The sequence below is a fragment of the Kribbella sp. NPDC051770 genome (assembly GCF_040681455.1).
Classification (GTDB): Bacteria; Actinomycetota; Actinomycetes; order Propionibacteriales; family Kribbellaceae; genus Kribbella.
The window spans coordinates 386,067-443,374 of record NZ_JBFAYT010000007.1 but is presented as its reverse complement, the minus strand read 5'-3'; the positions used below and the strand labels follow the sequence as shown (position 1 = coordinate 443,374).

Here is a 57,308-nt window from a genome sequence, read left to right as displayed (position 1 = left end):
TTCGGGGCGAAGCGGCAGACCTCGGCGTCGCGGGTCCTTGCCCAGAGCAACGACAGTCCGGTCTGGCCGGAGGTGATGACCTGGCGTGCCCTGGTCCAGGATGCGGGTGGATCGGCCTTGTGTGGAAGGGGATCAGTGTTCGGTGACGAGTCCGCGCCGGACCGTGATGTAGAACGTGGTCAGGTCGTCGATCAGGTCCTCGAGCTGGCGCCGGTTGTACAGGTCGGCGTCGAGCAGCCAGTCGGAGATCAGGTCGAACAGGCCGCCGACCAGGCCGATCGCGACGCCGTGCCGGGTCCGGCGGTCCAGCTCGGACGGTTGGCCGTCGTACGCGTCCCAGAGCTGTTCGAGGAAGCCGGCGGCCCAGCGGCGGTTGGTCCGGCGCTGGCGCTCGACCGTGGGGGAGATGCCGCCGGCCTGGCCGAAGGTGACGCGCGCGATGCGCGGGTCGTCGACGAGTGCGTGCGCGAAGGCCGAGAGCAGACCGGGGGCGACCTCGCGCTCGCTGCCGCCGGCGTGGGTGGTGGCGAGCCTGGTCATGGTGTCCTCGAGGCGCTCCGACGTGCGCTTCAGGAGCGCGACGTAGCAGGCCTCGCGGCTGTCGAAGACCTCGTAGAAGCTCTTCGTCCCGACGTACGCCGTGGTGCAGATCTGCTCGATCGAGGTGTTCGGGTAGCCCTGCTTCGAGAACAGGTCGAGCGCCGCGTCGAGCAGCTGCTCGCGCCGCTCGGCCCGGCGTTGGTCGGCGTCCAGGCCTCTGATCACTCGCCCCATGCGCGGACGTTACCCTGTGCGGCCGGTCGGTAACCAGCTGACAGGTTTTGAACACGAGGACTTGTCGAGAACCGGTGGACGTGCTCCACTGTCGGTCACCCCGTCGTCACCGAACGACACAGCCCTCGGGAGCCGCGATGAAACCTCACCTTCTCCGAGCAGCCGCCGGCCTGGTCGCCGGGCTGCTGCTCGCCACCGCCGGGATCGCCTCGGCGGATGCGACGACGTCCCGCGCCGCCGCGCCGTCCTCAGGCTTCGACAACTGGGCCTGCAAGCCGTCGGCCGCGCACCCGAATCCGCTGGTCCTCCTGCACGGTCTCGGCGGCAACGGCCCCGGCAACTACTCCTTCCTCGGCCCGTACCTCGCGGCCAAGGGCTACTGCGCCTTCACCCTCACCTACGGCCAGGCGACGCCGGCGATCCCGGTCGGCGGGACGGTCTCGATCGTCCAGTCGTCGGCGCAGATCGAGGCGTTCGTGGATCGGGTGCGGGGCGCCACCGGCGCCGCAAAGGTGGACATCGTCGGGCACTCCGAGGGCGGCTTCCAGAGCCTGTACGGGCCGAAGGTCCGCGGGTACTCGGCGAAGGTCGGCAAGGTGGTCGCGCTCGCGCCGCCGACGCACGGGACGACGTTCGCCGGTCTGGTCAGCGTCGGCGACTATCTCGGCCTGCGGCCGCTGGTCGACCGGGTGCTGCGCGACTTCGGCTGCCCGGCCTGCGACGAGATCATCGTCGGGGGCAGCGAGGTGGCGAAGCTGACCGCCGGTCCGATCGCGCAACCGGGCGTCAAGTACACGGTGATCGCGTCGCGGTTGGACGCGCTGGTGACCCCGCACGAGACGTCGTTCATCCGCGAGCCCGGGGTCAGGAACCAGTTCGTCCAGGACACCTGCCCGCTCGACCCGGTCGGCCATGTCGGGCTCGCCTTCGACCCGACGGTTGCGCAGCTGGTCGCCAACGCCCTGGACCCGGCGCGAGCGCGCCCGGTCCTCTGCGGCTTCGGCCCACCGCTGTGATCCGTTGCGTCCGAAGAATCGCCGTGCGTCCGAAGAAACCGAGGCGATAGCGCACGGTCGTTCGGACGCATCGAGCTTCTTCGGACGTACGGGCGCGGATGCCGACAGCAGGGGAGCCTGCATCCGCGCCCAACTCGTGGGACCCGCCGGCTCGGCCACCGCCCCGACCGAGCGGGCCGGGCTCACGGCGTACGGCTTTCAGGCAGTGTGTTCGAGGTGCTGCGACGGGGGACCGATCAGCAGGGCCGAGCCGCAGCTGACGCAGATCCACTCGCCGGCCGGGTCGTCGACCGGATGGTCCCCGGCCTCGACCCGCTCGAAGAGCACCGTCGCCTCGCAGAACACGCAGTACTGCGTGTCCTCGCCGGCCGACAGTGCGGCAGTCCTTCGCTTCGTACGCACGACAGGCTCACCTCCGGTGACATTCCGTTTCCAGACTGCCACCGGAGCCGGCGCCGGCCGGGTAACGACACGGCTCAGTTGGTGCCGTCGTGCCACTCGCGGCCGAGCTCGTGCTCCTTGGCCAGGCCGGACCGGATCGCCTCGACGACGAACGGCTCGATCTTCTTGCCGATCAGCGGCACCGCGACCTTCACGTCCAGCGTGATCGCCTGCACCGTCTGTGCCCCCTCGGACCGGATCGTCGCGGTGCCCTTCAGCGTCACCGGCGTCCCGGCGATCTCACCGTGCACGTCGGCGTCGCGCGACCCGTCCGGCTTGGCCGCGTGCCAGGTCTCGGTCTGGACGACGGTCAGCGTCTCGCCGACGAACTTGCGGGCGATGTCCGGGACGTCGTCCGACGGCATCTTCCGCTCGACCCGGACCACCGTGTCGTCGCCGGTCGTGGCGACCTTGACGTCGTACGACAGCGCCTTGGTCTTCTCGCAGGCCTGCTCGCGGAAGGTGGCGTCGGTGACGATCGCGAAGACTTCCTCAGGGGTGGCGTCGTACGACGCCGACATCTTCAGCTCCATGCGCCACATCATGGCATTACCCGTCGGTCACCCGGCGGTCTGACAACCTTTCACCGCGCGCCTTCCGTACTAGCTCGTGACGGACCGAGTGAGGAGACGACCGGATGGCTTCGCGGGACGAGGAGTTCAGCGCGTACGTCGCGCAGCGGCGCACGCAGCTGCGCCGGGTGGCGTACCTGCTGTGCGGTGACGTGCACAAGGCCGAGGACCTGGTCCAGACGGCCCTGCTGAAGCTGTACGTCGCCTGGCCGCGCGTCCAGCGGGCCGGCAACGTCGACGCGTACGCGCGCCGGATCCTGGTGAACTCCGGCATCGACGAGAGCCGCCGGCCGTGGCGCCGGGAGGCACCGGGCCTCGACGGGCTGGACGAGCCGTCGATGCTCCCGCCCGCGGTGGAGGACAGCCGGGTGGTGATGGAGGCGCTCGCGAAGCTGCCGCTCGGGCAGCGGCGAGTCGTCGTACTGCGGCACTTCCTCGGGATGTCGATCGACGAGACCGCCGCGGACCTGCGCTGCAGCGCGGGCACGGTCAAGAGCCAGAACGCCAGGGCGCTCGCCCGGCTGACCGAGTTGCTCACCGCGCAGTTCGGCGCGGTAGGAGGGCAGGACCGATGATCGACGAGAAGGAGCTGGAGGCGAAGCTCACCGAGGCCGCCGCGTGGCAGGACGACCTGCTTCCGCGGACCGCGGGGGAGGACCTGCTGGCCGGGCAGCGCCGGCTGCGTCGATGGCGAGTGCTGGCGGGCGCTGGTGCGGTCGTCTCGGCCGCCGCTGTGGGCGCGCTCATCGCGGTGGTGACGAGTTGGCTGTCCCCGGTGCAGGGCGGACTGCCGCCCGCTTCCACCCCTTCGCCGACCAGGCCCGCGGTCACACCCGGCGAGTTCTCCGGGAACGCGGCCCAGGACGCGGCGTTCGACAAGGCGATGCGGGCCGCGCTGCGGCAGCACCTCGATCCCGCGGGCAAGCATCTCGACTACAGCAGCAAGGGTGGGTTCGCGATCGGGCAGACGCCAGGCATCCGCAGCGGCGGAAACCGGGTCGGGTGGAAGATCGCCGGCCAGGCAGGCGTCGGTTACGTCGATCTCCACGTCTCCACGTCGGCGTCCGCGACCAGCGACCGGTGTGGATCGATGGCCTTCACGCCGGCGCTGAAGTGCCGAACGGTGACTCTGCCGAACGGCCGCAAGGCCCAGCTCGGCCGGCGCGGCGAGGCGGCCGAGCTGACGTATGTGAAGGCCGACGGCGAGTTCGTGATGGTGCGGACCGACCCGTTCTGGGGCAACAACGCGACCGTACCGGTGCGCGGCATGGGGATCACCGACGCGAAGCTGTTCGCGCTCGTCACCGACCTGCGGGTCGACCTGCCGCCGCTGTCGACCGAGCAGCAGCAGGCCGAGGACGAGCTGAAGAACTTCAAGCCGACGTACGCCGAGGCGCACGCGGCCGCCGTACGGGTGCTGACCGGGGGCACGCTGACGCACGCATTCGACGACACCGTGCCGGAGCAGTTCGGCTCGGTCGAGACCTGGCGGAAGGGGTCGCTCGAGCAGACGGTGATCATCGCGGTCGACTCGGCGCAGTTCGTCAGCAAGTGCTCCGCGCAACTCGGCGGCCTGACCTGCAGCGAGACGACGACCCCCGACGGCAAGAAGGTCATGTACGCCGAGGGAGTGCCGGCCCGGGGTCAGGGCATCCAGAAGTACATGCTCGGCGCCGCGTACCTGCAGCCGGACGGCAACCTCGCGTCGGTCCTGATCCACAACCCTGGCAAGCAGCCCGAGCCCGGCGGCATCACCAAGGAACAGGTGATCGCGCTGGTGACTGATTCAGCGTTGGACAAGTAACGCACTTGTGACGCACTGTGATGGAAACATCATGTCGGCCCGACTGGTCAGATTGGTAATTTTCCTACCACTGAAGCCCACTTCGAGGTAGGAGTTCGCGATGCGTGTGCGCACGATGCTGGGGACCACCGCGGCACTGGCCGGTCTGCTCGCACCGGGTTTGGTTGCCCTCGGCGCCGAAGCCGCCCCGGCCACGATGGCCAAGAAGTGCAACACCAAGGAGATCAACTGGTACGTCCGCGGCGGCCACGAGGTCTACGTCGGCACCAACCTCTACTCCGACTGGATGGAAGGCCCCGGCCGCATCACCTACCAGAAGACCGCCACCTCGGAGTCGAACTCGTCCTGGACCGGCGACCTCGGCATCAGCGCCAACGTCGTGATCGCCGAGATCAAGTCCCAGTACGCCAAGACCGTCGGCAAGTCCCACTCGGTCTCCGACAGCTGGTCCTACACCGCCGAGGTCCCCAAGAACAAGATCCGCCGCCTCCACCAACTCAAACAGTCCTGGCGAGTCCAGGTCGTCCGCTGGCGCTACACCACCACCGACTGCAAGAAAACCAAGGAAGTCAGCAACAAAACCGCCACCTTCCCGGTCAAGAACCACGACTACATGTGGATCCTGGTCGGCAAGGCCTAGGAGAGTCCGGGCCCGGTCCCGGCGGTGATCAGACCGTCGGGGCCGACCGACGGGTCGGTGATGATGGGGTTTCCCCAGACCAGGGCCTCGTAGTACGTGGTGTTGGGGACGGCCATGCAGAGGTGCTGGTTGGGGATGCCCATGCCGTGGATCTCGGCGCGGAGCTGGAAGCTTTCGGCGAGGTGGGCGATTCTCAGTGCGCCGGTGAGACCGCCTTTCAGGGCCGCGGAGGTGCGGACGTACGTCGCGCTGCCGGAGTGGATGAAGTCGGCGATGTTGAAGTGGGCGCCGTCGCTCGTTTCGCCGACCAGCAGCGGGATGTCGACGCGTTCGGACAGCCACCGGTGGCTGGTCAGGTTGAACTCGCGCATCGGTTCCTCGTACCAGCGGAAGCCGAGGTCGCCGAGGACGCGGCCGAGGCGGACGGCGTCGGGCAGGTCGAAGCCGGCCGAGCCGTCGTACATCAGGTCGACGTCGTCGCCGACGTGGGCGCGCAGCCGGGTCGCCAGCTCGGCGTCACGCCGTACGTCGCCCCAGGCGTGCAGCTTGATCGCGCCGAAGCCGCGCTCGAGGCACTGGTCGGCGACGTCGAAGTACTCCTCGACCGAGTCGTACGTGACCGTCGACGCGTACGCCGGGATGCTGGTCCGGTACGTGCCGATCAGCGCGTGCACGGGCAGCCCGGCGACCTGGCCGGCGATGTCCCAGAGCGCGATGTCGACCAGGCCGAGGAAGTACAGCGGGAACTCCTCGATCCGGTCGAGCTCCCAGATCCGGTGCCACAACCACTCGCGGTGCAAGGGATCCTGGCCGATCAGCTCGTCGCGGACGCGGCGCTCGACGAGGTCGGCCGCGATCACGCCGCGCGGGGTCTCGGCTCGCCCGACGACGCCGTCGGACGTGGTGATCTTCAGTACGCCGCCGCGCAGCGCGGGCTCCGACCCGGGCAGTCCGTCCCGCCAACGGAACGGGTAGGCGGCCGGGATGTCGACCAGTTCGACCTCTACGCGCTCGATCTTGCTCACGATCCCTCGCCCTTCAACCGTTCCCTGATCCGCTGCTCGAACTGCGCCTGCGTGGTGTCGATGTGCTGCACCATCCCCGTCGCCGCCTTGTCCGCGTCACCCGCCGCGATCGCCGCAGCGATCCCGACATGCTGCTCGGCCGCCACCTCCAGCGACCCCGGCACCGCCCCCGCGAACAGCAGCCGGTCCGACTGCTCCTTGAAGTCCCGCAACGACGTCACCGCCGCCTGCAGGAACACGTTCCCCGAAGCCTCAGCCACGGCATCATGAAACGCCCGGTCGTGCACCCGGAACGCCTCCGGATCCCCAGCAGCTTCGACCGAAGCCTCCGCCGCCGTACGAATCGACTGCACCAGCGCCGGCCTCGCCAGCGAAGCCGCCAACCGCGCCGACTCGGCCTCGATCAGCCGCCGGTGATCGAACAGCATCGCCACATGCGCGAGATCCGTCGGCTGGAAGTACGACACCTGACGATCCGCATTCGTCGGCACCGACACGTAGATCCCGGCGCCCTTCCGTACGGCGAGCCGCCCCACCGCTGCCAGCACCTTGATCGCCTCGCGCGTCACCGACCGCCCGGTCCCGAGGATCTCCGCGAGCCCCTTCTCGGTCGGCAGTCGGTCGCCCGGCTGCAGCCCCTGCTCGGCGATGTAGGCGAGCAACCGCTCGGCGACCGTTTCGTAGCCCGGCCGGTAGGTGTCGTTCATGAGGACCCACCATAGATGCGCAGCTCGTAGATGCTGCCGCCGTTGAAGTTCGACCCGGTCACTGTCAGCCGCACATGACGCGCCTGTACCGCCGCTGCTCCGACGGAGGCATTCATCCGCTGACTGGTCGCAACAGTCGTCCGGTCGTCGAAGATCCGCCAGTCCTTCCCGTCGAGCGACGTCTCGATCCGGTACTTGTACCCACGCTCCAGCTCGAAGTGCGTCACCACGCTCCGGACGGCAGTCACCGCTCCCAGATCCACCTGCAGGAACGACGGATCCGGCAGCCCGAGCCCCTGCGCCCACCGCGTCGACAGATCCCCGTCGACGGCGAGTTCAGGCCGGTTCGGCTCGGAGTACGAGGACACCGTGACAGGTTTCCCGACCGCGAGTCCCGCTTCGCCGTACGTCGTGACGCTGCTCGCCGCGCTCGGCGCGGACGCGTTCAGGTTCGCGTCCCGCGCCACGACGGTGAACGCGTGCGTCGACCCCGGATGCAGCCCGTCGACCCGCAGTCCGGTGTACGGCGTCGCCACCAGTCTCACCCCGTCCTGGTACACCACGTAGCTCGTCACGTCACCACCAGCAGCCGGCCAGCTCAACTCAATTGCTGTCGGCAACAACACGTCAGCCGACGGTCGCGTCGGAGCGGCAGGCGCCACGTCATCGTCAGTCACCACAGAACGCTTCCCGTACACCTCGAGCTCGTAGATGCTGCCTCCGTTGAAGCTCGACCCCGTCACCGTCAGCCGCACGTACCGCCCGCGCACCGCGCCCGGCACCGACGCGTAGTTGTCCGGCTGCGTCGTCACCTCCCGGGTACGGTCGTCGAACAGCGTCCAGTCCGTCCCGTCCGGCGACACCTCCAGCTTGTACGCGTACCCCCGCGGCAGCTCGAACATCGTCACGATCCCGGTCACGTCGTACAGCGCCCCGAGGTCGACCTGAATCCACGACGGGTCCGGCAGCCCGAGCCCCTGCGCCCATCGTGTCGACAGCTTCCCGTCGACCGCGAGTCCCGGCACGTTCGGCTCCGAGTACGACGAGACGCTGACCTCCTTGCCCAGCGCAAGGTTCTCCGCCGCCGGCATCGTGACAGCCACCGCCGGACTCCGGCCGGACTCGTTGCCCGCGGCATCCCGCGCCGCAACGCTGACGCTGTAGCGACGCCCGGCTTCCAACCCGGTGACCCGAGCACTCAGCCCGCCGGAAGCACTGACCGCACGACCGTCCACGAAGACCGTGTAACCAGTCACCCCGACCGCATCCACAGACCTCGCCCAGCTCACATCCGCGATCGTCGGAAAGCTCGTCGCCACCACCGGCACCCCAGGCTTCGTCGGCGCCACCCGATCACCCGGCGCAGGCTTCGGATCAAGATGCCGGTACGCCGGCTCGAGCCCAGCGCGAGCCACGATCGACGCAGGCAGCTCCGAGCATCCCGCAACCACCGTGTTGTCCGCGATCGTCGAGTCCACCGTCCCGGCCTGGGTCAGGAACACCGGCGTCGACGTGAAGTTGCGCCGGGCATCGATCCCGAGCGCGTGGTTGAGAAAGATCCACCTCTCCGCGACCTCGCACAGCGCGTTCCCGCTGGTCGTGAACCCCTTGCTGCCCTCGTCGTGGTAGATCGCCCCGTACGCCGGCCCCGGCGTCTTGCGGATGTAGTTGCCCGACACCACGCTCCCCGGCTGCGACCCGAGCGTGTAAATCGCGCCGCCGTCGGCCTGCTTCTTCATGATGTCGTTGATCGCGTTGTCCCGGACCACGTTGTCGCGCGCGGTCGTCGGCGTCGCGTACACCGGGATCCCGGCGTTCCCCGGGTACGCCGGGTTGCCGCCCTGGTCGGTCAGCCCCCAGCCCCACCCGATCGAGATCCCGGAGTACGGCAGGTCGCGGATCTCGTTGTGCTCGATCACCGTGTGCTCGGTGTACCCGGCCAGGATCGCCAGCGACCCGCTGTAGTCGGCCGCCGCGCGGGTGATCAGGTTGTTGCTGACCAGCGTGTCCTTGGTGATCGCCCGCGGATCGTCCGGGTGGTGGTCGACGATGTCGGTCCCGCCGACCTGGATCCCGGTCGCGGCGACGTCGGTGACGATGTTGCCGCGGACAACGGTGTCCTGGGCCCCGGTGTTGAGGTTGAGGCCGACGGCACCCAGATGCGTGAACGTACTGTTGGTGAAGGCAACGTCGCGGCTGTAGCCGACGTTCACGGCGCCGGGTGTCTTCTGCCAGTGCGGCCGGGTCTCGTCGAAGTCCGGATGCCCGGTGCCGACGATCCGGAAGCCGGCCTGGCCCTCGACGACGCCGTCGTCGCTGCTCGGCGCGAGCCAGGTCGAGTACGCGAAGGTGATCCCGTCGAAGCGCACGTTGCGGACCGGCTCGGCCGCCGTACCGGTGACGTTGACCAGGTCCTCGACCAGCGGCACGGTGACGGTCCGCAGGTCCTGGCCGGGCTTGGGGGACAGGTAGAGATCGCCCGACGACTTGTCGAGGTACCACTCTCCGGGGGAGTCGAGCAGCTCGTACGCGTTCTCGATCCAGCTCGGGTTCTGGATCTCGTAGCCCTGGTGCAGGTTCGCGTTGTCGTAGCAGGGCTGCTGCATCACGACCGTCGTACCGGACGCCGACTGGACGGGGCAGCGGTAGTGCATCCAGCCCCAGCGGCTGTTCACCTCGATGTCGCCCTGGTTCTTCCAGCCGACCATGCTCTGCGTGGTGTCGGTGTAGCCGGTCGCGGTCTTGCTGAAGCCCGGCGGGTTCTCCGGGCCGCGGGCGCGCTGCTGGCGCTCGCCGGCGACGTACAGCTGCCGGAAGTCGATGGCGCCGACGTGGGCCTTGTAGATGTTCTTCGCGGGGTCCGACAGCGTCCAGTTGGTGACCGCGCGGCCGCCGCTGATCGTCACCTTCGTGCCGGGCAGTGCCTGGTAGACGACCTCGTGGCCGTTCCGGCCGGAGTCGGCGGCGGTCAGCCGGAAGGTGCCGGTACGGCGGTGCTCGCCGGGCAGCAACACGACGCGGATGTCGGCGCGCTGGTGGCGGGTGAGCTTGCGGACCTGGTCGCGGGCCTGTTCGAGCGAGCCGAACGGGCGCGCGAAGGTCCCTGTGCCGCTGCCGCTCGGTGCGACGGACAGGGTGGTGGTCGCCGGGGTGGCGGCGGCCGGGAGCGGGATGAGGGCGAGCAGGCCGGTGAGCGCGAGGACGCGTCGCAGCATGAGTCAGGCCAATCGGTCGGGCGGGTCCGATAGTTCAGACTTATCGCCGATCAGATTGGCACATCGGGCTTAGGATTGGGAATAGATCAGGTCAATCCGAGTTGATCCAGGTCCAGGTCTCGGTCTCCGCGGTGACGCCGGCCTGCTCGCACCACACCGCCACCTTCCGGTGGTTCTCCTGCAGCGCGAGCCCGTCGCCCAGCTCACCCGCCGCGACCAGCGCGTGGAAGCAGGCCACGCATCGGTCGGTGAGCTCGCCCTCGAACGACTCCCCGAGCAGCTCCTCCAAGAAGACGGTCAGCGGTTCGAGCCCGGCGTACCCGGCGTAGACGGAGTAGATGTACTCGCGCCCCGGATCGGACCCCAGCGGGAGGTAGTCGTAGCTCTCGGCGAACGCGATCCCTCGCTCGGCGCGCCCGGCGTCCAGCGTCAGCCGCAGACCGAACACGCAGTCGTTCCGGGTCCGTCGAACTTCCAGCAGCAGCTCCCGGCGATCCACCGGGCCAGCCTAGACGGCGTCCCCAACCCTCACGGCGTCGCGTTCAACAGATCGAGCGCGCTCTGCTGCCGAGCCGCGTCCAACTGATCAACCGGCCCCGACCAGTGCAGTCCGTACTGATCCAGCTCCGTCCGATCACTCGCGTACGCCCGATCAGCCTGCCGCTGCAAGTACGCCGTGTACGGCCGATCCGGCAACGCCGCGTTCAGCTGCCCAAGCCCCCGCACGTACGCCCCCTTGAACGACGGCGCATCCGCCCCACAATCACCTGACTCGCACGGCTCCCGCAGAATCCCGTCCGCCGTGTGCAGCCCAGGCGCCGTCGTCGCCGCATCAGCCAGCTCCCGCGCCCGCTCCAGGTGGCCCAGCTCGGTCAGCGCACCGATCAGCACCCCCTGGTTGTACGACCACTCCGTCTCACCGTTGTTCCGGCAGGTCGCGAGCTCCAGCCCGTCGTTCACCAGGTTCGCGCCGTTGATCATCCCGCTCTGCTCGAACCAAGCCCACCCCGCCTGCGCACGCTCCAGCTCAGCGTCGCCCGCCGTCCGATTGTGCAACGCCGCGTTCAGCTGGATGAACAGCGAGTTCGTGATCGCGTTCTTGTACGTCTTCGCCTCGCTCCACCACACTCCGCCGCCACAGCGGTCGTCCCAGTACGCGGCCATGTGCTCGGCGTCCACCCCCGCCGTCTCCAGGTACCGCGCCTCCCCGGTCAGGTCGTACGCCGCAACCCAGGAGAGCCCCCACCACCCGGTGTCATCGAGGTAGTCGTTGCGAAACTGCCCCTGCTGCGCATCCAGGTTCAGCTCGTACGTGCGCGCGATCGCCGGCCGATGCGTCTCGTCGCCGGTCAGCCGCTGCGTGTGGATCAACGCGGTCAGCGCGTTCGCCGAGTTCCACCACCCGGTCGTGTCGAACAGTCCCGTCGCCTCGTTGTAGAACTGCATCAGGCCGTTCGCCGCCGCGACTCGCCGATCCATCGACCCAGCGTCGTCAACCGCCCACCCGGAGTCAACCCCCAACTCTTGACCCGTTCCACGCATCGTCCTAGAAACACCAACGATGAGGAGACCGATGCGCCGCCTGCGGGGACTGATCGGCAGCCTGCTGGTCCTGGTGCTGCTCGGCGGCAGCGTGGTGATGGCCGCGCCCGCGCCGGACGACGTCTACCGCTACCTCGACGACCCCGGCCGGGTCGCCGAAGGACAGGTCGCACCGCACACCCGCCTCTGGCCGTACGCCGACGACGCCTCGGCGCTCAAAGCCGCCGGTACGCCGTACGTGCGCTCGCTCGACGGCGCCTGGAAGTTTCGCCTGTTCGACAAGCCCGCCGACGTCCCCGACGACTTCGCGAAGTCCGACGGCACCGGCTGGCCGGCCGTGCAGGTCCCGCACACCTGGCAGAGCGACTTCCTGGATCACCCGGTCTTCCGCAACATCCCCGAGGAGCTCTGGCCCGACGTCCCACCGAAGACGCCGCGGGACGTGAACCCGACCGGTGCCTACCTGAAGACCTTCGAGGTGCCTCGTGGTGAAGCGGGCCGCCGGCAACTGCTCCGGTTCGAGGGCGTGACCAGCGGCTACTTCGTCTGGGTCAACGGCGAGTACGTCGGCTACGACCAGGGCGGCTACAGCCCGGCCGAGTTCGACATCACCGAGCACACCCGGCCGGGCGCGAACACGGTCGCGGTCCAGGTCCACCGCTGGTCGGCCGGCTCGTACCTCGAGGACTACGACCAGTGGCGGTACTCCGGGATCTTCCGCGACGTCTACTCGTACTCCGTCCCGGCCTCGCGGATCCAGGACGTTGCCATCAGCACGGACCTCGACGCGGCGTACCAGGACGCGACGCTCACCGTCGACGCGTCGCTGGTCGATGCCCGCGGCTACCAATTGACCGCGTCGTTGCGCGACGCAACCGGGCATGAAGTGACCGCTCTGCAGGGAAAGGCCGACGGCGAGCAGTTGAGGCTCAGCGGCGTCGTGACGAATCCGGCGAAGTGGTCGGACGAGACGCCGACGCTCTACCGCCTGCTGCTCACGCTCACCGACAAGGACGGCCGGGTCGTGCACCGGACCAGTCAGCAGGTCGGGTTCCGCGAGATCGAGGTCAAGGACCGGCAGGTCCTGCTGAACGGCAAACGTATCCTGTTCCGCGGCGTCAACCGTGCCGAGACCGACCCGGCGACCGGCCGGCATGTCACTCGCGCCGCGATGGAGCGCGACGTCCGGCTGATGAAGCAGTTGCACCTCAACGCCGTACGGACCTCGCACTACGAGAGCGACCCGTACTGGTACGAGCTCGCCGACAAGTACGGGCTGCTGATCGCCGACGAGGTCGACATCGAGACGCACGCCCACGAGCGCTGCCCGGCGGCTTGCCTGGCCGACAAGCCCGAGTGGCAGGCGGCGTACGCCGATCGCTTCACCGCGATGGTCGAGCGCGACAAGAACCACCCGAGCGTCGTGTTCTGGGACACCGGCAACGAGGCCGGGCTCGGCGCCGCGCACTTCGCGATGGCCCGCTGGGCCGACGAGCACGACCCGACCCGGCTGCTCTACCACCAGTCGAACGTGCCCGACGGCGATGCGCCGTACGCCGAGGTCGCGGGCCCGCGCTACCCGACGCCGGCCGCGCTGGAGTCCAAGGCGAAGGTGTCGCCGAAGCCGATCGTGATGGGGGAGTACGCGCATGCCATGGGCAACGGTCTGGGCAACTTCGCCCAGTTCTGGGCGCTCGCGCGGAAGTACCCGTCGGTGCAGGGCGGTTTCCTCTGGGACTGGGCCGAGCAGAACCTCGACCAGCCGCTGATCACCACACCGGGCGAGGTGCAGACGTTCTTCGTCGGCAAACCTTCGGTCGTTGCCGGTCACACCGGCCGAGGGGTCCACTTGTCGGGCCTCGACGACTTCGTCAACGTTTTCCGCGATCCTGCGCTGGATGTCTCCGGTCCGCTGACCGTCGATGCGTGGGTGAAACCCGACGTCTGGTCCGGCTCGTTCCCGATCGTCACCAAGGGCAACCAGTACGCCCTGCAGATGCCGAACGCCGCGTCGGTGGAGTTCCGCGTCACGCTGAACGGTGTCGAGAAGGCCGTCAGGCTGACGGTCCCGGAGAACTGGCGCAACACCTGGCACCACGTCACCGGCTCGTACGACGGCACCGCGCTCACCGTCTCGATCGACGACCGGACGACGCGCCTCCCCGCGACCGGAACCATCGAGCCGACGGTCTGGGAGGTCAACCTCGGCCGCAACGCCCAGCTTCAGCAGGACCACACCCGCACCCGCCTGGCCCACGGCACCATCGACCAGGTCCGCGTCCTGTCCGGCACCAAGCCCGTCCTGTCCTTGGACTTCGAGTCGACGAAGAACGAGGGCACCTTCCCCAGTCTCGGCCTCAGTCTCTCGGGCACGGACGGTTTGGTCAGCACCGACCGAACCCTCCAGCCGGAGACAGCCGAGCTGGCGTGGGCTCAATCCCCGTTGCGCTTCAGCTCGCCGAAGCCCGGTGTCATCACTGCCCACAACGAACAGCAATTCGCTCCGCTGGACCTGGAGGTGACCTGGACGATCCGTGAACAACGCAAGGTCATCCGGCGAGGCGTCGTCCCGCTGAAGCTCCAGCCCAACGCGACCCAGACCTTCACCGTCCGGGTCACTCCGTCACCCGCTGAGCGTTTCCTCGACCTCGACGCCGGCCCGCTGCAGCGTGACCAGTTCCCGCTCGGCGGCACCACGGCGCCAACTCCGGTCGCCGTCGGCCGACCTGCTGTTGCGACCGCCCCGGGCCGCACTGTCGTCTCCGGCCCCGGCTTCGCCTACACCTTCACCGCCGGCCGCCTCACCTCCCTGGTTGCCCGCGGCACGCAACTCCTGCGCACCGGCCCGATGATCGACGTCTGGCGCCCACCCACCTCCAACGAGACCTACGCCTGGGGTACCGCCGACCGCCTGATCTGGAACCAGCTCGGCCTCGACCGCCTGCAAACCACCCCTGGCGCTACCCGAACAACACGCCTCGAGGACGGCCGCATCCAGGTCACCGTCCCCAGCACCGCCGCCGCACCCGGCCATGCGCGTGAGCTCGCCTTCCACCAAACGATGACCTACACGATCGACGCGGCGGGGACGATCACCTTCGCCCACCAGGTGACGCCGACGGGCAGCAAACTCAGCACCCTCCCGTACCTACCCCGCCTCGGCTTCCAGCTCCAGGTCCCCGACACCTTCAAGAACTTCACCTACTACGGCCGAGGCCCCGAAGAGTCGTACAGCGACCGAGCGCAAGGCACCCGCATCGGCGTCTACAGCAGCACCGTCGACGACCAGTACGTCGCCTACTCCCGCCCACAGGCCTACGGCAACCACACCGACACCCGCTGGACCACCCTGTCCGACCAGCAGCACGGCCTGATGGTCGCTGCAGCAGCAGGTGCCTCAGTGGACGTCAGCGTCACGCCGTACGACCGGCTGGACCGCGCGGAGTACGACTTCCAGCTCCCGCTCGTCCGCAACCGCGGCTGGGTCACGCTGCACGTCGGCGCCGCCGAGACCGGCATGGGCGAGACGCCGAACGGCGTACTCGCGCCGTACCGGATCGACCCGACCAAGCCCCGCACGTACGCCGTGACGCTGCGTCCGCTGTCCGCAGCGGAGGCCGCTACTTCATGAGCGGCCGGATGGTGTCGCCGGTGGTCAGGTGCGCGCTCACCGGCGACGTCACCTTCCCCGGCAGCGCTACGACCGAACCCGGGATGTTCTGACCGCCGACGGTGAGCCGGTCGACCTTGCGGCTACCAGCTGCCAGCAGGTACGTCGTACCGGTCGGTGAACGCCAGGCGGTCGTCGCCAGCACGTTCTGGTCGAACCGGCTGCAGATGGCCGTGTTGGACGCCTGGCCGGCGGCCAGCCCGGCCGGGAACAGCTTCACGCTCGCCCAGCCGCCACCGGACCAGCTGTCCGACCGGGTGCACACCCACGCGCCGTAGGTCCCGTCGGGCAGTCGCTGCTCGGCGAAGGTCCAGTTGTTGGCCGCCTTGACGCCCTTGTTCTCCAGGGCTTGCAGGCCGCACACCGTGCGCGCCCAGCTCACCAGCGCGGCACCACTGGTCGCCTCCCGCGGGAAGCGCGCAGGTCCGAGCGACGGCGGCGGCATGTAGGTCAGGTGCACCGGCGAGAGGCCGCCCAGGTACGTGACGAGGAACGCGTGCTTCTCCGCGATCGCCTCCGACGAGCGCAGCTGCAGCGCGGGCCACGACGAGCAGTCGGCAGCCGGCGGCTTCACCGGCGCGGTGATGCCGTCGGCCGTCGGGAGCTTGCCGGTCGGCGTGTCCGGCTTCTTCAGGTCCCGCAGACCGGTCTCCGCGACCCAGGGCGCGGCCAGGAACCGTACGCCGTCGGCGTTCTCGCTGATCGCGACGACGGCCGAGGTGGTCACGTCCGCGTCGTCGGTGCGCGCGACGACCAGCTTGCCGTCGCGGTCGCTGTAGCGGGCGATGCGCTGGCCGTCGTGGAACAGCACCACGGCCGCGCCGTCGACGTCACCGGCGTACAGGAGCTGCGGGGCTTCCGCAGGGGCGACCGGCGACGTACCGGCCACTGCCGTCACGCTCGTCCCGTCCGACCAGGTACGGAGCGCTCTGGACAGCAGCTCGCGGTCGCCGATCCGGCCGCCTCGTGCGGGCCACGCGGTGAAGTCCACCCGGGCCGTGTCCTGCCACAGCACCCGCGACCGCTGCAGGTCGTCGGCACTGAGCTGCTCGGCCACCGGCTGCTGCGCCACGACCGGAGCGGCCTGCGCCGTCTCCTTGCGCCCAGCGGTCAGCGCCAGCGAGGCCAGCAGGACCAGGGCGAGCAGCACGGTCACGATGATCGCCACCGCGCGGCCGCGCGCCTTGCGGCGCATCAGGTCGGTCGGCGCCAGCCGCACGGCGCACGGGTCGAACACCTGCGCGTCCAGCGGCCCGCTGACCCCGGCGACAGCGCTCTCGTCGAGCTCGGCCGCCTCCTTGATCGCCGCGGTCGCCGAGTCGATCCCCGCCGCGCGGAGCTCGCTCTCGGCGTCGCCGACGCTCAGGTGCTCGATGCGGACCAGCGCCCACGCGGCGCGGGCTTCCGGCGTACAGGCGGCCATCACCTGGTCGAGCGCGAGGTCGTCGGCCGCACCGGAACGCGGGAACAGGCGGAAACCCCAGACCTGCGGCAGCAGCCGCAGCGGCGGTCGCGTGTGCGCCTGCCGGACGGCGTCGTGCAGCACCTTGCGACGGACGTACGCCGCCGCGCTGGTCTCACCGGCCAGCTGCCGCTCCAGCTTGCGCCGGTCGGGCATCGCCCGCTGGACCACACCGTGCGCCGCCAGGACCCGCCGGTGCCGGCCCAACGCCGACGGAAGCACCAGGTAGGCCAAGCGCACCAGCGCCGGGTAGTTCTCCAGCAGCGCCGCCTCGACCTCGGCCGGACCGACCTCGACCGCCGCCACTCGCTCCAGCGTGTGCACGTGTCCACCACATCTCAATCGACCCCGTTGACCTCATTTCCAACGAACGAAGGCTCCTTGCGTCACACCACCTTCTCGAACACGTCACAGCCGAGCGCGTCGCAGTGCCGCCTACGGGACCGAGTTCCACAGTCACCGGCTGTAGTGGCGGTTATCCTCGCCCCGTGAGCAGCCAGAGCGAGAACGAGGGACGTCCCAGCGCCGACGCCGTGACCGGCCGGTGGGACGGTGTCGACGTGCACTTCGGCGAGGAAGGCGGCCGGCTCACCTACGGCAGCTACCTGCGGCTGCCGCAGCTGCTGGACCAGCAGCGGCTCGAGTCGGACCCGCCCGCGCACGACGAGCTGCTGTTCATCACCATCCACCAGGTGTACGAGCTGTGGTTCAAGCAGGTCCTGCACGAGATGACCGCCTCCCGGGACGCGATGCTGTCCGGTGAGCTCTGGCTGGCCCAGCACCTGCTCCGCCGGGTGCACACGATCGAGCGGACGCTGACCCAGCAGGTCGACATCCTGGAGACGATGACTCCGCAGGACTTCGGTGAGTTTCGGCACCGGCTGTCGCCGGCCAGCGGGTTCCAGTCGGTGCAGTTCCGGGAGATCGAGTTCCTGTCCGGCGCGAAGGACCCGTCGTTCGTGAAGCGGTTCCGCGGGCTGACCGACACCGAGAAGGCCCGGCTGGAGCAGCGGCTGGACGAGCCGACGCTGTGGGACGCGTTCCTCGGCGTACTGGAGTCTGCTGGGTTCGGTACGTCGTCGGAGGAGGACCTGCGGACCGGGTTGTCGGCAGTCGCCCGCGACCGGAGCAAGTACGGCGCGATCTGGGAGCTGGCCGAGGCGCTGCTGCAGCACGACGAACTGGCAGCGGCCTGGCGTGCCCGGCACGTAGTCATGGTCGAGCGGATGATCGGCACGAAGCCTGGTACGGGCGGGTCGTCAGGCGCCGGCTACCTGCGCTCGCGGCTCGACCTGCGCTACTACCCGCACCTGTGGCACCTGCGGACGTCGCTCTAGGACGTGACGATCAGCTGGTCCATCTCCACCGCGTGGCCCTCGCTGCACTCGGCCTTGATCGTCACCGGTGCGTCGCAGCCGCTGTGGCTCAGCTTGATCGGCGCTGCCGCCGCCTGGTGCTCGTTGCTCCACTGAGCCAGCGCGAACACCACCGGCATCAGCGCCTCACCACTGGCGGTCAGCTTGTACTCGTACCGCTTCCGCTGCCCCGGCTCCTGGTACGGCAGCTTCTCCAGCACCCCCTGCTCGACCAGCGCCTTCAGCCGCCCGGCAGTAGTCGCCTCCGTCAGCCCGCTGCGCGCAGCGAAGTCGTCGAACCGCGTGGCGCCGTAGTACGCCTCCCGCAGCAACAGAATCGCCGACCGCGTCCCAACCGCCTGCACGGCCACGTCGATCGGGCAGTGCTCACCCAGTGGTTCGTTCCCACGCCGGGCCAGCCGCCCGGCCAGTTGAACGTGCATGTCTTTCAGCGTACTCGCTGACTAGCGCGTACTAAAGCCAGGCGGGCGCACGAGTTCAGGGCGCGGGTCCGCGGCTCCTGCGTTAGTGTCACGCCTCTACAGCTCCCGGGAGGCGGCACGTGAAGCTCTACTCCGCAGTGCGAACCCAGCGCTTCTGGCAGGTCTTCGGCGACCTGATGCTGGTCGGCTGGATCGCCCTGTGCACAGCGCTGGGCCTGGCCGTCTTCCGCATCACCAACGCCCTCGGCTACCCCGGCCGCAAAGCCGCCTCCGCCGGCGACGGCCTCGCCGAGGACCTCCGCAAACTCTCCGAACCGGTCGGCCGCGTCCCCGTCGTAGGCGACGAGCTCAAAGCCCCCGTGGACGGCGCCGCCGGCGCCGCAGTCCGCCTCGCCGACGCAGGCCGCGAGCAAGCCCACGCGGTAGAACAACTGGCCTACCTGTTGGCCGGAGTCACCATCACCCTCCCAGTCCTCTTCGCCCTCCTCATCTGGCTCCCACGCCGCATCCGCTTCTCCCGCCGCGCCACCGCCGCCCAGAAGTTCATCGACAACGCCGCCGACCTCGACCTGTTCGCCCTCCGTGCCATGGCCAACCAGCCCATGCACAAACTCGCCAAGATCTCCGACGACCCGGTCGCCGCCTGGCGCAACCAGGACCAAGCAGTCATCACCCAGCTGGCCGACCTAGAACTCCGAGCCACGGGCCTCAAGGCCCCCAAACAACTCACCCCGCCCGCGGAACTCACGTAGCACCTCGGACTCTCTCCAAAATCTCTTTCCGGCCGCAGCGACCTCAACCACAGCCCGCCGTACCGGCCGCATCCCCACCCACGGATCGGGGCACCCACCTGGCCCACCCATCTACTCTCTTCCCATGGCCCGGGTGCTGCTGGTTGAGGACGACGACGCGATCCGCACCTCCCTGACCAAATCCCTCACCGCAGCCGGCCACGTCGTCACCCCCCTCGCCGGCGGAGCGGAAGGCGTCGCCGCCGTCGCCCGCGACAAACCCGACGTCCTCCTCCTCGATCTCGGCCTTCCCGACCTCGACGGCCGCGACGTGCTCGCCATGGTCCGCTCGGTCAGCGACGTGCCCGTCATCGTCGCCACCGCCCGCGACGACGACGCGAGCGTGGTCGCCCTGCTCGACGCCGGCGCCGACGACTACGTCATCAAACCCTTCAGCTCGGTCCAGATCGACGCCAGGATCCGCGCCGTCCTCCGCCGTAGGGGCCCAGAGCAACAATCAGAGGCGCTCCAGCTCGGCGCCCTGAAGATCGACCCGCGCAGCCGCGAGGTCACCGTCGACGGCAGCCCGGTCGACCTGACCCGCAAGGAGTTCGACCTGCTGCTCGCCCTGTCCCGCCGCCCCGGCGCCGTCGTCACCAAACGCGAGCTGCTCGCCGAGGTCTGGGGCCTCCCGTGGGGCGGCGGTGACCGCACGGTCGACGTCCACCTGTCCTGGCTGCGCCGCAAACTCGGCGAAACCGCCGCCGAACCGCGCTTCCTGCACAGCGTCCGCGGCGTCGGCGTCAAACTCGCCGCCCCCGAGAGCAGCTGACGATGCGCCGCCGCATCCTCCTGCTGTCCGTCGGCATGACCACGCTCGTCGTGCTCGCGTTCGCCGTACCGCTGACGCTGCTGATGCGCAACGCCGTCGTCGACGACGCGCTGGAGAAGGCGCAGCTGCGCGCCCAGAACGTCGCGTACTACGTCGGCGACAAGGACAACTCGCCCGACGAGATCGCGGCGTACATCGAAGGTGTCGCCGACGACGGCCCCGGCCTGATCTCCGTCCAGCTCCCCGACGGCTCGCTCCTCGGCGATGCCCCGCCGGGCGGCGTCAAGCAGCCCGAGACGGTCCCCGGCGGCTACGACGAGGGCCACAAGGGCCCGCCGAAGGTGTCGGCGGCGACCGTCCGCGAGGTCGACGGCGGCAAGGTGACCGAGATCGACGTCGGCCGCGTGGGCGGCCCGGCGGGCGTCTGCCTGTTCCTCACCGACTCCCAGCTGTACGACGGCCTCGCGCTCCAGATCGGCTTCCTGATCGCCGGCAGCCTGCTCGTCCTGCTGCTCAGCATCGCCGGCGCCGAGCTGGTCTCCCGCCGCCTCGCCCGCCCGCTCGAGGAAACCGCCCGTACGGCGGAACGCCTGGCCCGCGGCGACACCGACGCCCGCGCGCCGACCACCGGTCCCGCCGAGGTCGCCCAGGTCGGTGCCGCCCTGAACGGCCTCGCCGACCGCATCGACGAGGTCATCGCCGTCGAACGCGAGGCCGTCGCCGACCTGTCCCACCGCCTCCGTACGCCGCTCACCGCGCTCCGCCTGCAGGTCGAAGCGCTGCCCGACCGCGAACGCGCTGAGGAGCTGAACACCCAGGTCACCTCCCTGGAACGCACCCTGACGGCAGTCATCAAGGCCGCCCGCCGCCCGCAGCGCGAGGGTCGCGTCCCGCACTGCGACGCTGTCGAGGTGGTCCGCAGCCGCGCTGCCTTCTGGGCGCCGCTGTTCGAGGACCAGGGCCGCCACCTGACCCTCGACCTCCCGACCCCGCCCGCCGAGATCCGTCTCGCCGCCGAAGACCTGGCCGCCGCACTCGACGCCCTGGTCGAGAACGTCGTCGCCCACACCCCCGACGGCACCGCCGCCCGGATCACCCTGTCCCGCGAGCGCGTCGCTTCCAACCCCGGGATCCGCATCGTCGTCGCCGACGAGGGCCCCGGCATCCCGCTCGGCGCCGGCACCCGCGGCCGCAGCGACCGCGGCTCGACCGGTCTCGGCCTCGACATCGCCCGCCGCGCCACCGAGGCCGCCGGCGGCACCCTCACCATCCACGGTTCGGCGGTCCACCTCACGTTCCTCGGCAAGTAGGCCCGGCGAATCCACGCCGCCTACACCACAAAAGGTTGATGCGTCAACTGCGCCTAGTAGGATGGAGGCGTGGCGAACGAACCGTGGTTCCGGGACGACGAGCAGAAGGCGTGGCGCAGCTACCTGCTGATGTGGAAGCTGCTGGAGACGCACGTCTCGCGGCACCTGCAGCGCGAGTTCGGGCTGTCCGCGTCGGACTTCGAGATCCTGGTCAACCTGTCGGAGGCGCCGACCGGGCGGATGCGCGCGTTCGAGCTGGGCGAGGCGACCCAGTGGGAGAAGTCCCGGATGTCGCACCACCTGACCCGGATGGAGAAGCGCGGGCTGATCGCGAAGGTCGCCTGCGACGCGCGGTACCCGGAGATCGTGATCACCGATCAGGGCATGGAGGCGATCAAGGCCTGCGCGCCGGCGCACGCCGCGCTGATCCGCGAGCTCGTCCTCGACACGCTCGGCACCGAGCGCCTGATCGAGCTCGGCGAGGCCGGTGCCGAGGTGGCGACGGCTGTCGAGAAGCACCGCCAGACGACCTGCCCGCCGGACGTCCGCGGCGAGTGCTGACCGCCTGGAGCTGAGAGGTCCTCTCAGCGAAGTCTCAGCAGGACTTGATCGCGGCTTGAGGTTCCCTTGGTGCGGCCCTGAGCTGTTCGCCACGAAGCTGCGGGCATGGTCACCACAGGAGTCCCTCACCTCGCCCGCACCCGCTGGCTACGCCGCGCAGGTGCTACCGCCGTAGCGACCGCCGTACTGGGTCTCGGCAGCACCGGCCTGGCGGTCGCCGTACTGACCGCACGCCAGCCGGACACCGCCAGCGATCCCCAAGCAACCAGTACGTCGAGCAGCAGCCCCAGCGAGGACCAGAGCAGCAGTGGTCTCGGCCAGGCCGACCAGGACGCTCCGGCGCAAGGCGGGAGCAACGGCTCATGACCGCCACCCGTAGCTGGACCGCCTGGAGCTGCACGGTCCGCCTGACCGTCGAGGACCCGGCCGCACTGTCTCCGGCCTGTGGAGCCCTCAAGGCGCTGATGGACCGCGTCGACAAGGCCGCCAGCCGTTTCCGCGCCGACTCCGAGCTCGCCACCGTCAACGACCGCGCCGGTGCGATGGTCCCGGTCTCCCGACTCCTGGTGGACCTCGTCGACGTCAGCCTGGTCGCCGCCTCGCTCAGCGGCGGCGCTGTCGACCCGACGGTCGGCGCGGCGGTCATCGCGGCCGGGTACGACGACGACATCGACGCCGTCCGCGCGAAGACCGCTCCGACCGTCATCCCACCAACGGTCCCCGGCTGGCAGCGCGTGCAGCTCAACCGCAAGCAGGCGCTGATCGGCATCCCCGAAGGCAGCAGCCTCGACCTGGGCGCCACCGCCAAGGCCTGGACCGCCGACCGCGCCGCACTGGTCCTCAGCAAGCGCCACGAGTGCGCCGTACTGGTCGAGATCGGCGGCGACCTCCGAGCCGCCGGTACGCCGGCCGAGCCGTGGGTCATCGAGGTCGCCGAACGCGAAGGCGACCCCGCGGTCAAGGTGACCCTGGCTCACGGCGGGCTGACCACCTCCACCCGGACGGCGCGCACCTGGGACACCGCCACCGGTACCGCGCACCACGTGATCGACCCGCGCACCGGACGCCCGGCCGATGGCCCGTACCGAACCGCCTCGATCTGGGCGCCCACAGCCGTCCGCGCGAACACCTTCAGCACAGCGATCATCGCCACCGGCGAGGCCGCACTCGGCCGCCTCACCCTGGCTCACCACCCCGCCCGCCTGGTCGACGCTGACGGCGAGGTCACCGAGCTGGCCGGCTGGCCGGCAGCGAGCAGGGCCGCCTGATGACCCTCTGGTACCTGGCCCGCGCCGCAGGCGTCACCGCGCTGATCCTCTTCACCGCTGCAGCAGCACTCGGCCTGCTCGCTGCAGGCGGCCGCAAACCGGAGCAGCGCTTCTGGCTCCAGTATGTTCACCGCTCGGCGTCGGCGACCGGTCTGATCCTCCTGCTGGCCCACGTCATCGCAGTGATCGCCGACGCTCATGTGGACATCAGCCCCCAGGTCCTGCTGCTCCCATGGACCTCTGGCTACCGCCCCTTCGCCATCGCCGTCGGCGTACTGGCCCTGTACGGCGTACTCCTCGCAGCCGTAGTCGGAGCAGCCCGCGGCCGCCTGGCCCGCTCGCACGCCTTCACCAAGCGCTGGCGGGCGATCCACGTCGCCGCCTCGGTCGGCTGGCTGTTGTCCATCGGCCACAGCCTCCTCGCCGGCACCGACCGCGGCACCCCGTGGATGCTCGCCCTCACTCTGGCCTGCCTGGCCGCTGTCGGAGCAGCAGCCGCGGCCCGCCTCACCAGCCGCACCGCCAGAGCCAGTACGCCGCTCAACCTCGCCAGAGCCGGGAGAACCCGATGACCATCCTCCAAGAGACCACCCAGCAGGTCAGGGTGATCGGCGAAGCTCGGATGCTCGCCGGACTCGACACCGGCCGCGCCGACCTCGCCCGTCACCTCTGGACCCATGGCGAGCAGCCGCAGCTCACCCGAGAGGACTACGCGACGCTCACCGAGGAGGTGGGCCTCAGAGGCCGCGGCGGTGCCGGCTTCCCCGTAGCGTTGAAGCTGGCCGACCTCCCGGCGGCCGGTGTCGAAGCAGTGGTCGTCAACGGCTCCGAGAGCGAACCGGTGAGCCGCAAGGACCGCCTCCTCCTCACCCTGGTTCCCCACCTCGTCCTCGACGGCGCCACCGGCCTGGCCCGAGCGCTGGGTGCGCCGCGCGTCGTCCTGGCCGTCCACGACGCCACCGCGGCCGCGTCGCTCCAGGCAGCGCTGGCCGAGCGCGTCACCGACGAGGCCGAGCAGCGCTACCGCAGCGACGGCCTCGACATCCAGATCGCTGACACCCCAGGCCGCTTCGTCGCGGGAGAGGCCCGCGCGGTCCTGAGCATCCTCAACGGCGGCGCAGCGGTGCCACCCGGCCGGCGTACGCTGCCGACCCGCCAAGGCCTAGACAGCCGCCCGACATTCCTCTCCAACGTCGAGACCTTCGCCCAGCTCGCCGTACTGGCTCGCCTCGGCTCCCGCCAGTTCGGCGCGACCGGACTCCGCAGCGAGCCCGGCACGCAGCTCCTCACGATCGCCGGCGCTCTCCAGCGTCCCGGCGTACTGGAGACGCCGACAGGCATCCCACTCGACACCGTCCTCCAGTACGCCGGCGCGGAGGCCGGCCCGGTCCTCCTCGGCGGCTACCACGGCCGCTGGCTCCGGCAGACCGACGGCGTCACCCTCAGCCGCCCGCACGTGTCGGCGGGCATCGTGCTGGCGCTCGGCTCGACCACCTGCCCTCTCGGCGAGGTCCACCGCGTCGCCCAGTGGTTGGCGAGCCAGTCAGCCGGCCAATGCGGCCCGTGCCTGTTCGGGCTCGGCGCACTGGTCGACGACTTCGCCCGGCTCCTCGCAGGCGACCCCGCCGGCTTGCACGACGCGCAGCGCCACCTCGGACTGGTCCCCGGCCGCGGCGCCTGCGCCCATCCCGATGGCTCCGCCCGCTTCCTGGCGTCAGCCCTGGAGGTCTTCGCCGAGGACCTGCAACTCCACCTGTCCACCGGCACCTGCGGCCGCGCCGTACAGGGTGTCCTTCCCGTGCCCGGAGGTGCGTGGTGAGCGACCACAAGCTCGAGATCGACTGGACCCGCTGCGACGCCCACGGCCTGTGCGCCACGCTGCTGCCCGACGACGTCACGCTCGACGAGTGGGGGTTCCCGGTTCTGCGCGGCCGCGAGATCACTCCCGGTGAGCTGACGAACGCCCGCCGCGCAGCCCTCGCGTGCCCGGCCCTGGCGCTCCGGTTGCAGCGGAGCTGAACCAGGCTCGTCCAGCTGTTGAACGTGACTCGTAAGGCACCCGAAAGGACCGTCCCGCCATCACACCAGTGACCGAAGTGGACTAATCTCTGAGGGAGGCGCACAACGGCGTGCGACCGGGCGCGAGCAGCGCCGAAAATCGCGTGGAACGGTGGGGAATGCAGAGCAAGCTGGACGTCCAGAAGGCCGATGTGCTCGCCAAGGCAGTGGCTGCGGGATCACACGGGCACGACAAGTCGGTGGACCCCGAGAAGCTGAGGAGCTTCCTGGAGCGGTACTACCGGTACGTGGCCGCCGAGGACGTGGCCGAGCGCCAGCCGCAGGACTGCCTGGGCGCGGCCAAGCACCACTACAAGTCGGCCACCTCGCGGCCGCAGGGCACGGCCAAGGTGCACGTCTTCACCCCGACGGTGGAGGAGCACGGCTGGTCGGCGAACGGCCGGACCGTGATCGAGATCGTGGTCGACGACATGCCGTTCCTGGTCGACAGCGCGGCGATGGTCGTCACCGACCGCGCCCTGGAGCTGCAGCTGCTGATCCACCCCCAGTTCGTGGTCCGCCGTGACGTGACCGGCACCCTGCTGGAGGTCCTGGACGACGCCAGCTCCCCGGATGCGCACGACCGCGTCCGCGAGAGCTGGATGCACCTCGAGGTCGAGCGGATCGCCGACCCGGCCGAGCACCGCGCGCTGGAGAAGGCGCTGCAGGGCGTCCTCAGCGACGTCCGCGAAGCGGTCGAGGACTGGCCGAAGATGCACGAGAAGGCCGTCGGCATCGCCGAGGAGCTGGCCGACCCGGCGACGAACCTGCCGGTCGGCGCGACCGAGGTGGAGGAGGCCCGCGAGCTGCTGCAGTGGCTGGCCGACGAACATTTCACCTTCCTCGGCTACCGCGAGTACGCGTTCACCATGCGCGGTAAGCAGGGCGTCCTGCGCGGCGTCCCGGGGACCGGCCTCGGCATCCTGCGGCCCGACCCGTCCCAGGGCGAGAACGCCGGACTGCTGCCGCCGGAGGTGAGCGCCAAGGCCCGCGAGAAGAAGCTGCTGATCCTGACCAAGGCGAACTCGCGCTCCACCGTGCACCGGTCGTCGTACCTGGACTACGTCGGCCTGAAGTCGTTCGACGAGAACGGTGAACCGGTCGCCGAGCGCCGGTTCATCGGGCTGCTGTCGTCCACGGCGTACACCGAGAGCGTCATGCAGGTTCCGGTGCTGCGCCGCAAGGCGCTGGAGCTGTTCCGGCTGACCGGCTTCGACCCGAACAGCCACAGCGGCAAGGGCCTGCTCGACGTCCTCGAGACCTACCCGCGCGACGAGCTGCTGCAGGCGCCGGTCGAGGACCTGCTGCCGATCGTGCAGACCGTGCTGCACCTGCAGGAGCGCCGCGCGGTCAAGCTCTTCGTACGGCGTGACGTCTACAACCGCTACCTCTCCTGCCTGGTCTACCTGCCGCGTGACCGCTACACCACCGCGGTCCGGCTGAAGATGCAGCAGATCCTCAAGGACGCGATCGGCGCCGACTCCGTCGACTACGCCGCGCACGTCACCGAGTCGGTGCTGGCCCGGGTGCACTTCGTGGTCCGGATGAAGCACGGCCAGACGGTCGGCGAGTACGACGCCGACCTGCTGGAGCAGAAGGTCGTCGAGGCGACCCGCGCCTGGCAGGACGACTTCGCCGTCGCGCTGCACGCGCTCGGCGGCGACGGCGCCGTCACCCGCCTGAACAACCAGTACGCCGGCGCCTTCCCGGAGGCGTACAAGGAGGACTTCGACGCCCGCGTCGCGGTCCAGGACGTGACGATCCTCGACAAGCTGCCGGCCGAGAACGGCCTGGCGATGTCGCTGTACTCGCCGATCGACGAGGAGTGGGAGGGCGAGCGCCGGTTCAAGGTCTACCGGACCGGCTCGCCGCTGTCGCTGTCGCAGGTGCTGCCGCACCTGACCCACATGGGTGTCGAGGTGATCGACGAGCGCCCGTACGAGATCCGCCGGCCCGACGGCACGGCGTACATCTACGACTTCGGGCTGCGCGCGCCCGGCGAGGCCGAGGAGCGCGAGGAGCTGCGCAAGCTCTTCTCCGACACGTTCCGCGCGGTCTGGGAGGGGCGCGCCGAGTCGGACAAGCTGAACGCGCTGGTCCTGCGCGGCAACCTGAGCTGGCGGCAGGTCTCGATCCTGCGCGCGTACCAGCGCTACATCCGCCAGGGCGGTACGCCGTTCAGCCAGGACTACATCGAGAACACGTTCCTGAACCACGTCGACGTCGCGGGCCTGCTGGTCCAGCTGTTCGAGGCGTGCTTCGACCCGTCGCGCGGCGCGTTCGACGACCCGGTACGGCGCGAGACGATCTCCCAGCTGGAGAAGGAGATCGGCGCCGCGCTGGACACGGTGAAGAGCCTCGACGAGGACCGGATCCTGCGCTCGTACCTGACCGTGATCCAGGCGACGCTGCGGACCAACTACTTCCAGCCCGGGGCCGACGGCGAGCCGCGCGGCTACATCAGCTTCAAGCTGGAGCCGAAGGCGATCCCGGACCTGCCGCAGCCGCGGCCGGCGTACGAGATCTTCGTGTACTCGCCGCAGGTCGAGGGTGTGCACCTGCGCTTCGGCGCGGTCGCCCGCGGCGGTCTGCGCTGGTCGGACCGGCGCGAGGACTTCCGCACCGAGGTGCTCGGCCTGGTCAAGGCGCAGATGGTGAAGAACTCCGTGATCGTGCCGGTCGGCGCCAAGGGCGGCTTCTACGCCAAGCAGCTGCCGGACCCGCTGGCCGACCGGGACGCGTGGCTGGCCGAGGGCATCGCGTCGTACAAGACGTTCATCTCGGGGCTGCTCGACATCACCGACAACATCGTCGGCGGCTCCGTGGTGCCGCCGAGCAGCGTGGTCCGGTACGACGGTGACGACGCGTACCTGGTCGTCGCGGCCGACAAGGGCACGGCGACGTTCTCCGACATCGCCAACGGGGTCGCCAAGGAGTACGGCTTCTGGCTCGGCGACGCGTTCGCCTCCGGCGGCTCGGTCGGCTACGACCACAAGGCGATGGGCATCACCGCGCGCGGCGCCTGGGAGTCGGTGAAGCGGCACTTCCGCGAGATGGGCGTCGACTGCCAGAACGAGGACTTCACCGTCGTCGGCGTCGGTGACATGTCCGGTGACGTGTTCGGCAACGGGATGCTCCTGTCGGAGCACATCCGGCTGGTCGCGGCGTTCGACCACCGGCACATCTTCCTCGACCCGGCCCCGGTCGCGGCCTCGTCGTTCGCCGAGCGGCGCCGGCTGTTCGACCTGCCGCGCTCGTCGTGGGCCGACTACGACACCGCGCTGATCTCGGCCGGTGGCGGCGTCTACCCGCGCACCGACAAGGCGATCCCGATCTCGCCGGAGGTCCGCGAGGCCCTCGGCCTGGAAGGGAACCCGGCGACGCTGACCCCGGCCGAGCTGATGCAGGCGATCGTCAAGGCGCCGGTCGACCTGTTCTGGAACGGCGGCATCGGCACCTACGTGAAGGCCGCGGGGGAGACCCACGCGGACGTCGGTGACAAGGCCAACGACGCGATCCGGATCAACGGCGCCGACCTGCGCGCCCGCTCGGTCGGTGAGGGCGGCAACCTCGGTTTCACCCAGCTCGGCCGGATCGAGTACGCCGCCGGCGGCGGCCGGATCAACACCGACTTCATCGACAACGTGGCCGGCGTGGACACCTCCGACCACGAGGTGAACATCAAGATCCTGCTCGACAAGGTGGTCGCCGACGGCGACCTGACCGAGAAGCAGCGCAACGACGTGATCGCGTCGATGACGGACGAGGTCGGCGCGCTGGTCCTGAAGAGCAACTACCGGCAGAACATCGGCCTGGCCAACGCGACCTCGCAGGCCGCCGCGCTGATGCACGTCCACCAGGACTGGGTCCGCCGGCTGGAGAAGCAGGGCCTGCTGGACCGGGAGCTGGAGTTCCTGCCGAGCGTCGCCGAGTTCAAGCGCCGCAAGGCCGACGGCCGCGGGCTGACCTCGCCCGAGCTGTCGGTCCTGATCGCGTACACCAAGATCGTGCTCGAAGCCGAACTGCTGAAGACCTCGCTGCCCGACGACGACTTCCTGACCAACAAACTGGTCAGCTACTTCCCGCGCGCGATCCAGGAACGCTTCGCCGAACCGATGGCCTCGCACCAGCTGCGCCGCGAGATCATCACCACCCAGGTCGTCAACGAGTTCGTCAACTCCTCCGGCATCACGGCCTTCCACCGCCTGTCCCTGGAGACCGGCGGCACCGCCGAGGACGTCGTACGGGCGAACCTCGCGGCGTCCCGCATCTTCGCCCAGCCCGACCTGCTCGCGCTGAACGCCGACCTCGACAACATCGTCGACGCCGACACCCAGACCAAGATGCGCCTGGAAACCCGCACCCTGGTCGAACGAGCCACCCGCTGGCTGGTCAGCAACCGCCGCCCCCCGATGGACATCGCCGAACTCATCGAGTTCTTCACCCCCGGCATCGCCAAACTCACCACCGCCCTGCCGGAGGTCCTCCGAGGCCGCGAACTGGCCCTGTTCGAACAACGCCGGGAAGCCCTGGTCACCAAGGGTGTCCCCGCTGACTTCGCCACCCGCATCGCCGTCCTCCCTCCGGCCTACGCCGGCCTGGGCATCGTGGAAACCGCCGACCGCGACGACCTCGACATCCTCGAGGTGGCCAAGGTCCACTTCGCCCTGGGAGAACGCCTGCAACTGGGCCGCTTCCTCGAGCGAATCGTCGCCCTCCCACGCACGGACCGCTGGCAAACCATGGCCCGAGCCGCCCTCCGAGACGACCTCCACGCCGTCCACGCCCGCCTGACAGCCCAGGTCCTCGCCACCACAGACCCCACCGCAGAACCAGAAGACCGAGTCATCTCCTGGCAAGACCAAAACGAAGCAGCTCTCTCCCGAGCCGCCACCATGCTCGAAGAAATCGTAGAAACCGAAGGCCCAGAACTGGCCCACCTGTCGGTAGGCCTCCGCCTGGTCCGCACGTTGATGGTCAACCAGGCCTAGCCGACCCGGGGCCGGACCAACATCCGGCCCGCCGGCCCGAACACCGGGCCCGGCCAGCCCGCCTAGGGTCAACGCCCCGTCTCACACCTCAAGCAGCCTCGCCCGATCACTCGGCGCGGGGCTGCTTGTTTCCTCCGCCTCTCGGCCCGGCTCACACCTCAAGTAGCCCACCCTGACCACCGGCGCGGCTACTCGGTTTCCGCCCACCCACTCAACGGACCCCGTCAGCAGCCGCGTCCCGACCATCCGGCGCAGGACGGAGCGGATTGCAGGCCATCGCACGGACGCGGTAGCCGGCTTTGAGCAGCTCGGCTCGGATCCTCGCCCCGCCCCGCCCCGAGCGCGCTGGCTCCGTCGCCGCAGATGCTCCACCAACTGTCGGGATCTACCGATCACCATCCTGGGCACGACCATTCCGAATCGCACGCAATGCCGCCGGAACACCCCCGCCGAGCTGCAGCCAGATCTGCGCTCGCAGCGCATGCCACGGGTACTCCGACCGCCCGCTGGCCTCGCACAACTCCACGGCCAGCAGCCACGGCACGGCTCCCGCCGCGAACAGTGGGATCACGTAGTAGATCTCCCGCCCACCCAACACCTCGAAGACCCAACAGAGAACAACAACCGGCACCATGAAGACCGAGACGAGGTAGAGGACCGCGAGAATCTTGTCACCGGTGTCAGGCTCCGCGGGCGCTTCGTCGAGCGCTTCGTCGAGCGATTCGGGGGCGGCGACGGCCGGCTCCGCGGTCGCTTCGTCGAGCGGCTCGGAGGCGCCGACCGGCGTACGGTCGGGCAGGTCGTCGCGCTGTGGCTCGATGGGAAACCAGCGTTGGCCGCGCAGGCGCACTCGTCTACGCGGTGCGGCGACTTCATCGCTCACACCATCGCCGCCAGCACTATCAGCATCGGCAACGCGGCCGCCTTCCTGCTGTCGCCGGAGGCGATCGTGAAGAAGCTCCAGCGCAGCCGAACCGCAAGGCCCGACGGCCGGATCCGCGCCATCACCGGCGCTTGATCGACCGCGTCAGGAGCAGTGTGAGGTACGACGATCCTGCGCGGCCGGCCCGTACGAGAGCCGACGTCGCCCGGGTCGGTGGCGAAGTGCCCGGTCCGGCAGTACCGGGTCGGGCAGTAGCGAGTCCGGCAGTAGCGAGTCCGGCAGACCCGGGTCCGGCAGTAGCGAGTCCGGCAGTACCGAGTCCGGCAGTACCGAGTCCGGCAGTACCGAGTCCGGCAGTACCGAGTCCGGCAGTACCGAGTCCGGCAGTACCGGGTCGGGCAGTACCGGGTCGGGCAGTACCGGGTCGGGCAGTGCGCGGGCCCGTGTTCAGCGGGTGAGCGCTTCTCTGGGCTCACCTGTCGGAGACGACGACTTCTACTGAGTACTGGTCGGCCCGATAGCAGTGGTCGCCGAACTCCACTGCAGATCCGTCGGCGTCGTAGGCGCTGCGGGTCATCGTCACCAGTGGTTCCGCCTTGGACATGTGGAGGGTCCGACGTTCCTCGGCGGAAGCGTTTCGGGCGCCGATGCGTTGCCGGGCGACGGTCGGGCGAATACCTCGGGCGCGGAGGACGGCGTACAGGCCTTCGGCGGTGAGTTGTTCATGGGTCAGGTCGTCCATTGCTGGGGGCAACCAGTTGCGCATGATCGCGAGGGGGACGTCGCCGGCGTAGCGGAGGCGGACGATGGCGACCAGGGGCGTGCCTGAGGGCAGGCCGAGGGCTGCGGCGGCTCGGTCGTCGTGGGCTGCGCAGTTGAGGGAGAGGACCTCGGTGCGGGGCGTGCGGCCTTCGCGTTCCAGGTCGTCGTACAGGCTGGTGAGCTCGGCCTTGCGGTGGACCATCTGGTTGGCGACCGTCGTGCCGATGCCGCGGCGCCGGACCAGCAGGCCCTTGTTGACCAGCTCGGAGATCGCGCGGCGCACGGTGGGCCGCGACAGGTTCAGGCGGTCCGACATGGCGATCTCGTTCTCGAACGGGTCGCCGGGGCGCAGGGTGCCGTCGGTGATGGCAGCCGTCAGCTGCTCGGCCAGCTGGTGGTACAGCGGTACCGGGCTGGTCCGATCGATCTGAATCGGCAGGGCGGCCATGGGCGGATGGTACAGGAGGCAGGTAGGTATGTCCCGACGTGAGAATGTGCTTACAAACTCTTGACTCCGCTGGGTCGGGCCGGAAAGCTTGGCTCGGCAACCGGCGCCGTGCTGAGGCACTGACGCGCGGTCGGGGCAGGTGACGACGAGAGGGCGGCCGCGGATGCGGATCGGGTTGGTCGGGGTCGGACGGATCGGCGCGTTCCACGCCGCGACGCTGAAGGGTTTGCCGGCCGTCGAGCAGGTGGTGGTGGCCGACGTCGACGCGAACCGCGCGGAGCTGACCGCGAAGGATCTCGGGGCCGAGTTCGCCCCCGACGTCCCCAGCCTGCTGAACAGCGGAATCGACGGTCTGGTGATCGCCGCCGCGACCTCCGCGCACGCCGAGCTGATCGAGGCCGCCGTCGCCGCGGGCATCGCCACGTTCTGCGAGAAGCCCGTCGCGCTCGACCTCGCCGAGACCCAGCGGGTCGTTGAGTTGGTCGAAGGCTCGGACGTCCCGGTGCACATCGGCTTCCAGCGCCGCTTCGACGCCGGCTACCAGGCAGCGGCCGCGCAGGTGCGATCGGGTGAGCTCGGGTTCATCCACCATATCCGCGCGAACACCAACGACGCGTTCCCGCCACCGGCCGGCTACATCCCGACCAGCGGCGGCTTCTTCCGCGACTGCACGGTCCACGACTTCGACATCATCCGGTACGTCACCGGCCGCGAGGTGGTCAGCGTCTACGCGACCGGAGCCAACCGCGGCGAGACCTTCTTCGGCGAGTACGGCGACGTCGACGCGGCCGCCGCGCTGCTCACGCTCGACGACAGCACCTTCGCCGCGGTCAGCGGCACCCGCTACAACGCGGCCGGTCATGACGTCCGCATGGAGCTGCTCGGGAGCCTGGGCTCGATCTCGGTCGGTCTCGACGAGCACACCGCGCTGCGCTCGGTCGAAGCCGGTGTGACCTTCCCCGGTGGTGACCCGCACGCCACGTTCATGGATCGCTTCCGCCCGGCGTACGTCGCCGAGCTGACCGCGTTCACCGAGGTCGTCGCCGGTACCCGCGACGTCCCCTGCACTGTTCGCGATGCCCTGCAGGCGTTCCGGATCGCCGACGCCTGCGAACTGTCCCGTTCTGAGAACCGCGTTGTCCTTCTGGAGGAGATCGGCCGATGAGTGACGTAGCTGCCCGGATCGCGGGAGCCCCGATTTCGTGGGGTGTCTGCGAGGTACCCGGCTGGGGCTGGCAGTACGACCCGGAGACGGTGCTGGCCGAGATGCGCGACGTCGGGATCGCGGCGACCGAGTTCGGGCCGGACGGGTTCCTGCCCGAGGACCCGGCCGAGAAGGCGAAGACGCTCGCCGACGTCGGGCTGCGCGCGGTCGGCGGGTTCGTGCCGGTGATCCTGCACGACCCCGCACACGATCCGGCTCCCGAGGTGGCGCGGGCGCTCGAAGGTTTCGTCGCCGCCGGTGCGTCGACGCTGGTCATCGCGGCGGCGACCGGGCAGGACGGGTACGACGGCCGCCCGGTGCTCGACGACGCAGGCTGGGCGACGCTGCTCGCCAACCTGGACCGGCTGACCGAGGTCGCCGCGGCGCAGGGAGTGCTCGCGACGATCCACCCGCACGTCGGCACGATGGTCGAGAACGCGGACGACGTCCGCCGGGTGCTCGCGGGGTCGGCGATCGGGCTGACGCTGGACACCGGGCACCTGATGATCGGTGGGGTCGACCCGGTCGCGCTGACGCTGGAGCACACCGGCCGGATCAAGCACACGCACTTGAAGGATGTCGACGCCGCCTGGGCCGCGAAGGTCCAGTCTGGCGAGGTGAGCTACACCGACGCTGTTCGCGAGGGGATGTACCGGCCGCTGGGTCAGGGTGACGTCGACCTGGCCGCGATCGTCGGTGCGCTGGAGTCGGCCGGCTACCAGGGCTGGTACGTGCTGGAGCAGGACACGATCCTCCAGGCGCGCCCGACCGGCGAAGGTCCCGTGGTGGATGTTCGCGCGAGCATCGCTCATCTCCTCGACCTCGCAGCCACGAGAACGAGCACGGGCGGTCCTGGAGTGGACGCAGTGGCCGGGCTGGAGGAAGGCGCGGTCGCCAGGCCCGAGGCAGGTGCAGGAGCTCCTTCGGCCGAGGCAGGAACGGGAGCCCCAGCGGCTGAGGCGGTCGGGGGCGGGGTGGGCTGATGGTGGACGACGTACTGACCATCGGGCGGATCGGCGTTGACCTCTACCCGTTGCAAACCGGGACGCATCTCGAGGACGTGGAGAGTTTCGGGAAGTTCCTCGGCGGGAGTGCGACGAACGTCGCGGTCGCCGCGGCCAAGCACGGGCGGAAGGCCGCGGTGATCAGCCGGACCGGGAACGACCCGTTCGGGACGTTCATCCACCGGGCGCTCGGGGAGCTGAACGTCGATGACCGGTTCGTCACCGGCGTAGAGGGGTTGCCGACGCCGATCACGTTCTGCGAGATCTTCCCGCCGGACAACTTCCCGCTGTACTTCTACCGGTTCCCGAAGGCGCCGGACCTGGTGATCAACCCCGACGAGCTCGACCTGCAGGCGATCAAGGACGCGAAGATCTACTGGTCGACTGTCACCGGGCTGTCCGCCGAGCCGAGCCGCTCGGCGCACTTCGCCGCCTGGGAGGCGCGCGAACGCCGGGCGATCACCGTGCTCGACCTGGACTACCGGCCGATGTTCTGGGCGGACCCGAGCGAGGCGCACGCGCAGGTGAGCAAGGCGCTCGACCACTGCACGGTTGCCGTCGGCAACTGCGAGGAGTGCGAGGTCGCGGTCGGGGAGACAGACCCGGACAAGGCGGCGCAGGCACTGCTCGACCGGGGACTGGACCTGGCCGTCGTGAAGCAGGGCCCGAAGGGCACGCTGGCGCGGACGCGGGACGAGCGGGTGGAGGTGCCGCCGTTCCCGGTCGAGGTGGTGAACGGGCTCGGCGCCGGAGACGGCTTCGGTGGGGCGCTGTGTCATGGTCTCCTCGCAGGGTGGCCGTTGGAGCGGATCATCCGGTTCGCGAACATCGCGGGCGCTGTCGTGGCATCGCGGTTGGAGTGCTCGACGGCGATGCCCACGGAGGCGGAGGTCCTCGCACTGATGGGTGAGGACGCATGAGCACCGAACAGTCCGTACAGAGCAGCTCTGCTGCCGGCGCGACGGCGCCCCAGGACAACCCAGGCGTGGCTACAGGCGCGACGGCGCCCCAGGACAGCCCACGCGTGGCTGCAGGTGCGACGGCGCCGCAGGAGGGCCCACGTGCGGCTGAAGGTGCGACTCCCCAGGGCGGCCCACGTGTGGCTGCCGGTGGTCGCGCGCGGGGAATCGAGTGGGGAGCTGGGCAGCGCGTGGATCTCACCGAGTTGCGGGTCCGGCATCCGGAGCGGGTCGCGGAGGCGTGGCAGCAGCGACGGCAGCGGGAGCTGGTCGGGGAGGACGGGCGGCTGCTGATCGTCGCCGCGGACCACCCGGCGCGAGGTGCTCTCGGCGTCCGCGATGACCGGATGGCGATGGCGAGTCGTCCGGGGCTGATCGAGCGGCTCTGCACGGCGCTGCAGCGGCCGGGAGTCGACGGCGTACTGGCCACTCCGGACGTGCTGGAGGATCTGCTGCTGCTCGGAGCGCTGGAGGGCAAGGTCGTCGTTGGGTCGATGAACCGCGGTGGGCTGCAAGGCTCCTCCTTCGAGTTGGACGACCGGTTCACGGCGTACCGGTCGGCGGACGACATCGCTTCGCGCCGGCTCGACGGCGGGAAGATGCTGACCCGGATCTGCCTCGACGACCCGGGCACGGTGGCGACGCTGGAGAGCAGCGCGCAGGCCGTCACCGAGCTGGCCGAGCGCAAGCTGATGGCGATGGTCGAGCCGTTCTGGTCGACGCGGACCGATGGCCGGGTCAGCAACCTGCTGGACCCCGATTCGGTGATCCGGTCGATCCACATCGCGTCGGGCCTCGGCGCGACCAGCGCGTACACCTGGCTGAAGCTGCCAGTCGTCGACGAGCTGGAGCGGGTGATGGAAGCCACCACGCTGCCGACGCTGCTGCTCGGTGGCGATCCGACTGTCGCGCCCGAGGAAACCTATGCATCCTGGGGCAAGGCGTTGAGCCTGCCGTCCGTCCGGGGACTCGTCGTCGGCCGGGCGCTGCTCTTCCCGCCGGACGGCGACGTGGCCGCCGCGGTCGACCAAGCCGCCACGCTGGTGCACGGAGGTGCCGCATGACGGATCGGCGACCTGCCAGTGGACCTTCCGGCCGTTGCCCGATCGCCGGGGGACTCGACCGGCGGCTGACCTGTGGAGGCACGCATGACTGAGTGGTTCAGGCCCGCCGGCTCCACCGCGCGCGACGGCTACGACCTGGTCGTCCACCCGGGCGAGCAGGACTGGCACCACACGGGCCTGACCGTCCGGACCCTTCGTCCTGGCCAGTCCGTCGAGTTCGACACCGGGGACTGCGAGTACCTCGTGCTGCCGTTGAGCGGATCGGCCGAGGTGATCGTCGACGGCGAGACCGTGCCGCTCGGCGGCCGGGCGGACGTCTTCGCCGGGCCGACCGACCTGGCCTACGTCCCGCGCGGCACCACGGTCGCGGTCGTCAGCGCCGGGGGAGCCCGGATCGCCTTCCCGCACGCCAAGGCCGCGAGCGACTACCCGTTCCGCCGGATCGGCACCGAGCAGGTCGAGACCGAGCTGCGCGGCGCCGGCGTCTCGTCCCGGCAGGTCCGCAACTTCGGCACGCCCGGCGTCCTGGACGCCGACTCGATCATCGCCTGCGAGGTGCTGACGCCGGCCGGCAACTGGTCGTCGTACCCGCCGCACAAGCACGACGAGCACAAGCCGGGCGAGGAGAGTGTGCTCGAGGAGATCTACTACTTCGAGCTGCAGCTGTCCGACGACGCCCCGGAAGGTGTCAAGGGCAACGACCCGATCGGCTACCAGCGGGTCTACGGGACCGATGACCGTCCGATCGACGTCCTGGCCGAGGTCCGCAACGGCGACCTCGTCCTGGTGCCGCACGGGTGGCACGGCCCGGCGATGGCTCCTCCCGGCTACGACATGTACTACCTGAACGTGATGGCCGGTCCGGGCACCGAGCGCGCCTGGCTGATCAGCGACGACCCACAGCACGGCTGGGTCCGGCAGCTGTGGGACAGCCAGCAGGTCGACCCGCGCCTGCCATTCGGACACCAGTGACATGAAGCAGACAACGATCGATCCGCGGCTACCTTTCGGAGGACAGCGATGACGGTACGTCTCACGGTCGCCCAGGCGCTGGTGCGATTCCTGAGCGTCCAGTACTCGGAGCGCGACGGCGAGCGGCAGAAGCTCTTCGCCGGCTGCTTCGGCATCTTCGGGCACGGGAACGTGGCCGGGCTGGGCCAGGCACTGCTGCAGGCCGAGCTCGAGGACCCGACGGCGCTGCCGTACATCCTGGCCCGTAACGAGCAGGCCATGGTGCACAGCGCATCGGCGTACGCGCGGACCAAGGACCGGCTGCAGACCTACGCCTGCACGGCCAGCATCGGGCCCGGCTCGACCAACATGGTCACCGGCGCGGCCCTGGCGACGGTGAACCGGCTGCCGGTGCTGATCCTCCCCTCGGACGTCTTCGCGACCCGGGTCGCGTCGCCGGTGCTGCAGGAGCTGGAGAGCTTCTCGGCCGGCGACGTGTCGGTGAACGACGCCTTCCGCCCGGTATCGAAGTACTTCGATCGCGTCTGGCGCCCCGAGCAGCTGCCGTCGGCGCTGCTCAACGCGATGCGCGTCCTGACCGATCCGGTCGAGACCGGCGCGGTGACGATCGCGCTGCCGCAGGACGTTCAGGCCGAGGCGTACGACTGGCCGGAGGAGCTGTTCGCCGAACGGACCTGGTACGTCGCCAGGCCGTTGCCTGAAGCATCGATCATCGAGAAGGCGGCCGAGCTGATCCGCTCGGCCGAACGCCCGCTGATCGTGGCCGGTGGCGGTGTTACCTACTCGCGCGCCCAGGATGCGCTTCGGGCGTTCGCCGAAGCCACCGGGATCCCGGTCGCGGAAAGCCAAGCAGGCAAGGGATCGCTGCGCTACGACCACCCGCAGTCGGTCGGCGCGGTCGGCTCGACCGGAACCACGGCAGCGAACGCGCTGGCCCGCGACGCCGACCTGGTGATCGGCATCGGGACCCGCTACGGCGACTTCACGACGGCGTCGCGGACGGCCTTCCAGGGCGCGGGCGTGAAGTTCGTCAACATCAACGTGGCGCGGTTCGACGGTGGTAAGCATGCTGGTCTCCCGGTGGTGGCTGACGCGCGGGAAGCCCTTGTTTCGTTGGGATCCGCGCTCGCTGGTTGGTCCGTGCAGAGAAAGTACACGGATTCGGCGACAGCACTGGCGAAACAGTGGGACGAGGTTGTGGACAACCACTACAACCCGCCGGCCGAGGTGACCGGAAAGCTCGCGGAAGGACTGCTCACCCAGGGCCAGGTCCTCGGTGTCGTCAACGAATTGTCGGCGGCGTCTGATGTCGTTGTCTGTGCCGCCGGTTCGATGCCCGGCGACCTGCACAAACTCTGGCGGACCCGCGACCCGAAGGGCTACCACGTTGAGTACGGCTACTCCTGCATGGGATACGAGATCGCCGGCGGTCTCGGCGTCCGCCTGGCTGCTCCCGACCGCGACGTCTTCGTCCTGGTCGGCGACGGGTCGTACCTGATGATGTCCAGCGAGCTGGTCACCGCCGTCCAGGAGAACGTCAAGATCATCGTCGTCCTGGTTCAGAACCACGGCTTCGCGTCGATCGGCGCGCTGTCGGAGTCCCTGGGCTCGCAACGCTTCGGTACGGCGTACCGCAAGCGCAGCGGGGACGGGCGGCTCGACGGCGACTACCTGCCGGTCGATCTCGCGGCGAACGTGCGCAGCTTCGGCGTCGAGGTGATCGAGGTCGGCAGCCGCGACGAGCTGGAGAAGGCGATCCACACGGCGAAGGCTGCCGACAGGTCGATCGCGATCCACGTCACCACCGACCCGCTGATCGGCGCGCCGGACAGCGACTCGTGGTGGGACGTCCCGGTCAGCCAGGTCTCCGACCTCGACTCGACCCGCGCGGCCGCGGCGTCGTACGAGGAGTCGAAGAAGGCGCAGCGTCCGTACGTCGCCCCGGTGGAAGGGCACTGACATGGGCAAGGTGACGATCGGCAGCGCGCCCGACTCGTGGGGCGTCTGGTTCGCCGACGACCCGCGGCAGACGCCGTGGACCAGGTTCCTCGACGAGGTCGCCGAGGCCGGGTACACCAAGATCGAGTTGGGCCCGTACGGGTATCTCCCGACCGATCCGGCCGAGCTCAAGGCGCAGCTCGACCGGCGTGGGCTCGAGGTGACCGCCGGTACGACGTTCGAGCACCTGCACCGGGAGGACTCGTTCGACTCCACCTGGCGTGACGTGGCGCGGACCGCCGAGCTGGCGGCCGCGATGGGTGCGAAGCATCTAGTCGTGATGCCGTCGATGTGGCGTGGTGACGACGGCGAGATCGTCGAGCCGCGGCTCGACCACGAAGGCCAGGCGCGACACGGCAAGCAGGTCACCGAGCTCGGGCGCCGGGTCTTCGAGGAGTACGGGCTCAAGACCCAGTTCCACCCGCACGCGGATGGACATGTCGACACGCAGGACACCGTCGAGCGGTTCCTGGCCGAGACCGACGGCGCGCACGTGAACCTGTGCCTGGACACCGGCCACATCAGCTACTGCGGCGGCGACAACCTGGAGCTGATCCACAAGTACCCGGACCGCATCGGGTACGTGCACCTCAAGCAGGTCGACCCGGTCGTGCTCGCGCAGACCCAGGCCGAAGGGCTCGGCTTCGACGCGGCCGTCGAGCGCGGTGTGATGTGCGAGCCGCCTGGCGGCGTACCGGAGATGCCGCCGGTGCTGGCAGCGCTGGCCGGACTCGACATCGACCTGTTCGCGATCGTCGAGCAGGACCTGTTCCCGTGCGCGCCGGACGTGCCGTTGCCGATCGCGCGCCGCACCCTGACGTACCTGAACAGCCACGGGGGTGGTGCATCCGACTGACGGCCAGGAGAGTATGCACTCTCTGGTCACTAGCAACGCCGCGGCGTCACCGCGGGAAATCGGAAAGGCTGGTTGTGGTCATGGTTCGGTGGCAAAGGAAGGCCCAGCGCAGCGCTGTGGTCGTCAGCGCGGCACTGGCGCTGGTCCTCACGGCGGGGGCCTGCAGCTCCTCCGGCGGCAAGCAGGAGGAGACGAAGGCCGACGGCGGCTCGGGCAACGTGGCGACCACGCCACGGATGAAAGTTGCCCTGATCACCCACTCCAAGGCGGGTGACACGTTCTGGGACATCGTCCGGCGCGGTGCCGAGGCGGCGGCGCAGAAGGACAACATCGAGCTGCAGTACTCCTCCGACCCCGACGGTGCCGCCCAGGCCAACCTCGTCCAGACCGCGATCGACGCGAAGGTCGACGGCATCGCGGTGACGCTGAACAAGCCCGACGCGGTGATCCCGAACGTGAAGAAGGCGGTCGCCGCCGGGATCCCGGTGACCGTGCTGAACGGCGGGCTGGACACCTGGAAGACCTCCGGTGCGATCGGCTACTTCGGCCAGGACGAGCGGATCGCCGGCGAGGCGACCGGTGACAAGCTCAAGCAGCTCGGTGCCAAGAAGGTGCTCTGCATCGTGCACGAGCAGGGCAACGTCAGCCTGGAGGCCCGCTGCCAGGGCATCAAGGACAAGTTCGGCAACGTCGAGAACCTGAACGTCGACGGCGCGGACCAGCCGGGCACGCAGGCGACGATCACGTCCAAGCTGCAGCAGGACAAGTCGGTCGACTACCTGGTGGGTCTGAACGCCGGCGTCACGCTGACCGCCGTACAGGCTGCGAAGGACGCCGGGTCGTCGGCCAAGATCGGCAGCTTCGACATGAGCAAGGAGATGGCCAAGGCGGTCAAGGACGGCACCGTGCAGTTCGCCGTCGACCAGCAGCCGTACCTGCAGGGGTACCTGGCCGTCGACGCGATCTGGTTGAGCAAGACCAACGGCAACTCGATCGGTGGTGGCGAGGCCACGCTGACCGGGCCGTCGTTCGTCGAGAAGTCCAACATCGAGGCCGTCGAGAAGTACGCCGCGGCCGGGACCCGCTGAGGTCGCGCCGATGGCATCGACGATCGCGACCCCCACCGACACCGACGACCGCGTCTCGGCGCGGTCGGTCGGCGCCCGGCTGCTCAGCCGCCCGGAGATCGGGTCGCTGGTCGGCGCCGCGGTGATCCTGGTGTTCTTCCTGATCACCGCCGAGCCGTTCCGGCAGATCAACAACACCGGGACGATCCTGTACCAGGCCGCGCTGATCGGGGTGATGGCCGTCCCGGTCTCGCTGCTGATGATCGGCGGCGAGTTCGACCTGTCGGCCGGTGTGGCGGTGACGACCAGCGGCCTGACCGCCGGCATCTTCGCCTACCAGTTCAGCGTCAACGTCTGGGTGGGGATGGCGGTCGCGCTCGTCTTCGCTCTGGCGATCGGCCTGTTCAACGGCTGGCTGCTGATGCGGACCGGGCTGCCGAGCTTCCTGGTCACGCTCGGGACGTTCTTCATCCTGCAGGGGCTGAACGTCGCGGTGACCCGGCTGACGTCGGGCGCCGTCGCGTCGAACTCGATCAGCGACATGGACGGGTTCGGCTCCGCGAAGGCGGTGTTCGCCTCGGAGTTCAAGCTGGGCGGGGTGACGATCAAGATCATCATCGTCTGGTGGATCGTCTTCGTGGCGATCGCGGCCTGGATGCTGCTGCGGACCAAGATCGGCAACTGGATCTTCGCCGTCGGCGGCGACGCCGCGTCGGCGCGCGCGGTCGGCGTACCGGTGAAGAAGGTGAAGATCGGGCTGTTCATGACCGTCGGGTTCTTCGCCTGGTTCACCGGGATGCAGCTGCTGTTCGTGCAGAACGGCGTCGTGCAGTCCGGTGAGGGCGTCGGCAAGGAGTTCCTGTACATCATCGCCGCGGTGGTCGGCGGCTGCCTGCTGACCGGGGGTTACGGCTCGGTGGTCGGTGGCGCGGTCGGTGCGCTGATCTTCGGGATGGTGCAGCTCGGCGTCGTGTACGCCGGCTGGAACCCGGACTGGTTCAAGGCGTTCCTCGGCGCGATGCTGCTGCTGGCCACGATCGTCAACCTGGTCGTCAAGAACAAGGCGGACGCACGATGACTACGACGGAGAGCTTCGCCAGCGAGGTCAGCGCGAGCCCGAACACGCCGATCGTGCTCCTGGAGGACGTCGGCAAGAGCTACGGCAACATCCAGGCGCTGCGCGGGGTGTCGCTGGCGGTTCGGCAGGGCGAGATCACCTGCGTGCTCGGCGACAACGGTGCGGGCAAGTCGACGCTGATCAAGATCATCGCCGGCCTGCACGACTACACGTCCGGGACGATGTCGGTGAACGGCGAGGCGCGGCACTTCTCCTCGCCGCGGGAGTCGCTGGACAGCGGGATCGCGACGGTCTACCAGGACCTGGCGCTGGCGCCGCTGATGTCGGTCTGGCGCAACTTCTTCCTCGGCAACGAGCTCACCAAGGGCCCGTTCGGGGTGCTCGACTCGGCGAAGATGAAGCAGGTCGCGCAAGAGGAGCTGACCAAGATGGGAATCTCGATCCCCAACCTGGAGCAGCCGGTCGGGAAGCTGTCGGGCGGTCAGCGGCAGTGCGTCGCGATCGCGCGGGCGATCCACTTCGGCGCGAAGGTGCTGATCCTGGACGAGCCGACGGCGGCGCTCGGCGTGAACCAGTCGGGCGTGGTGCTGAAGTACGTCGTCAAGGCGCGGGACGCGGGGATCGGGGTCGTCTTCATCACCCACAACCCGCACCACGCGTACCTGGTCGGCAACCACTTCGTCATCCTCAAGCTCGGCCGGGTGGCGCTGGACACGCACCGGTCGGAGATCACGCTGGAGCAGCTGACCACGGAGATGGCCGGCGGCTCGGAGCTGGAGGCGCTCAGCCACGAGCTGCGCGGCTTCGACCCGGAGCGGGTGGTGACGCCGGAGCAGAAGGAGTAGCTGGTACGCCGGCGGCCCGGTCGAGCGGCCCGGGCCGACCGGCGGCAGGTGGAGGCGACCGCCGGGGAGACCCGGCGGGCGTCGGAGGAAGTGGCGGCTGCTGGGGAGACCTGGTGGGCGCTGGTGGTGGGCGGTTCGCCGGGGAGGCACGGTGGACGCTGGTGGTGGGCAGTTGCCCGGGGACCCGGAGCTGCTGGGAGTACGGCGCGGGCAGTCGTCGTACAACGTCGTCAGAGAGTAGGTGGAGATGCAGGACCTGAGGATCGGGATCATCGGTGTCGGGGTGATGGGCGCCGATCATGCCGAGCGGGTGGTGCGACGGATCTCCGGTGCGCGCCTGGTCGCGGTCTCGGACCCGGACCTGCCGCGCGCGAACGCGCTGGCCGAGTCGCTGTCGCGCCCCGCGGGCATCGCGGAGCAGACCGGCGCGGCCAACGGATCCGGGGCGATTCGCGTGATCGGCGACCCGCTCGACCTGATCGCGGACGCGCAGGTCGACGCGGTGATCATCGCGTCGCCCGGGTTCGCGCACGCTGAGCAGCTGATGGCCTGTCTGGAGCACGCGAAGCCGGTGCTCTGCGAGAAGCCGCTGACGATGGACACCGAGTCGTCGCTGCGCGTTGTCGAGGCCGAGCACAAACTCGGCAAGCAGCTGATCCAGGTCGGGTTCATGCGCCGCTTCGACCCGGAGTACGCCGCGCTGAAGGAGCTGCTCGACTCCGGTGAGCTCGGGCGCACGCTCCTGCTCCACAACGTGCACCGCAACAAGACCGTCCCGGACACCTTCCGCAGCGAGATGATCGTGCGCGACTCGCTCGTGCACGAGGTCGACGTCGCGCGCTGGCTGTTCGACGACGAGATCGCCAAGATCACCGTGCACGCACCGAAGCCGACCGGCCTGGTCGCCAACGGCGCGCTCGACCCGCAGTTCGCGATCCTCGAGATGGCCAGCGGCGCGATCGCCGACGTCGAGGTGTTCGTGAACTTCCAGGTCGGGTACGAAGTGCGTTGCGAGGCCGTCGCCGAGAAGGGCAGCGCGACCATCGGGCTCGGCGTCGACGTGCTGACCAAGCGCGCCGGGCAGTGGGGCGGCGTCGTACCGGAGGACTACCGGGCCAGGTTCGGTACGGCGTACGACATCGAGGTGCAGCGCTGGGTCGACGCGACCCGGCGGGGCGAGATCGACGGGCCGTCGGCCTGGGACGGGTACGCCGCGGCGGCCGTCTGCACGGCCGGCATCCAGTCGCTGCAGGAAGGCCGGCCGGTCGAGGTCGAGATGGCCCGCAAGAGCGAGGTGCTCGGATGATTCGGGACGACGTAGACATCAGCACCCGCTCGCGTTCCCGGCACCGGCGCGGCCGGCGTACCGGGAGCACAGGACACGAGAACACCGCAGGACCGACGACGAGGACACAGCTGTGAGCACTGAACGGATCACCCACCTGATCGGCGGTACGCCCTGGACCGGCGTCGCCGAGCGGACCAGCAAGGTCTACAACCCGGCCACCGGCGAGGTGACCGGCGAGCTGGACCTGGCCTCGGCGGCGACCGTCGACGAGGCGGTCAAGGTCGCCCACGAGGCGTCGAAGGCGTGGGGCCGGACGTCGCTGACCAAGCGCGCGCAGGTGCTGTTCGCGTTCCGCGAGCTGCTCAACGAGCGCAAGGGGGACATCGCGGCCCTGATCACCGCCGAGCACGGCAAGGTGCTGTCGGACGCGCTCGGCGAGGTGACCCGCGGGCTCGAGGTCGTCGAGTTCGCCTGCGGCATCCCGCACCTGCTCAAGGGCGGGTTCAGCGAGAACGTCTCGACCAACGTCGACGTGTACTCGATCCGCCAGTCGCTCGGCGCGGTCGCGGTGATCTCGCCGTTCAACTTCCCGGCGATGGTGCCGCTGTGGTTCGTGCCGATCGCCGTGGCCTGCGGCAACAGCGTCGTGATCAAGCCGTCGGAGAAGGACCCGTCCGCGGTGAACGCGGTCGCGGCGCTGTGGAAGGAGGCCGGGCTGCCCGACGGGGTGATGAACGTCGTGCACGGCGACAAGGAGGCCGTCGACCGGCTGCTCGAGCACCCGGACATCAAGGCGGTCTCGTTCGTCGGGTCGACACCGATCGCGCGGTACGTGTACGAGACCGGTACGGCGAACGGCAAGCGCGTGCAGGCCCTCGGCGGCGCGAAGAACCACATGGTCGTGCTGCCCGACGCCGACCTCGACCTGGCCGCCGACGCGGCCGTGAACGCGGGCTTCGGGTCGGCCGGTGAGCGCTGCATGGCGATCTCCGCGCTGATCGCCGTCGAGCCGGTCGCCGACGACCTGATCACGAAGATCAAGGAGCGGATGGCGACCCTGAAGACCGGTGACGGGACCCGCGGCTGCGACATGGGCCCGCTGGTCACCGGCGAGCACCGCGACAAGGTCGTCGGGTACGTCGAGGCCGGGGTCGAGTCCGGCGCCGAGCTGACCGTCGACGGGCGCGAAGGCCCGTTCGACGGCGCCGACGACGGGTTCTGGCTCGGCCCGACGCTGTTCGACAAGGTGACACCGGAGATGTCGATCTACACCGACGAGATCTTCGGGCCGGTGCTGTCGGTGGTCCGCGTTCCGTCGTACGACGCGGCGCTGGAGCTGGTCAACTCGAACCCGTACGGGAACGGCACGGCGATCTTCACCAACGACGGCGGGGCCGCGCGGCGGTACCAGACCGAGGTCGAGGTCGGGATGGTCGGCGTGAACGTCCCGATCCCGGTGCCGATGGCGTACTACTCGTTCGGCGGCTGGAAGAACTCGCTGTTCGGCGACACCCACGCGCACGGCGCCGAGGGCGTGCACTTCTTCACCCGCGGCAAGGTCGTCACATCGCGCTGGCTCGACCCGAGCCACGGCGGGCTGAACCTGGGCTTCCCGACATCTGACTGATCCCGGCTGCGTGCAGCGTTGGAGCCATGGGCACGAGGAGTACTGCAGCTAACAGACTGAGCCGAGCCATCCGACGTACGGAGAGTGTCAGCTCTGCAGCGCCTCATGGAGTGAAACGACCTCTGGGCGACCATCCGAGCGAGCCGCCGCGATCAAACAGAACAATCAACCGTATTGACTAAGCGAGACGGAGGCAATCGCGGGCAGTGATCGGATAAGAACACCGGTCGCCACGCACGATCGACGAGGGGGCGACCGTGGGAGAGATTGGCTCGGGAGAGAAGGCCATGATGCGTTAGTTGCCAGTCAACGTCCGCAGCAATATTTCGGGTTCTCCGGTGTGATCTTGCGAGCACGAATTTCTCGAGATGTCCACAGATCTCACGGAAGTTGTACGTGCATAGATTGTGTCCGCTGATGCAATCGCCTCAGACCAGGTCGTCGGTCATCCAATGGAAGGGTAGTTCGGTGGCATTGTTGCGCTCCTTATCCTCACGATAGCGATCACACCAAATCTGGTTGGCGCGGGTACTCTGCTTCTTGATATGGGTTACTGGTGAGAGTTCCGCAGGTTTCGGAATCTCTAAGAACTCGAGTGACCGGAATATTTCACGACTCGGGTTTTCTGCGAGATCTTCATAGAAGATCCTGAATGGTTCGACTTCGTTCAGTTTAAACCAGGTCTCCCAGCCGAGATTGTCCGCCAAGACGTTCTGGTACAACGCATCAACCAGTGCGAAGTCGTACGAAGGTTCCCTGCCAAGGTCGGGATCAGTGCTCTTCCATCGATCGGTTTGATAAGCGATCGCCCACGACACCGCCTGGGCGAGCGTGTTGCGACGCTGGGTGAACATGAAGTGGCTCAGGCCGGGCAGGTGGCGCTGGAGAATTTGGAGACATGTCTTCTTGTTCTTCGTGCGGGACAGCTGTGGCTCTCTGCTGATGCGAGCCATGTGACGCCACATTAGGTTGATCCCGAAAACGCCGTTCGGAGTTGACGCCTTTCGGCGCGCAAACTCTATATAGTCATCGAACGTGTCGAAGCGATGATACCGGTGAGCGGTGGTTTGTACTTTCATGTTGAACGGTTCCACAACGGGTCTGCCCGCAACTCCTGTTTGTTCCAGCAGTGCAGAGTAGAGTGTACTTCCAGTTCGTTCGACACTGCAGATCAAATATCCAGTCATGGCGCCTCCTGTTAAATAGATTCAATCCGAGGGTGCGGTGCCCCGATTGATGGATGCAAGTACTTTCCCGTAACAGTGGGCGATGGATTCCGGCGACACCAATGTTCCGTCCTCTCGGGTGATGACCTTCAGTACGTCGGGGCGCAGCCATACGTCGTTGCCGCGTCCCTCAACCACGCAGTCCTCAATTCGGGCGGGCACAGTGGGTACGTGAATATCGTCCATGAGATCGTCGACGAGTGCCGGAAATATCACGTGAATCACCGCGGCACGCACAACAGTGTCGTCCGGTTCGTCGTGTCCGACATGCTGCTTCAGCGCTTCGAGCATGGCCCATGTGTTTGTTACGCGGCGGATCAGGCGCGGATTTGCTGGTAGGAGTGTCGTATAGGACGCAAGCAGGTGAGCTTCGCGGCGTGCTATCGCCTGGGGAGTGGTTGAGGCGAGTGCCACATCGGCCGCTCGATCTTGCTCTGGAGCCAGCGCTCCAGAACCGGCTTGCGATGTCGTCGCGTCGTCAGCACCCTGCTCCTGCTGCGATTCCGCCTCGGTCTCGGCTTCGGTCACTGAATGCTGCGTCAGTCGGGCGGCAGACCGGACGACTGGAGTGGTGATCCGATCGAGTAGATGCCCCACGTGCTCGGCCGTCAACTCGGGCACCAAGACGGTATGGTCGAATAGCTTCTGGAGGAAATCTCCGCCCAACGTGCGAACCGGCGAGCCAAGGTCCTTGAATGCCTCGTACTCTGCAGTGAACGCGGTACGCACCCATCGGCCGTCGGCGAGCACCAAGACGATCAGCGGGGCCGGATCCCGCCATCCACCCTGTACTGCCAGTGCTCCGGGTGAGCGCTCCCGCAAGAGGGTGTGAACCGTCTCCAGATATGCGACCACCGTTGGCACTGAACAACGGTCGAGCTCATCGATGATCAAGACGATCGGGCGCCGATTCCCGCGTCGCGATACTCGAACATATAGCAATGGACTCAACAGAACGACCACTCCCATCACACCCAGTACGGCCGGTGGGAGCCAAGCCGGACTGACCCTGCCCGGCAATGTAATCGTCACCGCAGCGCCGGTCGACAATCCTGCGACGATTGCCGAGACGACCCGCCATCTCCGATGTGTGTACCAAGGAGGTTGGGAATCGAACGGCCGGACTGCGGCGGACGTGGTGTTGCGGCGCTTATTGCGATGAGATCCCTCAGAGGCTGACCGTCCCGCCGCCGGCGGCGCCGACAGCCCGACCATGAGTGCCGTAGTGATGGCAACGACGGCGCCGATCGGATGGTTCTGTAGGGCAGCCGGCCATTTGCCCATCGATGAGATCACCTCGAGGTGTGAGGAGATCAGCCGTCCAGTGACGACCCCGAAACCAATCCAGAACACGGCGATGACGGTCTCCACGAAGGGGCTGCTGCCGATGCGTGGACTCCAGCGACGAAGGTTGGTGACCATGTCGGCGACCTCGCCGAGCGGGTTGTCGTCGGCCTTGAGATGGAGACGACCTAGTGCAGGAGAGGCCCAAAACAGAGAGCGAGTGACCACAGCTGCCACGGCAACAAGTGCAGTGGCGGCGGTCAGGAAGGTCTGCAGAACAGTTAGCGTCTGATTGAGCTGCGAGGGCGCCGCGCTCCTGACGGCCATGAATCCGAGGACGACCATAGAGACGATGAGAATTGCTGCCATCGAAGCGGGCGACCGCGCGATCCGGCGTGCTACTCCGGTCACCGTCATGCCCATTCGGGCGACAAGACTCCGCTGATTCCTGACACCTCGATTGATGGCCGCTGCTACGACCCACCAATGTGGAGCGATCTCGGACTCGCGCCACGCGTCGAAATTGACCACAACTGGATCGCGGGGCAGAACAGCTCGACCGCCGGTAGCCGTGGCCACCGAGGCCTTGTTCCGCATCTCCTCAACCAAGAGCCGAGCAAGAGTGGTCTTTCCCGCCCCCCAGCGTCCGTCAATGCTGACGACGACGCTACGACTGGAACCGACGCCGTCTGGAGCGATTAACTGACCAATGACGCCGTGAAGATGGCGAGCGAGGATGACGCGACCGAAGAGGTCGGCTGCGTCGACAGCGTCGGCCGTGACGATAGTCGAGCGAACAATCTCCGGTGCCCGCAGCATGCCCGTGTCGATCTGATCTGCAAGAAGGGAGACGGAAGCCCCTTCGCCGGCGCCGACCGCGAGAACGTCTTCCCCTTCAACTCGCCCGAACGTAACTGCGCGCAGATCATCAGCCGGGGCCGTGATGTGGTCGGGATAGCCAGAGCCGGTGATCGGATTCCACAATCGAATTGTTCCGTCGATACCTGCCGACATGACGAGACTGACATCATCGACTTGTGCGAAGCCCACGGCTCGGACGATCCCCGTGTGACCGGCGAGCCGTCCGAACAGAGGAACACCAGCGTGCGGATCCCACAATTGAACAGTGCCGTCATCGCTGGCCGATGCCACGAGTGTACTTCCGTCAACCTGCCCGAATGCCACTGATCGGACGCCACCTCGGTGGCGCCGCAATGGCTCCATGAGCGATGCCCCGGTTTCAGCGTCCCATAACCTCACAGTCGTGTCGTCGCCTGCAGAAGCGAGCACATATCTGTCCCCGACAAGCCCAAAGGCGACCGACAGGGCTGTGCCGGAGTGACCGGCCAAGGGTCCGGTAGTAGGAGCGCCCGTTTCGGGATTCCAGAGCCTGACGGTGCCGTCCGCACCTGCGGATGCGAGAAACGAGCGGCCCGCGACCTCTCCGAACGCCACTGCTCGGACTCCCCCGACATGCCCTTCAAGACGCCGGTGATTCGAACCGTCCGCGTCCGGGTCCCAGAGCCGAACCGTGGCATCGATTCCAGCCGATGCCAACATCGGCCGGCCGTTGACGATTCCTGTCGCCACCGACAAGACGGCGCCCGTGTGACCGCTCAGCCGCCGAACCTGGGCCCCGGAGTCCGCTCTCCATAGACGGATCGTGCTGTCCGCGCAGGCGCCAGCCAGGTACGGCATGTTGTCGGTGCGGCCGAACGCCACGGACCAGATCGGGTGATTGACGGTCAAGCGCAGCCATGAGCCTTCCACGCTCCGACCGTCCCCCGACACCCATGCGAGCGTGCTCAGATGTTTCGCCCCCTCGCCCATTCAAGGTCGCACAATCCTGTGTCCAGCTTAACGAAGTGTGGGCGCGGAGGATGAGATTCGCAAGCGGTGGGACTTAGCTCAAACGCTCGCGTTGACCTGCTGTCCGTCCCGGCGGTGGGATGACGTCGTCCACTGTTGCTATTGCATCCATCTGGAGCGACGGTGATGTAAGCTGAATGGCGCGAGTGGGGAGCGAAACTTGACTGACGCCAAACGAGTTAGGTTCTTGGGTAACGATACGATCGAGATCACTCAAGAAGAACTTCCCGACGTCGCGGCTGACGAAATCAGGTTGGCGGTGGAAGTTTCCGCCTTTTGTGGCTCAGATAAACGATTGTATCGTGGTGGCAGTGCTGTGATCCCCGGCCACGAGATCGCCGGACGTATTGTAGAAGTCGGTCGCAATGTTTCCTCATCTCATTGTGGTGAGCGCGGGGTGGTTTATGTGCCCGTATTCTGTGGTGCGTGTGCTTGGTGTCAGGTCGGCTTCACCAACGGCTGCCTGAATCTGGTCGACCTCATCGGTTGGCAACGGGATGGTGGCTATGCAACGCATGTCGACATCCCAGCCCGCTGTTTTGTTCCCGTTCCCGATTCGTTGCCGCTCGACGTCGCCGTGCTAGGCCTGGATACAGTTGGGGCCGCGGCGCACGGGCTGCGGTGGGCGATTCGGACCCAGTTGCGCTCGGTCGAACGTATCGCGGTCATCGGCTGCGGCCCGCTCGGAATCGGTGTCGTTGCGGTGGCGCTGGACATGGGACTCCCAACGCCGGAGGTATTCGATCCAATCCCCGGTCGGGTCGCGGCGTCGGTGAGCATGGGAGCACGGAGGCTCGAAAACCTCGACGCCGAGAATCAGTTCGACCTGGTCGTCGAGGCGAGCGGCTCTCGGATCGGACGCGAGATGGCGCAGCGGCTTGTGCGGCCTGGCGCCGCATTACTCGCGCTCGGCGAGTCCCACGACCCTTTCATGATTCCAGCGACCCCGCGAATGAGGCGTACAAACCTCTTTATCGTTCGGACATTCTATTTTCCGATATCCGAAATGAAGGAGAACTGGGGTATCCTTTCGCGAGTTGGATCCCGCGTATTGTCGGCAGTTGATCAACCGGCCGAGCTTGACCAGTTGCCGGAGATTTTCGGTCGATTCGTGCGTGGCGAATTCATCAAACCCATTATCCGATACGCTCCACGCGGAGAATGGTGAACTATCACCCCGGTTCGTCCGCTCGACCCGGAATTATCTCCCTGTGACGATTCTGGCGATCTGAGCTGCGACGCGGTGCGTTTGGAGTACCGCCGTCGCCGAAACGTGGCACTCGCCAGGCGACGTCAGCGATTCCAGTACATGGTTGACGATTCCGACGAATCCACGACGTAGAAGCACGTTATCCCAACCACCGAACCGCCGTTGTGTTGTCACTCCATCCTGCTGGACCACCACACTGTCGAGGTCGAAGACCGTTGCGGATGTGTTCGAGCCGGCGAGAAAGAAGCGCTCGGTGTCGTTGCCGGCTTCGCGGGTCATTGCCACCTGTGCGTGGTACCCCAAAGCAGACACGAGTGCTGTCATGGAGCGCAGCTTGTTTCCATCGACGATCCCAGATCCTTGAACGATCGCGTCCGGAGGGATTGAGCCCGCCCAGCAGGCCAGATCGATGGCGTGAATGAGATCGTTGTACACCGTTTCGATCGGACTGCTGCGCAGGCGCGACATCCGGTGCTTCTCGGAGATGGCTATCGTCGGGTTCGGCACGGCAAGCACCGCTGCGCGGATCATCGGCGCAAACCGACGGTTGAATCCGACTGCGAGGAGTAGGCCTGCAGCCTTCGCCTGCTGTTCGAGGCGATGGGTGTGTTCGAGGTCCATGGACAGCGGCTTGTCGACATAAACGTGAATCCCAGACTCCAGACACGCTTGGACGAGCTCGAAGTGAGAGCTTGTCGAGGCGTGAATGAAGATGACGTCTGGCCTGACCCTCAATACCTCATCGACCGTGCCGATCAGTGCCTTGAGGCGGTAGTGCCGGGCGAGTGCCTCGGCTTTGGACCGCGTCCGACTAGCGAGAGCGACGATCTCGACTTCCGGATGATCCGCCAGCAACGGCAGGTAGACCTTGTGCGCGATGTCGCCGGTTCCGATGATTCCAACCCGGTTCATCGATGGGACTCCTCGCTGTCGCAGACCCAGATCGCATCCGACTCAGCCTACGGGCTTAGCGGCGCGGACGCGTCCAATTCCGGTGAACTTGCCGCCGTCGAGTGGCTCGTCTGGCCCGCCGTCCAAGCGCTCGTCGACAGCGGCTGCCTTGGCCCCCGTATCCTGCGGAAAGGTCGTGACTTCGCGCCGGCTTGACCCGAGGCACGGCGGACATGGCCTGGGCTACCCGACCTCCGACTGTGCAAGAGAAGCGTCGAGGTCCTGTAGTTAGCTCAGGCGCAGTCCCTTGGTGTGACTTGAAGAAGATCAGATCTGCGTGACCGGCCGGGGCAGCAGGCCCGCGTCCTTGTAGCAGGCGTCGATGAGCTCCATCGTGGCCACCGCGTCGTCGGCGTCGATCGGCAGCGGCGTGCCGTTGCGGAGGTGGGCGGCGAACGCCTCGAGCTGGTACGTGTACGACGAACGGCGGCCGAGCTGCTCGACCCAGTGGTCCTCCTTCGTCGTCACGATCACCCGGTCGTCCTGGTGCGGCAGCACGAAGCTCGGCGCGAACGCTTCGCCACGGGTGCCGGTCACCTTGAGGCTGAACTCGAACTCCTCGGAGGCCATGCTGGTCCGGACCGCGCCGGTGGCGCCGTTCGGGAACTCCAGGTCGGCGTTGAGCCACTCGTCGACGCCAGGGATGCGCTTGCGTTCGCCGGCGCGAGCGCTGACCAGCTTGGGCTGGCCGCCGCCCCACGGTGCGAGCATGCGCTGCGCGTGCAGCGCGTAGCAGCCGACGTCCATCACGGCGCCACCGGCGAGCGCCAGCGACCAGCGCGGGTCCTCGTCGGCGGGCGGCCCCATCACCATCGTCGCCTCGACGTGCTGCAGCTCGCCGAGCTCGCCCTTCGCGAGCAGCTCCTGCAGGCGCTTGGTGACCGGGTGGAAGAGGTAGTGGAAGCCCTCCATCACCACGACGCCGGCCTCGCACGCGGCGTCGCGGACCTCGGCGGCCTCGGCCGCGTTGCTGGCCGACGGCTTCTCGGTCAGCACATGCTTGCCGGCGGCAATCGCGCGCAGGTTCCACGGGCCGTGCAGGCCGTTCGCGAGCGGGTTGTAGATCGCTTCGACCTCGGGGTCGTTGATCACGTCGTCGTACGACGCGTGCACCCGCTCGACGCCGTGCTCGGCGGCGAAGGCCTCGGCCCGTTCGGTGTCCCGGGCCGCGACCGCGACCAGCCGGGCGCCGGTCAGCTTGGCCGGTTCGGCGATCGCCCGGCCGGCGATCCGGGCGGCGCCGAGGATGCCGATGCGCAGCGGTTCCATGCCTTCTCCTTCAGAGTTCGTCCGTACGGCGGGCTGGTCGAGGCCGTACCGGCGGTGGCCGGTGGGCCAGGTGCCGTCGAGTCCCGTGGCGGGGTGTTCCGCCGGGAGTGCGCGGAGCGGCCGGTCCTGCTCCAGGAACGGCCGGAAGATCCCGAACCGGAAAGCACGGTCGTCGCCGGGCGGCGATCACGTTGTCCGGATCGAAGGCGACATCCTGCCCGAGTCCGGGCAGCACCCGGTAGGCCGTGACCGCCATCCGGACCCGGTCACAGACTGTCCCCGGCGTGTGCTCGCGCCGCCCGGCAACGGTGCGTGAGGCGTGCTCAGCGCGCACCCCAACGCACCGTGACGAGCACCGGCCGCGGCCGCGACCACGCGCCGCGACCACCCCCGGCAACCCTGACAACGTGTGCACACCCGCAGGGTAGAGCCCGCCGTACGGCGCCACTCCCACGGTCGGCCCGCAGCGCCGGACCTTCACCTCCCGGATCCACCCCGTTCACCTCCACTCGCTTGCCCTAGGCACCCTTCCCACGATTGACATCCCGTGGTGAGATCACCCTGGTGAACCGCCGTAGTCCGTCCGCCCGTGAGGGGAGCCACTGAGCATCTACTTCGAGATCGACGGCGAGACCTTGTGGAACCCGGCGTCGGCGGTCGGGTTCTTCTACACGCGGATGGCGGAGGACGTCGTACCGCTGCTCGACACGCCGACCGGGTTCCGGCTGCCGGGTGACGACTCGGTGCAGATCGACCCGGAACAGTTCCGGCTGTTCGTGATCGCGCTGGTCGACCGGTACCAGGGAGCGAACCACCGGGTCCTGCGGGACCTGCTCGGCGGCTTCGTCCGGACGACGCTCGGCCTCGCGATCAACGCGGGCATCGAGGTGCCGGATGCCTCAGCCGAGTTGCTGGCGGACGGCCGGTCACGAGTTCAGGAGATGCCGAGATGAACGAGGGGGCGGACATGCGGACGGATCACGGGCTGCGGGTTGTGCGGCTGGGGCTGGTTGGGGCTGGGCGGATCGGGTCGATGCATGCGGGGAACGTGGCGCGGCACGTGGCGGGGGCTGAGTTGGTGGCGGTGGCTGATCCTCGAGGGGAGGCTGCCACCGCGCTCGCCGCGAAGTACGGGGCTCGAGGCCTGGGCGTCGATGAGTTACTCACAGATCCTGAGGTGGACGGCGTGCTGATCGCCTCGATCGCCGCGGTGCAGTCGGAGTTGATCGTGAAGGCGGCCGCGGCGGGGAAGGCGGTGTGGTGCGAGAAGCCGGCCTCGTTGACGGTGGAGGAGATCGATCGGGCGATCGCGGCGACCAGGGACGCGGGGGTGGCGTTCCAGGTGGGGTTCAACCGGCGGTTCGCGGCGGACTTCCGGGCGGCGCGGGCGGCGGTCGACGCTGGGGCAATCGGGACGCCGCAGTTGATGCGGTCGATCACGCGGGACCCGGGGTGGCCGGCGGGGCTGCAGCACGCGGCCGGCGTACGGCCGTGGACGATCTTCCGGGAGACGCTGATCCACGACTTCGACACGTTGCTCTGGCTCAACCCGGGCGCGGAGGTCGTCGAGGTGTACACGCGGGCGGACGCGCTGGTCGCGCCGCAGTTCAAGGACGACGGGCTGCTCGACACGGCGGTCGTCGTGCTGACGTTCGACAACGGGGCGATCGCGACGGCCGAGGCCAACTTCTCGGCGTTGTACGGGTACGACGTACGGGGTGAGGTGTTCGGCAGCAAGGGGATGGTCGTGGCCGGGCGGCTGCCGAGTACGACGGCCGTGCAGTACGACGCGAGCGGGCTGCACCAGCAGACGATGCGGAGCGACGAGCAGATGTTCCGAGACGCGTACGTGCAGGAGCTCACCGACTTCGCCGAGGTGGTTCGTGGCGACGCCGCGCCGCCGGTGACGGGCGAGGACGCGCGCCGGGCGCTGACGATCGCCTTGGCTGCAATGCGATCGCACGAGGAGCAGCAGCCGGTCCGGCTCGGCTAGACCCGCGCCGATCACGCTCGGAAACCCTCCTCACAAAGGAAGAGATCTGATCAAATCTGCACACCGACTCGACGATGCGCCCCGGACAGCCCAAGATGTGCCCATGAGCACCGTCCAGGTCAGCGTCGATCGCACCAGCCGTACCCCGCTCCACGTCCAGCTGGCGCAGCAGCTCGAGGCAGCGATCCAGGGCGGTGACCTCCCGGTCGGCTCGCGGCTCAGCAACGAGGTGGACCTCGCGGAGGCGTACGGGCTGAGCCGTCCAACGGTGCGGCAGGCCATCGCCAGGCTGGTCGACCAGGGTCTGCTGGTTCGCAAGCGCGGCGTCGGCACACAGGTCGTCGGCAACTCCGGCCAGGTCCGCCGCTCGCTGGAGCTCACCAGCCTGTACGACGACCTGGCGGCCGCGCACCGCAAGCCCGAGACCGAGGTGCTCCGCTTCGGCATCGCTCCGGCGAGCCCTGAGGTCGCTGCTGCTCTGCAACTCGAAGCCGGCGACCGCATCCTGCGGCTGGAGCGGCTGCGCCGAGCAGACGGCGAGCCGCTGGCCCTGATGCGCAACTGGCTGCCGCCGGAAATGCTGGACACCGACCCGAGCACGCTGGCCGACCGCGGCCTGTACGAGCTGCTCCGCGCCGAGGGCGTCCGCCTGAAGGTCGCTCACCAGACCATCTCGGCCCAGCCCGCCACACTGGAGCAGGCCCGCCTCCTCGGTGAGGAGCCGGGCCATCCGCTGCTCGCGACCACGCGGATCACGTACGACGACCACGGCCGCGCGGTCGAGTACGGCTCGCACCTGTTCCGCGCGTCGCGGTACGCCTTCGAACACACCCTCGTCCACCGCTGACCCACCCCTCAGAGAGTCAGCGGCGGACGAGAGAGCCCTACTTTCTACCAGTTCCCGGGAACTTCCACCCGTCGGCCCCGGCCATCGCGAACAACTTGTCGGTGCTGAACAGCGGCAGCGCCCGGGTATGCTTCGCGTCCTTCTCCTGCGGGCCGTTGTAGGCGGTCATGGCGATCATCCGGCCGTC

Annotated in this window: 51 protein-coding genes (2 of these 51 cut by a window edge); 32 read left to right on the top strand and 19 right to left on the bottom strand. The window is 68.6% G+C overall.

Translation table 11 applies throughout. The annotated features are described in order from the left end of the window. Nucleotides 1–50, bottom strand: the beginning of a protein-coding gene (locus AB0M01_RS24970) for a hypothetical protein (protein WP_363673411.1). Its footprint begins 253 nt before the window's first position; 50 of the gene's 303 nt are visible here — the first part of the coding sequence; its start codon is at nt 48–50; its stop codon lies beyond the left edge, outside the window. Between the two features lie 82 nt (nt 51–132). Continuing rightward, nucleotides 133–774 (bottom strand): TetR/AcrR family transcriptional regulator, encoded by a 642-nt coding sequence (locus AB0M01_RS24965; protein ID WP_363673409.1) that lies wholly within the window; start codon nt 772–774, stop codon nt 133–135. Nucleotides 775–911: 137 nt separating this feature from the next. Between AB0M01_RS24965 and AB0M01_RS24960 the strand changes: the two genes are divergently transcribed. Continuing rightward, entirely contained in the window at nt 912–1,790 is an 879-nt protein-coding gene (locus AB0M01_RS24960) for an alpha/beta fold hydrolase (RefSeq protein WP_363673407.1), read from the top strand. Between the two features lie 198 nt (nt 1,791–1,988). Here the strand turns inward: AB0M01_RS24960 and AB0M01_RS24955 are convergent, their stop codons facing one another. Together AB0M01_RS24955 and AB0M01_RS24950 are read right to left on the bottom strand one after the other, a co-directional pair. Next, on the bottom strand, nt 1,989–2,192 hold the full coding sequence (locus AB0M01_RS24955) for a hypothetical protein (protein WP_363673405.1): 204 nt from the start codon (nt 2,190–2,192) through the stop codon (nt 1,989–1,991). Nucleotides 2,193–2,266: 74 nt separating this feature from the next. Beyond that, nucleotides 2,267–2,764, bottom strand: coding sequence for a DUF2505 domain-containing protein (locus tag AB0M01_RS24950; protein WP_363673402.1), 498 nt, complete (start codon nt 2,762–2,764; stop codon nt 2,267–2,269). 104 nt (nt 2,765–2,868) lie between these two features. Between AB0M01_RS24950 and AB0M01_RS24945 the strand changes: the two genes are divergently transcribed. From AB0M01_RS24945 to AB0M01_RS24935, 3 genes are all read left to right on the top strand, one after another. After that, nucleotides 2,869–3,378: a SigE family RNA polymerase sigma factor gene (locus AB0M01_RS24945; RefSeq protein ID WP_363673400.1), complete on the top strand. Its 510-nt coding sequence runs from the start codon at nt 2,869–2,871 to the stop codon at nt 3,376–3,378. Next, on the top strand, nt 3,375–4,607 hold the full coding sequence (locus AB0M01_RS24940; RefSeq protein ID WP_363673398.1) for a hypothetical protein: 1,233 nt from the start codon (nt 3,375–3,377) through the stop codon (nt 4,605–4,607). Before AB0M01_RS24945 ends, AB0M01_RS24940 begins: the two co-directional genes overlap by 4 nt. A 100-nt stretch (nt 4,608–4,707) precedes the next feature. Continuing rightward, nucleotides 4,708–5,247 carry a hypothetical protein gene (locus AB0M01_RS24935; protein WP_363673395.1) on the top strand — a complete coding sequence of 180 codons (540 nt, stop codon included), beginning with the start codon at nt 4,708–4,710 and terminating at the stop codon, nt 5,245–5,247. Here the strand turns inward: AB0M01_RS24935 and AB0M01_RS24930 are convergent. From AB0M01_RS24930 to AB0M01_RS24910, 5 genes are all read right to left on the bottom strand, one after another. Continuing rightward, nucleotides 5,244–6,272 carry an enolase C-terminal domain-like protein gene (locus AB0M01_RS24930; protein ID WP_363673393.1) on the bottom strand — a complete coding sequence of 343 codons (1,029 nt, stop codon included), beginning with the start codon at nt 6,270–6,272 and terminating at the stop codon, nt 5,244–5,246. The genes AB0M01_RS24935 and AB0M01_RS24930 overlap by 4 nt on opposite strands. Continuing rightward, nucleotides 6,269–6,979, bottom strand: coding sequence for an FCD domain-containing protein (locus AB0M01_RS24925; protein ID WP_363673391.1), 711 nt, complete (start codon nt 6,977–6,979; stop codon nt 6,269–6,271). The genes AB0M01_RS24930 and AB0M01_RS24925 overlap by 4 nt, the downstream gene beginning before the upstream one ends. After that, nucleotides 6,976–10,194 carry a discoidin domain-containing protein gene (locus AB0M01_RS24920; RefSeq protein ID WP_363673389.1) on the bottom strand — a complete coding sequence of 1,073 codons (3,219 nt, stop codon included), beginning with the start codon at nt 10,192–10,194 and terminating at the stop codon, nt 6,976–6,978. Before AB0M01_RS24920 ends, AB0M01_RS24925 begins: the two co-directional genes overlap by 4 nt. A gap of 91 nt (nt 10,195–10,285) precedes the next feature. Then, nucleotides 10,286–10,693 (bottom strand): hypothetical protein, encoded by a 408-nt coding sequence (locus AB0M01_RS24915; RefSeq protein WP_363673387.1) that lies wholly within the window; start codon nt 10,691–10,693, stop codon nt 10,286–10,288. A 29-nt stretch (nt 10,694–10,722) separates the two neighbouring features. After that, nucleotides 10,723–11,673, bottom strand: a complete 951-nt coding sequence (locus tag AB0M01_RS24910; protein ID WP_363673385.1) for a glycoside hydrolase family 76 protein — start codon at nt 11,671–11,673, stop codon at nt 10,723–10,725. A 94-nt stretch (nt 11,674–11,767) separates the two neighbouring features. On the opposite strand from AB0M01_RS24910, the gene AB0M01_RS24905 reads away from it, so the two are divergent. Continuing rightward, on the top strand, nt 11,768–15,367 hold the full coding sequence (locus AB0M01_RS24905) for a glycoside hydrolase family 2 TIM barrel-domain containing protein (RefSeq protein ID WP_363673383.1): 3,600 nt from the start codon (nt 11,768–11,770) through the stop codon (nt 15,365–15,367). Here the strand turns inward: AB0M01_RS24905 and AB0M01_RS24900 are convergent. Next, a complete protein-coding gene (locus tag AB0M01_RS24900; protein ID WP_363673381.1) occupies nt 15,357–17,192 on the bottom strand; it encodes a hypothetical protein in 1,836 nt (611 codons plus the stop codon). The genes AB0M01_RS24905 and AB0M01_RS24900 overlap by 11 nt on opposite strands. A gap of 164 nt (nt 17,193–17,356) precedes the next feature. Between AB0M01_RS24900 and AB0M01_RS24895 the strand changes: the two genes are divergently transcribed. Then, nucleotides 17,357–18,205, top strand: coding sequence for a tryptophan 2,3-dioxygenase family protein (locus AB0M01_RS24895; RefSeq protein ID WP_363673379.1), 849 nt, complete (start codon nt 17,357–17,359; stop codon nt 18,203–18,205). On the opposite strand, the gene AB0M01_RS24890 is transcribed toward AB0M01_RS24895, so the two are convergent. Then, nucleotides 18,202–18,666 carry a helix-turn-helix domain-containing protein gene (locus tag AB0M01_RS24890; RefSeq protein WP_363673377.1) on the bottom strand — a complete coding sequence of 155 codons (465 nt, stop codon included), beginning with the start codon at nt 18,664–18,666 and terminating at the stop codon, nt 18,202–18,204. The two genes, AB0M01_RS24895 and AB0M01_RS24890, sit on opposite strands and share 4 nt — an antisense overlap. Nucleotides 18,667–18,785: 119 nt before the next feature. Here AB0M01_RS24890 and AB0M01_RS24885 point away from each other — a divergent pair, with 119 nt between their 5' ends. The 10 genes from AB0M01_RS24885 (at nt 18,786) to AB0M01_RS24840 (ending at nt 30,417) form a co-directional block, all read left to right on the top strand. Next, nucleotides 18,786–19,418 carry a hypothetical protein gene (locus tag AB0M01_RS24885; protein WP_363673375.1) on the top strand — a complete coding sequence of 211 codons (633 nt, stop codon included), beginning with the start codon at nt 18,786–18,788 and terminating at the stop codon, nt 19,416–19,418. 124 nt (nt 19,419–19,542) lie between these two features. Continuing rightward, entirely contained in the window at nt 19,543–20,229 is a 687-nt protein-coding gene (locus tag AB0M01_RS24880; protein WP_363673373.1) for a response regulator transcription factor, read from the top strand. A 2-nt stretch (nt 20,230–20,231) separates the two neighbouring features. After that, entirely contained in the window at nt 20,232–21,539 is a 1,308-nt protein-coding gene (locus AB0M01_RS24875; protein WP_363673371.1) for a HAMP domain-containing sensor histidine kinase, read from the top strand. 69 nt (nt 21,540–21,608) lie between these two features. Next, nucleotides 21,609–22,100, top strand: coding sequence for a MarR family winged helix-turn-helix transcriptional regulator (locus AB0M01_RS24870; protein WP_363673369.1), 492 nt, complete (start codon nt 21,609–21,611; stop codon nt 22,098–22,100). A 105-nt stretch (nt 22,101–22,205) separates the two neighbouring features. Next, nucleotides 22,206–22,466: a hypothetical protein gene (locus AB0M01_RS24865; protein ID WP_363673367.1), complete on the top strand. Its 261-nt coding sequence runs from the start codon at nt 22,206–22,208 to the stop codon at nt 22,464–22,466. Further along, entirely contained in the window at nt 22,463–23,368 is a 906-nt protein-coding gene (locus tag AB0M01_RS24860; protein WP_363673365.1) for an FAD:protein FMN transferase, read from the top strand. The genes AB0M01_RS24865 and AB0M01_RS24860 overlap by 4 nt, the downstream gene beginning before the upstream one ends. After that, the gene (locus AB0M01_RS24855; RefSeq protein WP_363673363.1) at nt 23,368–23,940 is read left to right on the top strand and encodes a hypothetical protein; all 573 of its coding nucleotides are present in this window, start codon (nt 23,368–23,370) and stop codon (nt 23,938–23,940) included. Before AB0M01_RS24860 ends, AB0M01_RS24855 begins: the two co-directional genes overlap by 1 nt. Then, nucleotides 23,937–25,187, top strand: a complete 1,251-nt coding sequence (locus AB0M01_RS24850) for an NADH-ubiquinone oxidoreductase-F iron-sulfur binding region domain-containing protein (protein WP_363673361.1) — start codon at nt 23,937–23,939, stop codon at nt 25,185–25,187. Before AB0M01_RS24855 ends, AB0M01_RS24850 begins: the two co-directional genes overlap by 4 nt. After that, nucleotides 25,184–25,387 carry a ferredoxin gene (locus tag AB0M01_RS24845; RefSeq protein WP_363673359.1) on the top strand — a complete coding sequence of 68 codons (204 nt, stop codon included), beginning with the start codon at nt 25,184–25,186 and terminating at the stop codon, nt 25,385–25,387. Before AB0M01_RS24850 ends, AB0M01_RS24845 begins: the two co-directional genes overlap by 4 nt. A 158-nt stretch (nt 25,388–25,545) precedes the next feature. Continuing rightward, nucleotides 25,546–30,417, top strand: a complete 4,872-nt coding sequence (locus AB0M01_RS24840) for an NAD-glutamate dehydrogenase (RefSeq protein ID WP_363673357.1) — start codon at nt 25,546–25,548, stop codon at nt 30,415–30,417. A gap of 385 nt (nt 30,418–30,802) precedes the next feature. Here AB0M01_RS24840 and AB0M01_RS24835 read toward each other — a convergent pair whose 3' ends face one another. The 3 genes from AB0M01_RS24835 to AB0M01_RS24825 all read right to left on the bottom strand — a co-directional run bounded on the left by AB0M01_RS24835 (nt 30,803) and on the right by AB0M01_RS24825 (nt 32,510). After that, on the bottom strand, nt 30,803–31,300 hold the full coding sequence (locus AB0M01_RS24835; protein WP_363673355.1) for a hypothetical protein: 498 nt from the start codon (nt 31,298–31,300) through the stop codon (nt 30,803–30,805). Then, nucleotides 31,297–31,425 carry a hypothetical protein gene (locus AB0M01_RS24830; protein ID WP_363673353.1) on the bottom strand — a complete coding sequence of 43 codons (129 nt, stop codon included), beginning with the start codon at nt 31,423–31,425 and terminating at the stop codon, nt 31,297–31,299. Before AB0M01_RS24830 ends, AB0M01_RS24835 begins: the two co-directional genes overlap by 4 nt. Nucleotides 31,426–31,772: 347 nt before the next feature. Continuing rightward, nucleotides 31,773–32,510 (bottom strand): GntR family transcriptional regulator, encoded by a 738-nt coding sequence (locus tag AB0M01_RS24825; protein ID WP_363673351.1) that lies wholly within the window; start codon nt 32,508–32,510, stop codon nt 31,773–31,775. 163 nt (nt 32,511–32,673) lie between these two features. On the opposite strand from AB0M01_RS24825, the gene AB0M01_RS24820 reads away from it, so the two are divergent. The 12 genes from AB0M01_RS24820 to AB0M01_RS24765 all read left to right on the top strand — a co-directional run bounded on the left by AB0M01_RS24820 (nt 32,674) and on the right by AB0M01_RS24765 (nt 46,472). After that, entirely contained in the window at nt 32,674–33,675 is a 1,002-nt protein-coding gene (locus tag AB0M01_RS24820) for a Gfo/Idh/MocA family oxidoreductase (RefSeq protein WP_363673348.1), read from the top strand. Continuing rightward, a complete protein-coding gene (locus AB0M01_RS24815) occupies nt 33,672–34,697 on the top strand; it encodes a sugar phosphate isomerase/epimerase (RefSeq protein ID WP_363673346.1) in 1,026 nt (341 codons plus the stop codon). Before AB0M01_RS24820 ends, AB0M01_RS24815 begins: the two co-directional genes overlap by 4 nt. Then, nucleotides 34,697–35,638, top strand: coding sequence for a 5-dehydro-2-deoxygluconokinase (gene iolC, locus AB0M01_RS24810; RefSeq protein ID WP_363673344.1), 942 nt, complete (start codon nt 34,697–34,699; stop codon nt 35,636–35,638). Before AB0M01_RS24815 ends, iolC begins: the two co-directional genes overlap by 1 nt. A gap of 230 nt (nt 35,639–35,868) precedes the next feature. Continuing rightward, nucleotides 35,869–36,741, top strand: a complete 873-nt coding sequence (locus AB0M01_RS24805) for a deoxyribose-phosphate aldolase (RefSeq protein ID WP_363673342.1) — start codon at nt 35,869–35,871, stop codon at nt 36,739–36,741. An 84-nt stretch (nt 36,742–36,825) separates the two neighbouring features. Beyond that, nucleotides 36,826–37,713, top strand: coding sequence for a 5-deoxy-glucuronate isomerase (gene iolB / locus AB0M01_RS24800; RefSeq protein WP_363673340.1), 888 nt, complete (start codon nt 36,826–36,828; stop codon nt 37,711–37,713). A gap of 48 nt (nt 37,714–37,761) precedes the next feature. Continuing rightward, nucleotides 37,762–39,672, top strand: coding sequence for a 3D-(3,5/4)-trihydroxycyclohexane-1,2-dione acylhydrolase (decyclizing) (gene iolD, locus AB0M01_RS24795; protein ID WP_363673338.1), 1,911 nt, complete (start codon nt 37,762–37,764; stop codon nt 39,670–39,672). 1 nt (nt 39,673) lies between these two features. Continuing rightward, the gene (locus AB0M01_RS24790) at nt 39,674–40,567 is read left to right on the top strand and encodes a TIM barrel protein (protein ID WP_363673336.1); all 894 of its coding nucleotides are present in this window, start codon (nt 39,674–39,676) and stop codon (nt 40,565–40,567) included. Nucleotides 40,568–40,647: 80 nt separating this feature from the next. Continuing rightward, entirely contained in the window at nt 40,648–41,655 is a 1,008-nt protein-coding gene (locus AB0M01_RS24785) for a substrate-binding domain-containing protein (protein WP_363673334.1), read from the top strand. A 10-nt stretch (nt 41,656–41,665) separates the two neighbouring features. After that, on the top strand, nt 41,666–42,712 hold the full coding sequence (locus AB0M01_RS24780; protein WP_363673332.1) for an ABC transporter permease: 1,047 nt from the start codon (nt 41,666–41,668) through the stop codon (nt 42,710–42,712). Continuing rightward, nucleotides 42,709–43,557, top strand: coding sequence for an ATP-binding cassette domain-containing protein (locus tag AB0M01_RS24775; protein WP_363673330.1), 849 nt, complete (start codon nt 42,709–42,711; stop codon nt 43,555–43,557). Before AB0M01_RS24780 ends, AB0M01_RS24775 begins: the two co-directional genes overlap by 4 nt. Before the next feature lie 247 nt (nt 43,558–43,804). Then, nucleotides 43,805–44,863: a Gfo/Idh/MocA family oxidoreductase gene (locus AB0M01_RS24770; RefSeq protein ID WP_363673328.1), complete on the top strand. Its 1,059-nt coding sequence runs from the start codon at nt 43,805–43,807 to the stop codon at nt 44,861–44,863. Between the two features lie 112 nt (nt 44,864–44,975). After that, the gene (locus AB0M01_RS24765) at nt 44,976–46,472 is read left to right on the top strand and encodes a CoA-acylating methylmalonate-semialdehyde dehydrogenase (RefSeq protein ID WP_363673326.1); all 1,497 of its coding nucleotides are present in this window, start codon (nt 44,976–44,978) and stop codon (nt 46,470–46,472) included. 428 nt (nt 46,473–46,900) lie between these two features. On the opposite strand, the gene AB0M01_RS24760 is transcribed toward AB0M01_RS24765, so the two are convergent. Both AB0M01_RS24760 and AB0M01_RS24755 read right to left on the bottom strand, forming a co-directional pair. Further along, entirely contained in the window at nt 46,901–47,659 is a 759-nt protein-coding gene (locus AB0M01_RS24760; protein ID WP_363673324.1) for a Stf0 family sulfotransferase, read from the bottom strand. Between the two features lie 21 nt (nt 47,660–47,680). After that, entirely contained in the window at nt 47,681–50,680 is a 3,000-nt protein-coding gene (locus AB0M01_RS24755) for a P-loop NTPase fold protein (protein ID WP_363673485.1), read from the bottom strand. A 331-nt stretch (nt 50,681–51,011) separates the two neighbouring features. On the opposite strand from AB0M01_RS24755, the gene AB0M01_RS24750 reads away from it, so the two are divergent. Then, a complete protein-coding gene (locus tag AB0M01_RS24750) occupies nt 51,012–52,019 on the top strand; it encodes an alcohol dehydrogenase catalytic domain-containing protein (RefSeq protein WP_363673322.1) in 1,008 nt (335 codons plus the stop codon). A 33-nt stretch (nt 52,020–52,052) separates the two neighbouring features. Here AB0M01_RS24750 and AB0M01_RS24745 read toward each other — a convergent pair whose 3' ends face one another. After that, the gene (locus AB0M01_RS24745) at nt 52,053–52,973 is read right to left on the bottom strand and encodes a Gfo/Idh/MocA family oxidoreductase (RefSeq protein WP_363673320.1); all 921 of its coding nucleotides are present in this window, start codon (nt 52,971–52,973) and stop codon (nt 52,053–52,055) included. Between the two features lie 306 nt (nt 52,974–53,279). After that, on the bottom strand, nt 53,280–54,281 hold the full coding sequence (locus tag AB0M01_RS24740) for a Gfo/Idh/MocA family oxidoreductase (RefSeq protein ID WP_363673318.1): 1,002 nt from the start codon (nt 54,279–54,281) through the stop codon (nt 53,280–53,282). Between the two features lie 635 nt (nt 54,282–54,916). Between AB0M01_RS24740 and AB0M01_RS24735 the strand changes: the two genes are divergently transcribed. From AB0M01_RS24735 to AB0M01_RS24725, 3 genes are all read left to right on the top strand, one after another. Next, on the top strand, nt 54,917–55,234 hold the full coding sequence (locus AB0M01_RS24735) for a DUF6086 family protein (protein ID WP_363673316.1): 318 nt from the start codon (nt 54,917–54,919) through the stop codon (nt 55,232–55,234). Next, the gene (locus AB0M01_RS24730) at nt 55,231–56,274 is read left to right on the top strand and encodes a Gfo/Idh/MocA family oxidoreductase (protein WP_363673314.1); all 1,044 of its coding nucleotides are present in this window, start codon (nt 55,231–55,233) and stop codon (nt 56,272–56,274) included. Before AB0M01_RS24735 ends, AB0M01_RS24730 begins: the two co-directional genes overlap by 4 nt. A gap of 103 nt (nt 56,275–56,377) precedes the next feature. Further along, nucleotides 56,378–57,121 carry a GntR family transcriptional regulator gene (locus AB0M01_RS24725; protein WP_363673312.1) on the top strand — a complete coding sequence of 248 codons (744 nt, stop codon included), beginning with the start codon at nt 56,378–56,380 and terminating at the stop codon, nt 57,119–57,121. A gap of 37 nt (nt 57,122–57,158) precedes the next feature. Here the strand turns inward: AB0M01_RS24725 and AB0M01_RS24720 are convergent, their stop codons facing one another. After that, on the bottom strand, nt 57,159–57,308 hold the end of the coding sequence (locus tag AB0M01_RS24720) for a hypothetical protein (RefSeq protein WP_363673310.1). 1,098 nt of this gene lie beyond the right edge of the window; only the last 150 of its 1,248 coding nucleotides appear in the window; its start codon lies beyond the right edge, outside the window; it ends in the stop codon at nt 57,159–57,161.

Bases quoted from the DNA above. Each gene is read 5' to 3' on its own strand.
- AB0M01_RS24965 (WP_363673409.1), bottom strand. From the start codon at position 774: ATGGGGCGAGTGATCAGAGGCCTGGACGCCGACCAACGCCGGGCCGAG.
- AB0M01_RS24960 (WP_363673407.1), top strand. From the start codon at position 912: ATGAAACCTCACCTTCTCCGAGCAGCCGCCGGCCTGGTCGCCGGGCTG.
- AB0M01_RS24950 (WP_363673402.1), bottom strand. From the start codon at position 2,764: ATGGAGCTGAAGATGTCGGCGTCGTACGACGCCACCCCTGAGGAAGTC.
- AB0M01_RS24945 (WP_363673400.1), top strand. From the start codon at position 2,869: ATGGCTTCGCGGGACGAGGAGTTCAGCGCGTACGTCGCGCAGCGGCGC.
- AB0M01_RS24940 (WP_363673398.1), top strand. From the start codon at position 3,375: ATGATCGACGAGAAGGAGCTGGAGGCGAAGCTCACCGAGGCCGCCGCG.
- AB0M01_RS24935 (WP_363673395.1), top strand. From the start codon at position 4,708: ATGCGTGTGCGCACGATGCTGGGGACCACCGCGGCACTGGCCGGTCTG.
- AB0M01_RS24925 (WP_363673391.1), bottom strand. From the start codon at position 6,979: ATGAACGACACCTACCGGCCGGGCTACGAAACGGTCGCCGAGCGGTTG.
- AB0M01_RS24920 (WP_363673389.1), bottom strand. From the start codon at position 10,194: ATGCTGCGACGCGTCCTCGCGCTCACCGGCCTGCTCGCCCTCATCCCG.
- AB0M01_RS24910 (WP_363673385.1), bottom strand. From the start codon at position 11,673: ATGGATCGGCGAGTCGCGGCGGCGAACGGCCTGATGCAGTTCTACAAC.
- AB0M01_RS24905 (WP_363673383.1), top strand. From the start codon at position 11,768: ATGCGCCGCCTGCGGGGACTGATCGGCAGCCTGCTGGTCCTGGTGCTG.
- AB0M01_RS24890 (WP_363673377.1), bottom strand. From the start codon at position 18,666: ATGCACGTTCAACTGGCCGGGCGGCTGGCCCGGCGTGGGAACGAACCA.
- AB0M01_RS24880 (WP_363673373.1), top strand. From the start codon at position 19,543: ATGGCCCGGGTGCTGCTGGTTGAGGACGACGACGCGATCCGCACCTCC.
- AB0M01_RS24875 (WP_363673371.1), top strand. From the start codon at position 20,232: ATGCGCCGCCGCATCCTCCTGCTGTCCGTCGGCATGACCACGCTCGTC.
- AB0M01_RS24865 (WP_363673367.1), top strand. From the start codon at position 22,206: ATGGTCACCACAGGAGTCCCTCACCTCGCCCGCACCCGCTGGCTACGC.
- AB0M01_RS24860 (WP_363673365.1), top strand. From the start codon at position 22,463: ATGACCGCCACCCGTAGCTGGACCGCCTGGAGCTGCACGGTCCGCCTG.
- AB0M01_RS24855 (WP_363673363.1), top strand. From the start codon at position 23,368: ATGACCCTCTGGTACCTGGCCCGCGCCGCAGGCGTCACCGCGCTGATC.
- AB0M01_RS24850 (WP_363673361.1), top strand. From the start codon at position 23,937: ATGACCATCCTCCAAGAGACCACCCAGCAGGTCAGGGTGATCGGCGAA.
- AB0M01_RS24840 (WP_363673357.1), top strand. From the start codon at position 25,546: ATGCAGAGCAAGCTGGACGTCCAGAAGGCCGATGTGCTCGCCAAGGCA.
- AB0M01_RS24825 (WP_363673351.1), bottom strand. From the start codon at position 32,510: ATGGCCGCCCTGCCGATTCAGATCGATCGGACCAGCCCGGTACCGCTG.
- AB0M01_RS24820 (WP_363673348.1), top strand. From the start codon at position 32,674: ATGCGGATCGGGTTGGTCGGGGTCGGACGGATCGGCGCGTTCCACGCC.
- AB0M01_RS24815 (WP_363673346.1), top strand. From the start codon at position 33,672: ATGAGTGACGTAGCTGCCCGGATCGCGGGAGCCCCGATTTCGTGGGGT.
- iolC (WP_363673344.1), top strand. From the start codon at position 34,697: ATGGTGGACGACGTACTGACCATCGGGCGGATCGGCGTTGACCTCTAC.
- iolB (WP_363673340.1), top strand. From the start codon at position 36,826: ATGACTGAGTGGTTCAGGCCCGCCGGCTCCACCGCGCGCGACGGCTAC.
- iolD (WP_363673338.1), top strand. From the start codon at position 37,762: ATGACGGTACGTCTCACGGTCGCCCAGGCGCTGGTGCGATTCCTGAGC.
- AB0M01_RS24790 (WP_363673336.1), top strand. From the start codon at position 39,674: ATGGGCAAGGTGACGATCGGCAGCGCGCCCGACTCGTGGGGCGTCTGG.
- AB0M01_RS24785 (WP_363673334.1), top strand. From the start codon at position 40,648: ATGGTTCGGTGGCAAAGGAAGGCCCAGCGCAGCGCTGTGGTCGTCAGC.
- AB0M01_RS24780 (WP_363673332.1), top strand. From the start codon at position 41,666: ATGGCATCGACGATCGCGACCCCCACCGACACCGACGACCGCGTCTCG.
- AB0M01_RS24775 (WP_363673330.1), top strand. From the start codon at position 42,709: ATGACTACGACGGAGAGCTTCGCCAGCGAGGTCAGCGCGAGCCCGAAC.
- AB0M01_RS24770 (WP_363673328.1), top strand. From the start codon at position 43,805: ATGCAGGACCTGAGGATCGGGATCATCGGTGTCGGGGTGATGGGCGCC.
- AB0M01_RS24760 (WP_363673324.1), bottom strand. From the start codon at position 47,659: ATGACTGGATATTTGATCTGCAGTGTCGAACGAACTGGAAGTACACTC.
- AB0M01_RS24755 (WP_363673485.1), bottom strand. From the start codon at position 50,680: ATGCCGTACCTGGCTGGCGCCTGCGCGGACAGCACGATCCGTCTATGG.
- AB0M01_RS24745 (WP_363673320.1), bottom strand. From the start codon at position 52,973: ATGAACCGGGTTGGAATCATCGGAACCGGCGACATCGCGCACAAGGTC.
- AB0M01_RS24740 (WP_363673318.1), bottom strand. From the start codon at position 54,281: ATGGAACCGCTGCGCATCGGCATCCTCGGCGCCGCCCGGATCGCCGGC.
- AB0M01_RS24730 (WP_363673314.1), top strand. From the start codon at position 55,231: ATGAACGAGGGGGCGGACATGCGGACGGATCACGGGCTGCGGGTTGTG.
- AB0M01_RS24725 (WP_363673312.1), top strand. From the start codon at position 56,378: ATGAGCACCGTCCAGGTCAGCGTCGATCGCACCAGCCGTACCCCGCTC.